This window comes from Metabacillus sp. KJ11-3 (genome assembly GCF_055808295.1).
Genome location: NZ_CM147865.1, coordinates 2,191,512 through 2,249,182, shown reverse-complemented (window position 1 = coordinate 2,249,182; position 57,671 = coordinate 2,191,512). Strand labels below are relative to the sequence as shown.

The window sequence follows — 57,671 nt, the reverse complement described above, 5'->3', positions numbered from 1 at the left end:
TCTTAAGAGCATTAGAACAACTTAAAGTATCACCTAATCAAAGCATATTTTTGGGGGACCATCCCGAAAATGATGTTAAAGCTGCTCAAAATGTTGGAATGAAAGGAATTTGGAAAAAAGATGTTCGATGGGAAAGTGTTAAAGCTGATTTCACAGTAAATGATTTGGCAGAGCTCTTTTTAATCATTAAAAAGTTAAACGAACATTAAGTTGATACTTTAAAGCTAATTGAAACAGAGTCTTAATGAGGTCTGAGCAATAGTAGTAAGATTAAACTTATAGTATGTGAGGAAGGTGATTCTAAAGTGAAAACAGTCATTAAAGCAATTATAAGTTCAATTGTCATACATGTCACCTATATGGTTGCTGTAATGGTAGTCGGTTATATAAAAACAAGGAATTATAAACCGGATATAGAGGGTGCGTGGGAAAAGGTTGAAATACTTCAGAATGAAGTTGCCTTTGGCAAGAGTAGTTCCCCTTTTTTATATCTATTAACATTTATTGTTGTAGCGGTAATTTGTGGATGGATTATTTTCTCATATAAAAAGTTGGTGGCCAAAAAGTACTTTAATAAAATAGTCTAAATCCAAGTGAAATTTGAATCGAGGAATACATATAAAATGAAGAAGCATTTGAAGACTTTTTTATTACCTTGTTTTTTATTGGAGGTTGTAGCAATCATTTACCAACTTACGAGTTACAAGAAAACTATCATTCGACTGTTATTGATGGTAATGAATATTCCCTCCATAAATTAATTCTTAATGATAATACCTACATTTCGGAACCAGAACAGTTTATTCAGCCTACTTATTATGATAAGTTCAAAATTGGTAAACTAATTGGCAATACAGATGAAGGAATGCAAATTTACCAAGTGGAAAACGATAAAAATAGAGTCGTTTTAAAAGGTTTTATGTATCCAGCTGATTTCTTTAAGCTAGACAGTTCTTATTAGTGAGTTATCATTACGTAATTGTCATGCAATCAATTATTGATTTCTTTATTCAAGCATCTGTTCTAAATAAAGAATAGATGCTTTTTATTTGACCGACATTCTGAAATAAATTCTAAAGTGAATTGGATATTTATGTTAAAATAAATTAATGATGTTGATGATCACTGCTTATTTACGGGGGAGTCTATGAAAATACTAAAAAAGTTGCCAAATAGTAAAGAAAATATACATATGGACCTGATTACAAATGGTTGGGTACCGATGAAAGAACCTAAGAATGTAGTTAGCGCTATTTTGTTATCTGTCCCATTAATGCTAGTCAATGCAATACTCACTATTGGAGTAATAAATATCTTTTCCACGATTTCTTTAAGCGATTTTGGACAGACATCTGATTCATTTACATTAACAATTAACCTATCTGTTATTTTATGGTTATTCTTACTTTTGATTCTACATGAATTCCTGCATTTGATTTTTATCCCAAATTTTATTAAATCAGACAAAACATTTGTAGGGATAACCATGTTTGGCGGTTTTGTGATAACAGAAGAAGCATTGTCAAAATCAAGATATATTCTCATTACAATTGCTCCTTTCATCATTATTTCAGTCATTCTGCCACTATTATTAAGTGTGTTTGGATTGTTAACACCAATTTTGAAGTTTTTAATTCTATTAAACTCATTAGCATCATCAGTTGATATGCTCAATCTTCTTCTTATCATTAAACAGATACCAAAAAATGCAATTCTAAAAAGTAACGGACCATATACTTATTGGAAACATGTACAATGAACAAAAAGTGTAAATTAAAAACTAGATAATGGCAAAATATGGGGGAGTTAAATGATTCGTAAGTTAAATAAAGAAGACCATGAAGTAGTAATGGAGCTAATTGGTCATAAGCCGGCAGAAAATTTATTTATTATAGGTGATATCGAAGCATTTGGATATGATTCTGATATTCAGGAGGTTTGGGGACAATTTCAAAGCGACAGATTGATTGCTGTTTTATTACGTTACGACAAAAATTATATCCCTTTTAGTGAACAAAATTATGATATAAAGGGCTTTGCAGAAATTATTAATAATAACCCTGATCAACTAGAAATAAGTGGTTTAAAGCATTTAGTGGAACCTCTTCATCGATTAATAAACAGAAAGGTTAGAAAACATAGTGAAACATATTATGCTAAATGCACAAGTTTAAGTTATGAGATCTCTGAAGTTGAAATGAAACAAGTAGATAAATTACAGCCTTTAAATTATGAAGAAAATGTGGAGATGTTACGGTCAATTCCTGAATTTAGTACAGGTACTTTTAGTGTTGAAGCAAGAGAACGTGCTGAAACATATAAAACAGGGAGAACGTATATTGTCAGAAATGAACAAGGAGTAATGGTGGCCTCAGCATCTTCCACAGCGGAAAACTCTCAATCTGCTATGATCGTTGGTGTTGGAACAAGACCCGGCTATGAACGTAAGGGATATGCAACAAAATGTATGGAAAAGCTTTGCAATGAATTATTATCAGAGGGGAAATCACTTTGTTTATTTTACGATAATCCTGCTGCTGGAAAAATTTACAAGAGATTGGGCTTTAGCGATATTGGATTTTGGACAATGATTCGCTATGAATAATTAAATAGAGATTTTCCAAATGTCCCGTTTGCTCCCACTCATATGAGGGTACGAAGTAATGTAATGTTTTTTACATATAACGAGCATATGGGAGGAGCGTTTCTATGAATAGCAACGGAAAAAAGAATGAGAACAATAAAAACGAACAATTGGAACAGTTCCGGGTTAGGGATGAAGGAGAAAAACTAACAACAAATCAAGGACTTAGGGTGTCTGAAGATGAGTTTTCTTTAAAAGCTGGTGAACGCGGACCAACATTAATGGAGGATTTTCATTTTCGTGAAAAAATGACTCATTTTGATCATGAACGGATTCCTGAGCGAATTGTTCATGCACGTGGATTTGCAGCACATGGAGAATTTGAAGTATACGAATCAATGAAAAAGTATACAAAAGCGAAGTTCTTACAAGATCCGGCTGTAAAAACACCTGTTTTTGTACGGTTTTCTACAGTAGCGGGCTCACGTGGTTCAGCTGAAACAGTAAGAGATGTTCGTGGATTTGCGACAAAGTTTTATACAGAAGAAGGAAATTATGATTTAGTTGGAAATAACATACCCGTCTTTTTCATTCAGGATGCCATTAAATTTCCGGACCTAATCCATGCCGTCAAGCCAGAACCCCATAATGAGATTCCACAAGCAGCAAGTGCTCATGATACGTTTTGGGATTTTGTGGCAAATAATCAAGAGTCAGCTCATATGGTCATGTGGCATTTATCCGATCGTGCCATTCCCCGAAGTTTTAGAATGATGGAAGGGTTCGGTGTCCATACATTTAGGTTTGTGAATGATGAAGGAAAAGCACATTTTGTCAAGTTTCATTGGAAGCCTGTTTTAGGCGTTCATTCACTTGTGTGGGATGAAGCACAAAAAATTGCCGGTAAAGACCCTGATTTTCACCGTAGAGATTTGTGGGATTCAATAGAAGCCGGAAATTATCCGGTGTATGAACTAGGTGTACAGTTAATTGCTGAAGAAGATGAATTTGCATTCGATTTTGATGTACTTGATCCAACAAAAATTTGGCCTGAAGAAGATATACCAGTCAAAATTATTGGAAAGATGACATTAAATCGGAATGTAGATAATGTGTTTGCAGAAACGGAGCAAGTAGCATTTCATCCAGGTCATGTCGTACCAGGTATTGATTTTACAAATGATCCATTGCTGCAAGGACGCTTATTTTCCTATACAGATACCCAATTACTTCGTCTTGGAGGTCCGAATTTTCATGAGCTGCCTATAAACCGTCCAGTTTGTCCATTTCATAATAATCAACGAGATGGCTACGGTCGTCAAACCATTAACGTTGGACAGGTAAGCTATCATAAAAATTCTTTAGCAGCCAATACTCCGGATCCTGCAAGTAAAGACGAAGGAGGTTATGTGCATTATCAGGAAAAAGTAGAGGGACGCAAGGTTCAAAGTAGAAGTGAAAGTTTTAAAGATCATTTCTCACAAGCTACAATGTTCTGGAACAGCATGAGCGAGCCTGAGAAAGAACATATTATTGAGGCGTTTTCCTTTGAGCTAGGAAAAGTAAAAAGCAAATCTGTTCAGCAGCAGGTAGTTGATATGTTCGCGAATGTTAATGTAGAGTTAGCCTCTGTTGTTGCATTATCAATTGGTGCCACACCACCTAAAGAGGGTGGATCAAACATAACAAAATCCTCTCCTGCTTTAAGTCAGTTAAATACAAAAATATTGCCGAATACTCGTAAAGTTGGAGTCATTATCGGCCCTAATTTTAATGGAGAAGATGTAGTAGAGGTTTGTCATGCTTTAAAAGCAGAAGGAATTATAGTTGAAGTGATCAGTGATAAGCTTGGAATTCAGAAAGGGCTTGATGGCACAGAACTAACTGTTGATCATACATTCTTAACTAGCGATTCAGTGCTGTTTGATGCGATTTATGCTGCTGGTGGAAAAGATGTAAGTCAAAAATTCAAAGAACAAGCTGCTTATTTTATTAAGGAAGCATTCTCTCATTTCAAAGCCGTCGGGGCGTCAAGTGAAGGCATAAGCTGGCTGCCAAAGGGTGTGATGGGAGACAGTCCGGGAGTAATACTTGAAGATGATAATATGAATAAATTTGCTCAGGACTTTGTCCAAGCAATTTCTAGTCATCGCCACTGGAACCGTGATGTTGCTAAATAAAAATAATCTTTAGATAGAGGAATCCATTAACCTTGGGTTTCTCTATTTTATGTCATTCTAAATTTTTATACCTTCCACTAAATTTTTAGGAGATCTATCTTCCATAAAACATAGTTGTGCCTCTAAAATAATATTGCAGATGGCAGACGTATCCTGCGACATATATTTTTAATCATATTATTTGACCAATATCTCTACACACTGATTTAATAAATATAGTATGTTATTAATTGTATGACAGTCTTGATTTATTCAAATATACGTGAGTAAAACGACTAATTCTTATTGGAATACAGACATTAAAAACAAAACGATCTATTAGTAAATTGGAAAATGAAAAGTTTCGTGTATTTATTAAAGAAAATATTTGAGTTCGTTTCATTAATTTGAAATAATTAGTATGATGAAATAGTAGATAGTCGAGGAAATTGGTTATTAAAATGGTATATTTTATTTCTAAAAAATAAAATGAAATGTAATTGGAAAGTCCACAACAGATGTGTATGATTTTATTTCAAAATATCACACAAGATATACTCATTAGTTTATACATTCTTATTATATTTAATGGTGTTCATTTTTTTCGTCACCTTCTACCATCTAGAAAAATGCTTGTGTAAGGAATGCACCAATTTCAGACCTAAACGGAGGATTATTGATGAATGAACAAAAGGTATTGATTAAAGATGCAATGGTAGTACTAAAGGAAACAAGTCGAACATTTTACATACCGATTATGTTTTTAAAGAAAGAATTGAAAGACGCAGTAGCAGTAGCTTACTTAGCAATGCGTGCTATTGATGAAATTGAAGATCACGAAGAAATGCCTAATGATGTGAAAGCGTATTTACTTTCAGAGATAAGCCAGTTATTACTTGAGGATAATTTTAGTCATCAAAAATATGGTGCTTTAGTTGGCCCATATGCCGAAGTACTACCAGAAGTGACATTGCGTCTAGCAGATTGGTTATTGTTAACTCCAGACGGGGCGAAAAAGAATATTCAAGAAGCTACGAGCGAAATGGCTGCAGGGATGGCGAAATGGGCAAAAGCAAATTGGAAAATCCAAACACGAGATGATCTAGATGACTATACCTATTATGTTGCTGGTCTTGTTGGGGTTATGTTATCAGATCTTTGGAAATGGCATGACGGAATTGAAACAGATCGGAATTTAGCCATCGGATATGGACGGGGCCTACAGGCAGTTAATATTTTGCGTAACCAGGAGGAAGATTTGGATCAGCGAGGGGTAAGATTTATCCCAAATGGTTGGACTCAGGTTGAGTTAATGGCATATGCCAATGAAAATTTAAACATGGCAAATGAATATATGAAGAGTATCAATAAAAGGCCCATACTATTGTTCTGCCGTTTACCTTTAGCAATCGCTCATAAAACATTGAAAGCAATAAAAGACGGTCGTGAAAAAATCAGTCGAATTGAAGTAGAAGAGACGGTACAAGAGGTACAGGCAGACTTGTAATCGTAACTTGTTTAACACGTTTAAAGAGTAAGTTGAATTCCCAGCATGAAACAGATGAAACGAGATGGATATATCATGACAATAAAATGGATTGAAATGACAGAGAATCATTTATTTTACTTTGAAACGGCGATGAAATTATATGATCAAGCATTTCCAATTGAAGTGAGAGAACCACAAGAGGTTTTTCTAAAAAGTTTGCGATTGGCAAAATTAAATAAGCCCAATCCATTTCATTTCCTGATAGGATTAGAAGGTGATCAGCTTGTATCATTTGCAACAGGGCACTATTTTGCTGATGTGAATACAGGTTTCATTGTATATATTGTTACGAACCCACATGTGCGAAGTAACGGGTTAGGTACGAAAACACTATTAAAAATAGAAGAGTTACTTAAGAAAGATGCCATTACAGCAGGTAACTCGTCACCAAGAGCTATGATCTTGGAAACTGAAACACAAGAAATGGTACATACCCAGAAAGAAAAGGAAGATTGCATTAAAAGAAATAGATTTTTTCTAAGAAATAAGTATGAAAAATACGATGAAATTAACTATTTACAACCAGCACTTCATGATGAGGTGGAAGAAATACCACTTAATCTTTATATTAAGAATTTACACAAAACGAAACTAAGTAAGGAAGAAGTAACAGAAATTATTTGCGCAATTTATAAAGAGAAATACTCACTAGTGAATGAAATTGATAAAAATGTCCTTAATCATTGCCTTAAGAAGATGAAAATTGAAAATGTAGAATACTTTGTTTAGTCAAAAAACGCATGACAATATTTTAAAAGTCATGCGTTTTTATTATTGGAAACTCACCAAAAAAGGTTAAAGTTACCATTTATTTATGATAAAATGTTTGTAATCTTATAGAAGAGGTGAGGTTAGATGAGTGAAGTTGAGCAGAGTACAAAGTTAGATCTTGAGAGAATCATTTTTATTGGGAGAACATATGAAGAATACTTGAATATGTTCCGGCTTTCAGTAGAAGAATTGAAAGGAAAGAAAATACTGGATTGTCCAGCAGGGGCTTGTTCATTTACAGCAGTAGGTAACAGATCAGGTTTAGATGTAACAGCTTGTGACATTGCCTATTTTCACTCTGCTGAAGACCTAAGAAGAAAAGGTATAGAGGATATTGACCATGCTATGGAACATATGCAAAAAGCCCATAAGAATTTTAAATGGGATTATTTTTTAGATATTGAGGGGCTAAGGAATCAACGTTTAAATGCTCTTCAAGAATGTTCCAAGGATATGAAAGACTCCGGCGGAAAATACATTCCCGCTACACTGCCTACTTTACCGTTTGGAAATGAAGAGTTTGATATCATTCTCTCTGCCCATTTTCTATTTATGTATGGAGATCGATTAGATTACCAATTTCATATAGAGTCAATAAATGAATTGGTGAGGGTGACGAAAGAGGAGGTCCGAATTTTTCCATTAGTGGATTTAGAGGGAAAAAGATATGAACATTTAAATAAAGTAACTAGTTATTTGGAGGACAATGGACTTACAGTTAAAGAAGTGAAAGTTCCTTATGAATTTCAGTTAAACGCTAACTCAATGTTAATAATACACAAAGGTTAGTACTAAATGGGGGCAACGTAGAAGCGGTGCCCCTTTTTTAAGCACCAAATGGTCATATCCTGAAGAACAACGGGTTATTAGTTGCATTCTTACAACAGAGGTATGTATGGAGAAAATCTTTCATAGTTTATAATACGCTGACGAATGTATTTTGCAATAGAAAAGTGCAGAAAAATGCAAAGAAAAGTACAGAGGTTTGTCACCCGAATTACTTTTCTTTATTTTCTTTTAGATAATGCATTCGTTAAGCGATAACTCTCTCCTTGATACGAGATGATATGTGCATGATGAATCAACCGGTCTACCAATGCTGCGGTCAACCTAGAGTCTGTGAATATCCTGTTCCATTGACTGAACTCTAAATTTGACGTGATTATTAAACTTTTTTGCTCGTAGAATTCAGAGATAAGTTGGAAGAGAAGCTCAGATCCCTCTTTACTAAACGGCAGGTAGCCCATTTCATCTAGGATGATTAAATCTACCTTTTCCAATTTCTTACGAAATGCTGAGAGCTTATTCAATCTTAAGGATTGCTCCAATTCTTCTACTAAATGAGCTACACGGTAGAATCGAACCTCATATCCATTTTCACAAGCCTTCCTTCCCAACCCTGTTGCTAGATGTGTTTTCCCAGTGCCAGGAGAACCTACTAGTACAACGTTTTCTCCTTTTTCAATAAAACTCAAACTGCATATTTCCTCTTTAGATGTATGAGGTGGAAACCGAATCTGTTCTGTCCATTCATAAGTGTGAAGAGTCTTCTTGTCCAAAAACTTTGCCTTTTTTATTAATCTTATAGATTTTGTTTGTTCTCTTAACTTATGTTCCTCGTCAAATAAGTCATTAAGATATTGCTCCTTATTCTCGAAGGGAATTTGATCATAAATTTCTGCTATATGGGCCAAACGCAGAGTCTTACACTTACTTCGTAATTGATCACTCATTTGCTGGCCTCCTCAATTGGAGTGAGGGCATCATATTGGTTCCAATCCACTTCATAAGGATTGATATCGCCATTTAAACGATCTTTCTCAATTAAGTCATAAAACTCTTCATTAATTCGTTTCATATCATATGTAACTAAGAGTGTAGAGAGGGCCTCTAAACGTTTTCGCCGAATGAGCAAATTGTCCGTTAGTAGAAACTCCTTTACTCTTCCCGGAAGGTAGTCACAATATCGAGAATAGTTTAGAACCCTTGGTTTATAGATCCATGTTTTTATAATAGATAACCACGGGAGTGCTTTTCGCTTGTTCATATAAGGACGGAAGTCCTCCAACAGAATTTCACCGTCTGGTGAAACAACTTTAAATTGATCCCAGCTAAGGAGTAGGTGCAATTGGCTATAGTTAAATGCACGTGGCACATGTATAAGGGAATTGTCAATTTTCACTTCATTGTACTTATTTACCTTTGCCAGGTCTTTTTTGAATACTGGATATTCCTTCTCAGGCAAAGCTAGTAAGTACTTGGTCTCTTGCTCCCATAACTCTTGGATTAGAACTTCTTTCTCATAATGCAGCCTCTTACGATCTTCCTCCAGTTTTTCCTTTAACTGTAAGGTTAGATCTTCAAAGCTTTTCATCACAGGTGCCTTAGTGAAAAAGTTATATCGAATATAGCCCACCTTATTTTCTACATTTCCTTTCTCATGGCCACTTCTAGGATTACAAACTTGAACTTCAAAGCCATAATGGTTCTGAAATTGCATAAATTCATCTGTTAGTTTTGCCTCTTCCATTTTTGATCGGGTTTGTTTTACTGCAGGTGTAAGGTTGTCAATTCTTAATGACTTTGGCACTCCACCAGCTTGAATGAACAGTTCCTGCAATCCATGCAAAAAACATTCTTGATTCTCAGATGGAAGAGGTATTGCAAAGCCTGCGTTGCTATAAGGCATAGACATGATCAATGCTCGAACATCTACTAGATCCCCATCTTGAACAGCTTCCATTACTCCAAAATCCACTTGTGCTTCACCCGGAGGGTGCGCTAATCTTTCATGTCCTTTATCACGTTCTTCTTGATGACTGCTTTTCCACTCTTTTACAAAATTGCATACAGTTCTATATGAGCCAGTAAATCCATATTTAATCAATTCGTTATGTAACTCTTTATTTGTCCTTCTAGATTTTCTTTTTAATCTTTGATCTTCGAACAACCAATCGGCAACCATTTCTCCCCATTTTTCCTCATACATCATTCCTTTTCTAGCTTTGAGGGTTTCTTTAGGAATCTGGTCATCATCAGCGTATTTCTTTGCAGTACGCCAGTTAACTCCCACTATTTTCTGTATTTGGGAGATTGATAGTCCTTTGTTGTTTCTTAAATTTTTGATACAATTAATATCAGACATTGCTAGCATCCTTCCGTAACCTCCATGTATTGATTCGACACCATTACATTAGAGGGACTTGGGGTGACTGGCAAGTCTTTTTTTATGCCCTTATTAAAATAAGTGCAGGACTCTGCATTTTTCTGTTGCAAAGGTCTGCACTTCTATTTTGCAATAAACAGACGAACGCTTCTCTAAAATGGAATGTTTTGAAATTGGTAAATCGAGGAGGAATTTCATTGGGAACTGTATATTCGTCTATACTTCCAAAACATGAAGAATTTATTAAAAAACAAAGAATCTTTTTTGTAGGTTCAGCACCTTTAGATGAAGACGGGCATGTTAACATATCTCCAAAAGGCTATGATGTTCTGAGAATATTTTCACCAAATGAGGTAGCATATTTAGATTTAACGGGTAGTGGAAATGAAACGAGTGCCCATTTAATAGATAACGGTAGAGTGACGTTTATGTTCTTAGCTTTTGAAGGACCACCTATGATTCTACGACTATATGGTAGAGGGAAGGTAATATTGCCTGAATCATCGGAATGGGATAATATGGCTAAACACTTTGAAATCCTTCCCGGTTCACGTCAAATTGTACACGCGAAAATTGATACAGTAAAAACGTCATGTGGATTTAGTGTCCCTTTTTATTCATATAATGGTGAGAGGGATACTCTAAAGCAGTGGGCTGAAAATAAAAGTGAACAAGACTTAGAAAACTACTGGAAAAAGAAAAATTCTATCAGTATGGACGAAATCGTAACACCAATTGGGAAAAAGTTTAGTTAACTTTACTCTATTTTTTGAAGTGAATGATTTGTCATTATATCACAATATTTGAGGTGAAAATAAATTGTTTTTAGATAAAATTGGCGGTGTTTTTATTCCGGTTAGTAACATTGAACAAGCACGTGATTGGTATTGCGATATATTAGACTTGCCAACAGATGGAGAAATACACTTTGGCCATATATATGTTCTACCGTTAAACGGACAAAATATTATCCTCGATAGTAAAATATATGCACCCGAACATATACATAAAGTTCCAGCTTTTCAACTTCTAACAGATGATATTAAACGTTCATATGAATATTTGAAACAAAAAAATGTTCATATAACAACTGAAATTGAAAATGGACATTGGTTTAACTTTAAAGATCTGGATGGAAATATAATCATGGTTTGTAAATAATCCAATGAACATATGATTTTTGACCCTTAACAATTTGGCACTTTAAATAAGAGAAGTAAAATATGTTTTTATTTTATAGAAATGGAGAGCATTTGGAATTTCACCAAGTGCTTTTACTACTATATGGGGATGATGAAATGAATAGCGCTATAAGACCAAAAAATGTTGCGATATTGATATATGAAAATGTTGAAATTTTGGATTTTACTGGTCCTTATGAAGTGTTTCTAGTAGGAAGCAATAGAGGAAATGACTTTTCAGTGTATACAGTAGCAGAGGAGAAACGCCCTGTTCATGCATTAGGAAACCTTAGTATAAACCCTACTTACTCCATTCATAAATGCCCGTCTCCTGATATTCTGATTATTCCTGGTGGTTGGGGCTCAAGAAAAGAAATGCATAATCGGAATCTCACCAACTGGATAAATGAAACATCTAATGAAGCCGAACTCGTATTATCTGTTTGTACGGGTGCATTATTATTAGCAAAAGCAAATTTATTAGAAGGATTAAGACTTACAACGAATCAGAATGCGCTAAATGAGTTAAAAGAAGTTGCTCCTACATCTGCTGTAATCGTTGAGAATGCTCGTTATATCGATAATGGGAAAATTATTTTATCTGCAGGTGTATCTGCTGGTATCGATATGTCTTTGTATGTAGTAGAAAAATTATTAGGAAACGAAAGAGCCTTACAAGCTGCAAATCTTATGGAGTATGATTGGAAGATATAATGATCTATCGCAAAAATATTATTTTAATGAGAGATAAAAGGTTATTAGGCATTCTTTGTGGAAAACAATTATATAGTAATCATTACAGTAAGGAGTGTATAACCTATGTGCAGAAACATCCGAACACTATTTAATTTCAGCCCATCAGCTACTGATGAGGAGATTCATGCGGCTTCTCTTCAATATGTCAGAAAGATCAGTGGATATAACAAGCCTTCAATGGCAAATGAAGAAGCGTTTAACCAGGCGGTTAATGAGATTGCTATGATATCTAAGAATCTACTAAATACACTTGTAACCAATGCAGGGCCACGCAATCGTGAGGTTGAGGCAGAACGTGCTCGCATCAAAGCAGCTAAAAGGTATGGAACTAAATAGGGGACTATAGATAAATTGGGAGTGTAGATGATGAAAAACATCTATCTAGTTAGGCATTGTGAAGCAGAAGGGCAACATCCTGAATCACCGCTTACAGAAATAGGTCATAAACAAGCTTTGGAACTATCCCGTTACTTTTCCCATATAAATATACACCATATTATTTCTAGTCCTTATAAACGGGCAATTGAATCAATTCACCCTTTGGCATATAGGCTTAATTTAAAGGTTGAAGTTAATAAAAATTTGACTGAGCGTGTACTGAGCAACAACAATCTTACTGATTGGTTAGATAAATTAAAATTAACTTTTGATGATATGGAAATAAAATATGAAGGCGGAGAATCAAGTCAAGAAGCAATGAACAGAATAGTTGAGATTGTGGAAGAAGTTTTCGAAAATGAAGAAAACAATACCATAATCGTTACTCATGGAAATTTAATGTCATTACTTCTAAAGCATTATAACAATACCTTTGGTTTTGATGATTGGAGAAATCTAACCAATCCGGACGTATATTTATTAAGTGGCGTAAACAAAAAAATGACTTATAAAAGGTTATGGAAGTAATCTTATAATTTAAAGACTAGTATGAAAATGTTATAAATTAAGAGTTTTTATGAACTTTTCCTTATTAAGATATAGTGAAGTGAGGTGTAATATTGCATTATCAAGAATATGGAGATAAAAATGCTACACTAATGGTTTTCTTGCACGGCGGAGGAGTCAGCAGTTGGATGTGGGATAGGCAGATTCAATATTTCAAGCATTATCATTGTGTTACATTCGACTTGCCTGAACAAGGAAAAAGTAATAATATGAAGGGTTTTTCAATAAAGAATAGCGCAGAGAGAATGATTGAACTAATAGGTGAAATAGGTAGCGGAAAAGAAGTCATTGTGATTGGATTCTCACTAGGAGCACAAGTAGCAGTTCAAATGCTGAGTATGAATTCGAATTTGATCACATACGCAATGATAAATAGTGCATTGGTCAGACCTGTTTCAATTGTTAAAAAATTGATTAATCCTGCTGTTAAGTTAACATTTCCTCTAACGAAAATTAAATCATTTTCAAAATATCAGGCAAAATCGTTATTTGTTGGTGAGGAATATTTTGACACCTATTACAAGGAAAGTTCAAATATGAAATGTGATACACTTATTAGAATACTAGAAGAAAATATGTCATTTACTTTACCAGAAGAGTTTTATAAAGTTAAAAGCAAAATACTTGTTACTGTTGGTGAAAAAGAAAGATCAATTATGATTAAATCAGCAAAAGATATCGTTTCAGCTAATACAAATTGTACAGGGATTATAATGCCTAACATTGGTCACGGAATATCTTTTATTAATCCGAATTTATTTAATCAGATAATTGAAACATGGATACAAAATGATCATCTCCCTAAAGATATGATTAGAATAAATTGAAATAAAAGAGGTGTTTTAATGATTTGGTTATTACTACTAATACCTGTTTTAATAATAGGGGCTATAGCTATATATTTTGAAAAAAAATCTGGGATGACACCGCCAAATGAAAATATACAGGATGAAAAGCTCGGGGAAGTAATCAATCAAAATGGCATCAATTCTAATGGTACACACGGTACAGATTGATATCAAATAATAAAGTTTTCTTTCATTACTCCATTCGAAAAGTAGTACTTAATGCAATTAGACTAGGATGAGCCAGAAGGAAAAAACCAGCTGCTTTTTATATAAGCACCTGGTTAATTATTAAATATTCTCCTGTATTAACCCATCAATTATATTTTCCCTTTTAATCTTTTGGATGGAGTAAAGCATAGCAGAGCCAACGATAATAAAAATCACAGCAATTACGAATAAGATATTTAACCATGGAAGCTGAAAATTATATTCAAATGTTCGTTGTAATGACCAATATATAAGGAACATCACAATTCCACTTATAGGTAGGCCGTATAATAATGCCTTTACACCGTAAAAAATACTTTCGTAATAAATCATTTTATTAAATCCTCTTGGAGTTAACCCAACGGATTTTAACATGGCAAATTCTCTTTTTCTTAATGAAATACTTGTAGAGATCGTATTGAAAATATTTGCGATTGAAATTAAAGAGATTAAAGCGATAAAGCCGTACGTAAATACAGAAAGAAAGAGGATAAGCTGTTGTTCATTTTGTTTTTGCTTGTAAACATTGTATATATATACATTTGAAGAGGTGGCATCTTCGATTTCTTTTTGTGTTGTTAGTGGATCGGAACTATTTAAAAATAGATAAGTTTCAACCAGTTGTTTTACTTCTTCATTACCACTTGTTAATTTGTCGAACGTTTTTTGCGGAACGATAATATCTAAACCGCCAAGGCGAGATGAAATGACTCCAAATGGTACTTGATCAGTTAATGCTCCAATCTTTAGTTCAGGTAATAATACATGCTCCTCTGTCTCATAGTTTTTTAAGACTACATCAATCTTTTCGCCAGGTTTTGCTTCAATCGAGTTTGTTTCAATAAATTTACCTGTATTAAAATCCTGATAGGAAATTTTGTCGATAACAATAGCTTTTGGCTTGTCTGTATCCGTGAAACTTGCTGCATCTGTTCCAGTTGATTCCGCATATTCTCGGAAATTTGTTTCATCTAAACCATACAAATTTACGTAATACTCATACTTTCCATTATCGAGTGGAAGGTTTTCTTTTTCTATCATCTCCTTTAATAAATCGGGAAGAAATTCTTCATGGATGTCTGCGTTTAGTTGAATTCTAGTTTGTACACTAGCATCGGTGACATCATCTAAATGGGAGAAAGGCTTTAGGTCATCGATTGTCATGTTACTTCCAGATACTTGAATATCATAATTAATTCCATCTTGTGAAAGCTCGGCAGATTTACTTATGCTATCTGTGAAAAAAGAGACAGATAAGTAGAGAACAATACTTATGATAAGTGAGAAAACAGTTACCCGATACCTTTTTTTATTACGTTTTACGTTTTTTAAGCCAATTTCTGCTTCAATCCCGAACATTTTTCGGACGAGTTTAGATGTTTTAATGGTTTTACCTGTTAATTTGATATCCTGTGTTTGACGAATGGCGTCAATGGCAGAGATTTTTGATGCTTTTCGTGCAGGTAAATAAGTTGAGATGAAAATCGTAATGATCGAAACAAAGCAAGCAATAAGGAAAGAATAGGGTGTCATAACAACTTCCAGATTCTCAGCACCATCTCCTATAGCACCTTTAAGGTATGTGTTAATATACCAAAAGGTAGCGGCAATCCCACCTAGTCCGGCAATCATTCCAATTGGGATGCTAATTGAACCAATAAGACTTCCTTCAAAAAATACAGAGTTACGCTTTTGTTTTTTCGTAGCACCTACACTTGAAAGCATACCTAAATGTCTTGCGCGTTCGGAAACACTTATGGCAAAAGCATTATATATCAAGGCTACTGAGCCTATAATTATGACGACCATAATAATTGTGGCTAGAGAAAATAAGGTTGTTCTCAAATTATCATTATCTGTAACACCATAATAGCGCAGTAATGCATCATTATATTCGACTTTGTCGATTTTATTTTTCATTTTGATCTTTTCTACCTTGTTATACAGTGATCCATCTACCTTATCCATAACAACAAAGACATCTAGTAAATCATGTTGAGTTAATAATGTAGAATTTGTATAGTTTATCACTGTGTATCCAGGAGACCATGTCGGTTCCAATATAGGTCGTTTCATCATTCCTACAATGGTGAAGGTTTCCGTTTTTTCGATTTGTAGAGTTTCTTTTCCGATCGCATCATCTTGTTGGAGCGGTTCATTTTGTTTTAACGGAGATTCAACTCCCGGTACGAGCCTTTGTCCAATTTCCAGCGTGATTTTGTCACCAATTTTGTAGTCGACTCCAGCATCTTGAATAATCTCATCGGAAATAATGACCTCATTTGCAGCTTTCGGAAGTCGCCCTTCGCTGACCTCAATCGGAAATTGGTTATAGCCTTGTTCATTGTATTCTTGAATAAATAAGTAGGGTTTGTTCCTATTTTGTGAGTTTTCTAAAGGAGAATAACCAAGTTCATTCGCAATGACAAGTTTGCTTGATGTTTCATCAGCTGCAATCGATTCCAGCTGTTTCTTGGTTATATCCTTATATTGCACATGCCATTCACCGGAGGAGGCAATGGTTTGTCTTTTCATAAAATCAAGAAACGAAACTCCTAAGGTTGCAACAGCCGTAATCATGGCAACTGATATAATCACACCAATAATTGTAATAAGTGTCCTTCTTTTATTCTTTTTTAAATGTCTAACGGTTAACTTATTCATAATATTCATGAACGAATCACCTCATCCTTGGCAATTCTTCCGTCTTCAATGGAAATAATGCGATCGGCTTGAAGGGCTATCCGTTCATCATGTGTGATGACAATAAGTGTTTGATTAAATGTTTTGTTAAACATTTTTAAAAGTTCCATGATTTCTTCACTGTTTTTACTGTCTAAATTACCGGTAGGTTCGTCCGCCAGCATAATCGCAGGATTACTTATTAATGCTCGACCGATTGATACACGTTGCTGCTGACCACCTGATAGCTGATTAGGTAAGTGACCGAGACGATGGTTCAAACCCAGTTTTTCAAGAATTTCATCAAATTGCTTTTGGTCTACTTTATGTTCATCTAGTAGCAACGGTAATGTGATATTTTCTTCAACAGTTAAAATAGGGATAAGGTTATAAAATTGATAGATTAATCCAATTTGTCTTCTTCTAAAAATAGCTAGCTGTGTTTCATTTAAATTGTATAAATCGGTACCATCGATATACACTTTACCGCTGGTAGGTTGATCTACTCCACCAAGTAAATGAAGCAAAGTTGATTTTCCAGATCCGGATGGACCGATAATGACGACGAATTCACCCTTGTTTACTGAGAATGACACATTATCCAATGCTGTTACAGCGGTTTCTCCTTTACCGTACACTTTAGACAGATTTTCTATTTGTAGAATAGTCATTATATTACCTCCAATTCATTTGTGATTATAGTATATCTGCCTAAAATGACGATTAAGTGACTCTTAAGTGACATTTTAGTCACTTAGAGAGATTTGCATCCAAGTGTTATATGATCTGTTTATAAAACTTGATTAAGAAGGTTGTTCCTTCTCCAATCTCACTTTTCACTTCAATATCCCCTTGTTGACTCTTTATAATGCTATATGACAAGGCCAAGCCGATTCCGACACTTTCTTCTCCAGCATTTTTGCCTTTATAAAATCGTTTGAAAATATAAGGAAGGTCTTCTTTTAGAATTCCTTTTCCTGAATCTTGAATTTTCAATTCTGTGTATAAAGTATTTTCAGCAAAAGATATTGATATAAATCCGCCTTCATCGGTATGTTCAATACAATTTTTCAGAATATTAATAAGGGCTTCTGAGGTCCAATTCAAGTCAACTAGGAAGGAAACATCATCATCACCACATATCTTTAAAGAGACCTGTTTGATATCCATTGGGATAAGGACAGATTGTACAGCTTTTTGTACTAATACGTTAGCGGGAACGGAGTCTTTCTTAAATCGAACAATATCTGCATCAATTTTGGCTAATTTTAATAGAGATGTGACGAGCCATTCAATTCTTTCCAATTGTGCTTGGATGTTGTGAGTAAATTCTTTCCGTTTAGCAACGTCAAGATTTGGATGACCTAATAAATCAGCCATCACCAGCATCGATGTTAATGGAGTTTTTAGCTGGTGGGAGATATCTGAGATCGCATTCGTTAACCGAACTTTGTCTTGTTGCAAGTATGAGCTTTGTTCAGAAAGCATTAATGTAACTTTATAAATGTCATTTTTTAAAATGCTTAATTCACCTTCAACATTGTCACGGATATCCAGGTTATAATCTCCATTTGTTATTTTACGCAAATAGTTTGAAAGTTTCTCAATCTCTCGATAACGCCATTTGGTAAAATAGAAAAAACAATCACGAAGATCGTTGTTGTTAAAAATATGTATAACGCCACAGGCAAAGAAAAAAGAAAATTGCCAGGACTGTTGAAGTCATACAAATACTTGTGAGAATAATCAATAAGACTTGTATTTCACGATTACGCAGCATTCTTAATCACCAACCTTGTAACCCATACCACGGACTGTTTTAATTATCATAGGATTACGAGGATTATCCTCAAGCTTTTCTCGCAGTCTTTTAATGTAGACTGTGAGTGTATTATCATTAACAAATTCACCAGCAACGTCCCATATCCGTTCTAAAAGCTGGTTTCTTGTTAATACTTGTCCAATATGATTGGCAAAAATCAAAAAAAGCCGATATTCCAGTGCGGTAAGCAATATTTCTTCACCGTTTTTATAAACTTTTCCTTCCAACGTATTAATTTGGACATTTTCAAGTTCTATTATTGCTTTTGGTTTCGTTTGTATCTGTTTGTCATATCTTCTGAAAACAGACTTAATCCGCGAGATAAGCTCGCGAATACGAAAGGGCTTCGTAATATAATCATCTGCTCCCATATCTAATCCCATCACAACATTTACTTCATCATCTAATGCTGTTAGAAATATAACGGGTTTATCACTGCGGTTTTTTACCATTTCACACAACTCATAACCGCTGCCATCTGGTAAGGATAAATCTAACAAACATAAATCTATTTCTGCTAATCTTTCCCTGACAACTGCTTTTGCTGATTCAGCATTATAACATGTGACTGTTTCATACCCATCCGCTTGTAAGGAATATTCCAGACCTGAAGCAATCGTTTTATCATCTTCAACTAATAAAATTTTCATATTGAGAACACCCTGCCATTTAGTTAGTTTTCTAGATTAATCCTAGTTTATCATCATGTTAGTGTCAAAACACTTTAAATGATCATTTAATGAGAAGAATTAATGAGGGAAAAATTAAACATATAAAATTAAAAAGAGTTGGATTTTTAAGTAAACTATGATGTATAATATGCAATAACATTTTAATAACTGATAATTCTAAGAAGAGGAGAGTAGTAATCACTATTCGATATAGAGAGCCGGGAATGGTGGGAGCCTGGTACGAAATTGATTATGAAGCGCACCTCGGAGAAGGCTTATTGAAATCTCATCATGTAGATAAGTCCGGTCATGACCGTTACAATTTCAAGCTGGCTATTTTAGCAAATAGAGTGGTACCGCGAGTTTAACCCTCGTCTCTAATATATTTAGAGACGGGGGTTTTTTAATTTTTTTATAAAGTACAGACATTAAACAAGGAGAATTGAAAATGAAGTATAAACAGATCATAATTTCTACAATTTATGAAACTTTAACAAAAATAGGAATTAGCTCTTTATCAAAAGATGAAGTCGGCAAAAAGTTAGAAGTTCCTCCAAAACAAGAAATGGGTGATTATGCATTTCCCTGTTTTGTATTAGCAAAAGAGTTGAAGAAAGCTCCAGCACAAATTGCACAAGAACTTAGTTTTCTTATTAACCATGAGTATATCGAAAGAGTAGAGGTTGTTGGCCCCTACGTGAACTTCTTTTTAGAAAAGCAAAAGGCTGGAAATGAAGTTGTCATGAAAGTACTTAACGAAAAAGACAGTTTCGGAGAATTATCGATTGGCCATCATAAAAAAGTTACGATTGATTTATCATCTCCTAATATTGCAAAGCCTTTTTCAATGGGACATTTACGTTCAACTGTAATCGGAAACTCATTAGCAAATATTATGGAGAAATGTGGCTATACCGCAATAAGAATTAATCATTTAGGTGACTGGGGTACACAATTCGGAAAGTTAATTACAGCTTATAAAATATGGGGAGATGAAGATAGGGTTAAGCAGGAACCGATTAAGGAGTTACTTTCTTTATATATTCGGTTTCATGAAGAAGTTGAACATACTCCAGGGCTTGAAGATAACGGTCGCTCTTGGTTTAAAAGATTGGAAGACGGGGATAAAGAAGCATTATCGTTGTGGAAATGGTTTCGTGAAGAGTCATTAAACGAATTTGAACGAATTTATAACCTTATGGATATTGAATTTGACTCGTTTAATGGAGAGGCTTTTTATAATGACAAGATGGATGCTGTTGTAAAAGAGCTTGAAACAAAAAGCCTATTGTCAGAATCAGAAGGAGCAATGGTTGTTTCATTAGATGAGTATGATCTACCACCTTGCTTAATAAAGAAATCAGATGGAGCTACTTTGTACGCAACAAGAGATTTAGCAGCAGCTCTATACAGAAAAAGAGAGTATCATTTTTCTAAAGCGTTATATGTTGTAGGTAATGAGCAATCTCTTCATTTTAAACAAGTATTTCACGTTTTAAACAAGCTTGGGTATGATTGGTCAAAAGATATGCACCATATACCATTCGGCATGATGTTGAAGGATGGAAAAAAGATGTCAACACGAAAAGGAAAGGTTGTCCTTTTAGAGGAAGTGCTTCAAGAAGCTATTAAACTTGCAGCCCAAAATATCGAATTACGTAACCCGAATTTTGATGGAAAAGAGATAGTTGCAAAGATGGTTGGGGTTGGGGCAGTTATTTTCCATGATTTAAAAAATTACCGCTTAAACGATGTTGAATTCTCTCTAAAAGAAATGTTAACTTTTGAAGGTGAAACAGGACCCTACGTACAATATACACATGCACGTGCATGCTCTATTTTACGAAAGGCAAAAGGGAAGGATCAATCATCTTCTTCCATAAATGCTTACAATGATGAGAAGGCCTGGACAGTCATATCTTTATTAATGAAATTCGAAGAAGTGATTATGCAGGCATATGCCCAGTTTGATCCTTCTCAAATTGCGAAGTATACGATTGATCTTGCACAAGCTTTTAATAAATACTATAGTTCTGTTCGAATCCTAGAGGAAGACGAACATCAATATGCAAGAATACAATTAGTTGAGGCAGTAACGATTGTTCTAAAAGAAGGCCTGCGTATATTGGGAGTTAAAGCTCCTGAACAAATGTAAGAAGATCGTGGTAGAATTAAGAAGAAAGTTTAACTGAAGGGGATGTTGCAAATCAATGGATTTTGAATTAGTTATGCAGGAACTTGAAGCACTAGGAAAAGAACGAACAAAAAATACTTATAGAAGAAATGGTGCACATGAACCGGTTTTTGGTGTAGCTACCGGAGCGATGAAGCCGATCGCAAAGAAAATCGGGAAAAACCAGCCTTTAGCGGAGCAGCTATACGCGACAGGTAACTATGATGCTATGTATTTTGCCGGTATTATTGCAGATCCCACAATCATGACTGAGGCAGACTTTGACCGCTGGATTGATGCTGCGTATTTCTATATGTTGTCTGATTATGTTGTTGCTGTTACTTTGTCTGAAACCGATATTGCGCAGACTGTAGCAGATAAATGGATTGAAAGCGGTGAAGAACTTAGAATGTCAGCAGGCTGGAGCTGTTACTGTTGGCTTTTAGGGAATCGGTCAGACGCTGAATTTAACGCAGACAAGATTGCCGGTATGCTTGACCAGGTAGAAAAAACAATTCATGATTCTCCTGAACGAACAAAATCAGCTATGAATAATTTTATATATACAGTAGCGGTTTCCTATTTGCCTCTACATGAAAAGGCTGTCCAAACCGCGAAGACAGTTGGACCAGTTGAGATTAAACGGGACAAGAAGAAAAGTAATATTCTCCTTGCTTCAGAAAATATCAAAAAGGAAATAGATAGAGGAAAGCTTGGTTTCAAACGTAAATATGTAAGATGTTAGTAATTTAATTACACCTACAGAAACGTAATTTATATAGTAGATTCATCATTAGTAACTAAACCTTAAGACGTCTTAGATCCTTAATTTTAAGGATTTGAGGCGTTTTTTATTCTAGATTGCATAGTTTGTATATTCAAAAGAATAGTTAAAATATTTGACACATATATAGGAAAATACAATCTTTGATAAATTTTCTTTAGATGACAAATAATACTATATAATTAGAAGCTTTGAAGGTGGTTGGTGTATCGAAGTGTTTAAAAAATTCCGTTTCCATCAAAAAAAACAAACCTACATATACGAATTTTCAAAATATGCATGTTTTAGAAAACAACGATAAGTTTGGGGTAGATATTGATCGTAATATTAATAAGGTAAAGGAACTACTTGAAACAAATGATGACATTGTTTTTAGAGAGATTGTTGTTTTTATTGAGAAACCTCTAAAAGTGTTTATTTGTTATTTTTCAACTTTATCTAGTAATGAATACATTAACGAGTTTGTTATAAAACCACTACAAGAACTAAATTTGAACAATAACCGAACAACTTATTCAGAAAAAGGTAACTTAGATATTGTGAAAAATAATGTATTGGATGTTGGCAGTCTTTCAGAACACTCAGCAATTGATTCGGTAGTAAACCAAATATTGTCCGGCAAGGCTGCGCTATTCATAGATGGTTCAGATTCTGCCCTGATAATTGAAGCACAGGGGTTTGCTATGAGAAATGTTTCAGAACCTGATACAGAGTCAGTTGTAAGAGGCCCAAGAGAAGGTTTTACTGAAAATATTGAAGTTAATACAGGATTAATTAGAAGGAAAATCGTTAATCCAAAGCTTTATTTTGAAAAGTTTACAATTGGTAAACAAACTCATACAAAAATACGTATTGCTTATATTGAGGGGATTGTCAATAAGAAGGTTGTCCAAGAAGTAAAAGCAAGATTAGAAAAAATTAATATTGATTCTATTTTAGAGTCCGGTTACGTTGAACAACTTATTGAAGACCATCCAACATCTATTTTTCCTACTGTCGGGAATAGTGAAAAACCAGATATTATTGCTGCGAGGTTATTGGAAGGGAAAGTAGCTATATTATGTGACGGTACTCCATTTGTTTTATCTGTTCCTTACATGTTTGTGGAAAACTTTCAAATTAGTGAAGACTATTACTCACGTCCTTATTTTGCCTCTGCGATCCGATTATTAAGGCTGCTTTCATTGTTCCTTACCGTCACAATTCCTGCATTTTATGTGGCACTTACTAGCTATCATCATGCCATGATTCCAACAGTTTTGTTAACGTCTATGGCTGCGGCTGAAGAAACCGTTCCATTTCCAGTTTTGATTGAAACATTATTAATTGGCACTGCATTTGAAATTTTAAGAGAAGCCGGGGTTCGTTTACCAAGACCGGTGGGTTCAGCCATCTCAATTGTTGGTGCGTTAATTATCGGTGAAGGAGCCGTACAGGCTGGTCTTGTGAGTGCCCCTATGGTTATAGCAATGGCCCTAACAGGTATTTCAAGTTTTATTGTCCCTGCTATCAATGATGCTGTTGTATTATCAAGGTTATTTTTTGTATTACTTGCCGGTATTCTCGGTTTATATGGTGTGTTAATAGGATTTTTGATCATATTAGCTCATATGTGTTCATTACGTTCCTTCGGTACACCCTATTTAGCACCACATGCTCCGATTATTTTACGGGAGTGGAAAGATACGTTAATAAGAGCCCCGCTATGGAAGATGAATCAAAGACCACAATCCATTACATGGGAACATGAGACAAATCGTCAAGGTACAAACCAAAAGCCCAAAGCTTCACCATGGAAAAATGGATGTGAAGAAAATTGAAGCGGATTGTCTTCATTTTAAGCTGTTTGTTTTTATTAGTTGGTTGTTGGGATCGGAGAGAATTGAAAGAGATAGGAATTGTCAGTGCAATTGGAATTGATAGAAATCCTGAAACAGGTGAAATACTCTTTACATCTCAAGTTGCAAACCCTTCTGCACTAAAGCCGGAAGGCGGGGGGACTACACCTCCTATTAAAGTCATTTCCTCCACTGGGGATACTGTTTATAAAGCAATAAGAAATGTAAATCAGAAATTTGATCGTAATAATTTTTATGCACACAACAAAGTCATCGTTATAGGTGAGCAGTTAGCAAAAGAGGAAATATTACCAGTTCTTGATGCAATAACGAGAGGAAAAGAATCACGGGGATATGTATGGATTTGTATAGCCAAAGATATGCAGGCCCGACAAATTCTTAGTGTAAATAATCTTGGCATGGAACAAGTACCAGCAAACTCTTTGGAGAGTCTGCATGAAAATCAAAAACTAAATTTTGATGTAACAGTCATCCAATTGAATGATTTCTATAAAAAATCATTATCTATAGCTACTAATCCAGTTATTGGAGTATTGGAAATGTCAGAAAATTCCCCGTCAAATGGAACATTGTCAGAGGACACACAACAATTAAAGCTTTCAGGCGGAGCAGTTATTAAAGAGGACAAGGTGGTTGGGTATCTTAATGAAAAAGAAGCACGTGGATATAATTGGATTATTGGAGAGGTGAATAGTGGCATTCTTACAATTCCCTCTAAAATGGAGGAAAATAAGCTGGTATCGGTTGAAATCAGAGAAACAAAAACGAAGATAAAACCAGATATTAAAGGAGGTAGAATTTCTTTTACAATAGATATTAAAACATCGGGCATACTGGTTGAACAGCAAGGTGCAGGAACATTATCAACAAGAAAAGAGCAGTACGATTACTTAAATCAATTAGAAAAAGAATTGAAAAACCTAATTGAAGAAGAAGTTGTTCATGTTGTTGAAAAAGCACAAAAGGACTATAATTCAGATATTTTTGGATTTGGGACAACATTGAATAAGAAAGAACCCCAGAAGTGGAAGGGTGTAAAAGGTAAGTGGTTGGAAGGAGAATTTCAAAATGCCGCTGTAAATGTTCATGTACAAGCAGATATTGGTGCACGTGAACTTTTAAAAGAGCCATTAAAGTCTGAAGATTAAGAATTTGGTTTGTGAAAAAGACGTTTAATAAGAAAATAGATAACATAATAAATGTTTAATAATATGAGGATTGCGATGTAAAGCGATCCTCCAATAATCAGGATGATCGGTACGATACCAGCTTCATAAAGAGATTGTAAATTCAATATAAATTCCACCTTATTATTATAAATTCTTTGTTTTATGTTTAAGCCAACTCAATAGTACAATGAATATCGGCATAAAGCTAAAAATACCATGCATATAAGTTGAATTAAATTCGAACCCCACCCATCTATGAAAGGAAATATTTTCAAAATAAGTAATGGAATAGACAATTAAAGCTAACCCCATTATTATTGTTATCCATTTTGTATTTGTGAATTTAAAAAGGGTTGTAACTGTTAATACGGCTGCATAAAAGTTAAGGACAGTTTTGAAGAAGCCGCCAATAAAGATGACGATAACCCCGATAATGTCCAAATTCGTAATAATGTCTGCGATATTGATATCAAAAAGAACTCTTAATAAGGGAATCTCAGCTTTCGCCGCTAGTTCTGGTCCCAACATCGTAATGATCATTAAATTCGTTAGAATTAGGATTACACCTGTTATACAGACAACGAGTAAAGCAATTTTACGTACAGACTCTTTCTTATTTATAAAATGCCAATACATAAGGAAAACAACACTTTCTCCGAATGGAAAGTTAATGACAGGCAAGACTTCTTTTAAAACAGGTTTAATTCCATTTTCTAAAATAGGCAATATCTCTTGTAGATCAAGTGCACCTGAAATACTAGCCAGAAAATAAGTTGTCATTAAAAAGATGATAAGAACAGGCATTAAAATTTCACCCGTTCTCGCAATAACCTCAAATCCTAATGTGATCATATAAATAGTAGTAAACATAAAAACACCTAAAATCACTAGTTGGGGTGTATTTACAAGAAATGTAGTCCGAATAATTTCGCCAAATTCATAAAAATTAAAACTTGCGCTTGAAAAGAAATACAACGCATAAAGGAGAATAATTGGCACTGAGAGCCACTTTCCTAATAGACTCTGTAAAATCTCTACTAAATTTTGATTTGGAAAATGTCTTTGAAGCTCAGTGAAAATCCATACCAAACCTAAACTAATAACAGTGGCAATGATGATCACGATCCAAGCATCTTGTTTGGCTCCAATACCTAAGGCAAACAATGTTGTACTACCAACTTCATATAATAACATCAAAGAAAATAGCTGACTTTTTGTGATTTGTTCCATTCCATTCAACCTTTTTATCTATCAGAATTTAGGACGTTAAAAATAGTATAGCCAAAGAATGGTTATTTAAATATGCAGCTACATTCTTTCTTTAATTACGTAGGATACCCACCCCTTACAATATGATGAATTCCCTAAAAATGTTTAGGACAACCTGTTAGTTGTTTTTGATCTTTTGTTTTTAGATCAATGAGGTAAAGTGATGTATACACATTGTTGGAAGAGGTCCTTCATCCCAATCTTTGTTCTCTTTGCGCGAGCCACAATTATTTTATCTGAAGAAAACCATTCTAAGTCAAGATCTACATATCCATCTGGGGTTATGAATAACAGCAATAGAATCCTATATCCCACGAAAGGATCCTACCTAACTTGGATACGAAAAAACAGATGAAGAATCTAAAGCAAATGTTTTTGTAAAGAACTGGCTTGTTGGCAAGGAATATATTTGGTTGAAGAATGTTGATTCAACGCCAGTGTTTTTTCATCACTAACATCATATACAAGACTTAAAGAAAATAAGTAAATTGCTTTTTCATGGGGGTGAGGAACACAACGAAAAACCGATCGTAACAATGATACTGAAAGAATCGGATAATGGAAGTACGATTATCGAGGTTAACGAATCTGGTTTGAAAGAAGAAGACCCTGAAGTAATTAACAAAATGATGGGACAAAAAGAAGGCTGGGTATATATGCTTTCTTGTTTAAAATGCTATGTTGTGAATATGATATTAATAATATGAGAGCGTCTTTAATTCATTAATTAGATACTTTTCTAAAAATAGATTGATACAGAAGTTACAAAAAAAGAATCGTAATGAAGAATAATAATTAAAGGAATCTAATTATGGTAGTCGAATAATGTATATAGAAATGCGCTTAGGGAGCGGAGATTTTAAAGGTAGTTTATCTAAAAACGTTTCTATATCCTTAATCCTTTTCAGTTTCCTATTATGAATCTATCAAACTATTTTTGATAGATCACTTTGCACGTCTTAATCTTACCTTGAGGTGATAAAAATGGCATTTCAGTCCAAGAATATCTTTATCAATCTACCAGTGAAAGATGTAAAAAAGTCAATTAGCTTCTTCCGTTCGTTAGGTTTTGAATTCAACGCCCAATTCACCACTGACGACACAGCAAGTATGATTATCAGCGACAATATCTTTGCCTTGATCATGACTGAGGATCGTTTCAAAGAGTTTAGTAAGAAGGAAATCGTGGACACTTCCACTTCTGCTGAAGCAATTTTATGTTTATCAGCTGATAATAGAGACCAAGTTGATAAGTTGGTAAATAAGGCAGTTGCTTCAGGAGGTAAAATCTCTAATGACCCACAAGATCATGGATTTATGTATGGTTGGGGTTTTCAAGACTTAGACGGTCACATTTGGGAAGTCGTTTATATGGATGAAAGTGCTATGAATCAAGGGTAAACATTAAGGATAGATTACTAGTTAAGATCATTTCTTAAAAAAGATGATGTCTTGATAGATATCATTTTTTTTAAGAAATATTAATCAAAGAGCAGGTTGCGTAAAAACTAATAGAATAGGTGTGTAAAATGGGTGGAATTGATAAAAGAAATCAATTAGATCAAACTCCTTTTAGTTACCGAGTCAATAAAGATAAGACCATTTTTTTAGAGTACTATGGGAGACAAGTGAAAATTTTAAAAGGAAAAGAAGCAGATAAGTTTTTAAGGAAAGTTAATGAAGCTGAAAATGAAAAAGATGTACAATTAGTGATGGCCAAGATTACAGGTAATTTTAAAAGGGGGAATGAGAGGGAAGGAAAAGATCATCACACCAAATAAAAAAAGCCTCAAATAAAATAACAGGCTCGATTTTCAAGTAGAAGAATTAAAATAATAAAATCAATTTGAAGTCCAATCTCAACGTAGAAAAATAACATATAGAAGAGGTGGTCAATTGATTAAGGTTTTAATAGGAATAACGTCTCTACTATTTATCATTATTGGTATGTTACACGTTTTTTGGGCATTTGGTGGATCTTGGGGAGTAAATTCGGTTCTTCCAACTAAAGATGATAATAAATTACCAGTTTTACGACCAAGAATGTTAGGAACACTTTTTATTGGTTTACTTTGCTTTTTTGCATCTGTACTCCTATTCTGTCAAATAGATTTGTTTGAAGTTATCAAATCCCCTCTTTCAAAATGGCTTTGTATAGCCGGAGGAATTATTTTCTTGTTGCGTGCAATTGGAGAAGGAAAATATATAGGGTTTTTTAAGAAAATCAAACATACTAGATTTGCAAAACAAGATACCGTCTTCTATTCACCACTTTGTGTATGGATTAGTCTTACTTTTTTCTAGCATCATTTATATAGATTTCGATAATCAACATATTGGATGGCAAACTATGGTGAATTTTCAACAATAAAAGCAACGGAAGATGAATTCCATTGCTTTTTCTATTGCTGTTTTATGTTAAAAACTACACGCTAAGCTGGTTTTTGAATAAAGGTTTTTATTTTGTTATTTTCAAGTTTTAAAACCTTTCATTCATTTACGCGTCTCGCTATAGAAACTTTAGATTGTTTTTTGTGTTCAACTTTTCGATAAAAAAATGTAAGAGCAAGTGCTGGAATGGTGCTTAACACCATACCAATAAAAGCAAATTTCGGCTCAATTTCGTATAAATAGCTTCCGAAAATCGTAAAAACTGCAGTGCTCCAACTAAGTGCCAATGCGGAGTATAATCCTTGTGCTTTAGGTATCTGTCTATTTGGGATATTTTTTATTAAGTATTTCATAAAGGCATAATGAGCCATCGCGAATGAACATGCATGTAATAGTTGGGAAATACTAAACATCATCACGTTTGGAAAGATAAATACGATGATCCAACGGATGGTTGATCCCAATGCCGCTAATGTTAGTAAAGTACTAACTGAATATTTATGAAAGAACTTATCTGCGATTGAGAAGAAAATGATTTCTGCGAGTACGGCAATGTTAATAATGGAACCAATGAGATATTTTGGTACATAAATTTCTTGTAAATAAATATAACCATAGTTGTAATAAGAAGCATGTGCAGCTTGTATTAATATAACAATGGCAAGTACTACTCCGAAGTGACTGTTCCGAAACAAATCTATTATGCTATCTTTTATGGAAGGGTCCTTTTGAGGCTTTTCTAATAAAACGTTTGGCGTTTCCATAAACCCAAGTATTAGAAATGCTGCTATTCCAACTAACAATGCCCATAATATCACCTCATCACCTAAAGAACCGGTAAAGAATGTTAAGGTGATACCGGCAACCACAAATCCAATAGAGCCCCATAATCTACTCTTCCCATAGTTTTTTAATTGCTTTTTTTGCAAAAGTACGCCAGCGGTACTATCTAAGGCAGGCATCAATGTTGGGTAAAAAACATGCAATACGAGGGTTGCAATAAGTAAACTTGAAAACGAATCCGCAGGTATACAGCAGATAAGAGCAACGAGAGTGCCGATTGCTGTACCATTTAAAATTGTTTTATTACTTAGCTTTTCTGATAAATATGGGAAAATAAATAATGTTGAAATGCCTCTCACAACAAGTCCTAAACTCATAATCAAACCAGCCTGTGAAATCGTCATTCCTTTTGCAGAGATCATCCATCCTGTCCAATAAGGTAGAAAGATCCCCCATGTTACAAAAAAACTAAAATATTGCCTGCTCATCCAGTGTTGTGTATTCATTCTATATCTCTCTCCTTTGATTGGATGATATACTATCTTTGTGCATTATAATAGGAGATATCTCATATTTTGGGGTGAATAATGGAAATTTATAAAAATGAAAAAAAACAAAGATTTATAAAAGATCATTCGATTAACCAGTTATTTTCGTTCCCAATTGAAGAATTTATAGAAGTACATGAATATGAACGGGATGAATGGATTATTCAAGAAGGAAAAAGACCATTTTATTTATTTTATGTTATCGAAGGAAAAGCAAAGATATATGTCACACACCAAAACGGAAAAGTCTCTTTACTTAATTTTATCAATGCGAATGATTACATTGGAGAAATGGAATTATTAAATGATGTTTATTATACAAAAGGGATTCAAGCTTCTACAAAGACAATATGTTTTGCTATTCCTTTTCATAGCTGTCGTGAAACATTATTAGAAGATGTGGTATTTCTAAGGGAATTAACTAAATTTTTAAGTATGAAAGCAACAAATATGGCCGCTAAGTACTCACAAAGTTTATCGTTTCCACTTGAAAATCGTCTGGCTGAATTTATCCTACAAACTTCTGATAACGGTATTTATAAAGAGAAGCATGTAACAGTTTGTGAGTTTTTGGGTGTATCTTATCGGCACTTAATGCATGTTGTTTCACAATTTTCCAAAAGGGGTTATATACAAAAAGAGGGTCGTTACTATAGAATAAAACAACCTAACTCACTGTATGAATTAGCAGAGATGTTATGGAATCTATAATACTTGAGATTTAAATATGACATCAGTCTGCAACTCAGACCACATTATCTATGAAAAGGTTTCAAAATTATGGTAACCTAAAAATACGAAGGGAGAGGAATAAAATGGACAAATTAATTCCAGAAATTACGTTACATGATGGATTAGCGATACCTGTTGTTGGTTTAGGTACATATAATTTAAAAGGGAATCAAGGAGTTCAATCGATCCAATATGCCGTTGATCAATTAGGATATCGTTTGCTAGATTCTGCTTATAATTATGAAAACGAAGGTACAGTAGGTGAAGCGGTTAGACGAAGTTCTGTTTCAAGAGAAGAATTAATTATTACGTCTAAGCTGCCTGGAAGATATCACGAGTATGAAAGAGCCATGATCGCGATTCAAGAATCACTATATCGTGCGAATTTAGATTATTACGATATCTACCTTATTCATTGGCCGAACCCGAAGCAAAGTCACTATGTGGAAGCATGGCAAGCGCTAATTGACGCAAAAAAACAAGGTCTTATCCGCTCAATCGGTGTATGTAATTTTCTACCTGAACATATCGAACGTCTTGATCAGGAAACGGGTGTGAAACCTAGTTTGAATCAAATTGAATTACATCCATTTTTTAATCAAGCGGAGCAAAGAAAGTGGCATGAAAATCATCATGTAGCAACACAGTCTTGGAGTCCATTAGCCCGTGCAAATGATGTACTGGAGATTAGCACATTGCAGCATATTGCAGATGCTCATAAGAAGACTGTTTCACAAGTCATATTACGTTGGCATTATCAACTAGGAGCTATCTCAATTCCAAAATCGGCTTCCCCTGAAAGGCAACTTGAAAACATTTCAATATTTGATTTTAAACTGAATGAAGAAGAAATGGCGCAGATCTCATCATTGTCTCGAACTAATGGCAGATTGAATAATCAAGATCCCGCAATATATGAAGAATTTTAAACTAGCTTTTTATATACAGAATGTGCACATTTCGTTTGTTGAGATGAGCTTTTAGCCTAAACATTTTCAGTTTTAAAGAAAGCGGTGGATACGATGAAAAAGTTTTTAGTGAATGATCAGTTCATGAATGAAATTGAAGTCAAACTATCAATTTATGATCGCGGATATCAATTTGGAGACGGAGTATATGAAGTAATTCGATTTTACAATAGGAAGTACTTTAAATTGAAAGAGCATTTAATCCGTTATATTGAAAGTGCCAGAAAAATTGATATCGATTCAGCACTGGATGTAGAGCAGCTGGAGTCGATGTTTGAAGAACTATTGGATCGAAACTCGATAGAAAACGGATATGTGTATACACAATTAACGAGAGGTACTGCACCAAGAAGTCATATTTATAATAAAGAAGAATTAAAACCTCAATTAATTGCTTATGTTGAAGAGGCGAAAAGACCACTTGAACTAATGGAGAAAGGTGCATCTGCTATTTTACACGAAGATGAAAGATGGACAAAATGTGATATTAAAAGCTTAAATTTACTTGGAAGTGTATTAGCGAAAACGAAGGCAAATAAAGAAGATGCATTTGAAGCGATATTGCATAGAGGAGATATTATAACAGAAGGTAGTGTCTCAAATGTATTTGTCTATAAACATAATAAATTATATACATCTCCAGCAAATAATCTTATATTAAACGGGATTACTAGACTTACAATTCTTGAAATAGCAAAAGAACTTGGAATTGAGGTTGAAGAAACAACGATTACAGTAGACTTCTTGTTGACTAGTGATGAAGTGTTTACATCCGCAACAGTTTCAGAAATAACTCCGATTATTGAAATTAAAGGTAAAGGCCCTATTGGTCACGGTAAACCTGGTGAGATGACAAAGTTAATTCAAACGAAGTATGAGGAAAAAATTAAACAGTTATAATATTCATCTCATCTATCCTGATTTATTTATTAAATCGGGATTTTTTAATTGAATAATTTAAATAGAGTATATTTCTTCCTTGAATAATCAACTGTTATTTATAAAAACATCATTATGCTAAGCTTCGCTCTTATTTTCTATGAATATAGTTACAATGCTTGTTTAAAAGAATGTAATTATATGGTATTTTAAGAAGGTGCTAAATTTTGGAAGTGTCAGATCGCAAATGACACGATACGTCAGCTAGCAAGTAATCCGCGGAGGGTGTTTTGATGAAGTGTACAGATGAAGATGAATTCTTGTGGTGGTATGAAGAATATAGCGTATCACTTTTAAAATATATATTCTCGATGGTGCAGAACTCACAAACTGCAGAAGATATTCTGCAAGAGACTTTTTTAAAGGCGTATCAATACCAGATACATATAAATGATAAAAATAAAGTCAGAAATTTTTTGTTTCGGATTGCCCACAATTGTACAATGGATTTCTTTAGAAAAGAATCTAAGATTAGAAGATTACTACATGGACTTTCAAAAGAAACTAGGGTTTATCCTTCTGCTGAAAAGATCGTTGAAGTGAAAGAAGAAAGTAAACGTTTGTTAGATGCCTTAAATGGATTAAAAGTGGCTCAAAAACAAGTGATCCTTTTAAGAAAGGTTCAGGGATTTTCTATAAGAGAAACAGCAGAGATATTAAATTGGACGGAATCAAAGGTTAAGACAACCTTACACAGAGCAAACAAGAATCTTGAGAAGTTGTTGTTAAAGGAGGAAGACTATGAAGAAATCACGTCTTTCACTAGATGAAAAATTACACAAGTTAAACAGTGAAATTATCTGGAACAACGACAGAAAAACTTTACTTAAAGACCAAATTCAGAGCAAAATTTCTCATCAATCAAATCATTATCGAAAAAAATATAGATATAGAGCATGTAGAATGACACTAGCTTGTGTATGTCTATGTTTAATTTGCTTTCTAGTGCTTAAGCCATTTCTGGAAAATGGTTTTCAAATGAAAAATAATAAAGTGCTCAGTGAAATCGAAAGCGAGAAAACGGTTACTGAAATAGAAGCCTCATACAGAGAACATATATCCGCTTTTAATATAGGTGACTATGAGACATATCTTGGAACTTTAGGAAAGGAAAGCTCTATAAGATTGACTGATGATTCTTTGAATGAAACAACTGCTCAAAAAGGACCAATTGTTATAGAGAAACTTAAGCCTTTATTTGCTGATCAACAAACTGTTATCTTATATTCAGTGGAAGATGTAGCGGTTGAAGCAGAAAAGAATTATAAAAGGTATTTATATGTTATTTTTCACAAAAAAGAATCAGACTGGATCATTACTGAAAAGAACATATTTAAGCAATATAAAAACGATAAGGGGAACATAACATTACAATATGATGTATCGAATGACGTAAAACAGTCACTAAGTGATAAATATAGTATTGATTTTAAAGTGGAGTAGTTGATTATAGGGATAAGACCTTTTTCCTAGGGGTGATAGTAATGAAGGATAAAAACAAAGAAAACCGTGAAAAAAGCAAAATTGAGACGGATGATAGTTGGAATAGAACCTTCTATGGAAGCCCAACAACTGGAGGGTTTGTTGTAGTGGCCGTCATTGTCTTGTACTTATTGTTTAGCTGATTATTTTTCACACTAGGTCATTAAAATGCTATTGGTAAAAGAAAAATATATGATATTGGAGGAGATTTTATGATCCTAGGCATACATCATGCTCAAATAACCATACCAAAAGGTGCTGAAAAAGAGGGAAGACATTTCTACTGTGGAATTCTCGGTTTACCTGAGAAGGAAAAACCCGAATCACTAAAGGGTCGTGGGGGATTTTGGTTAATAGTCGGAGATAGGGATGTACATATAGGTACAGAAGATGGTTTTGACCGTTTAAAAACAAAAGCCCATTTAGCTTATCAAGTGGAGGATATATCATACTGGAGAAATGTATTAGAACAAAATGAAATTCAGATAATCGAAGGAGTACCAATCCCAGGTTTTGATCGTTTTGAGTTCAGAGACCCTTTCGGAAACAGAGTGGAAATGATTCAAGAAGTTTAGCTATTTATCATTCGGTTTTGAGATAAAGATAAATGACAAAGAGCTTAGGAAAATTTCTAAGCTCTTTTGTATGTGATTTTATATCATTTTGCACGACAAAAGTATCAGACTTTTATCGATTAATTGAAAAATAATTCTTTTATGTGTTAACTTTCTTAGATTATATACGTTATATAAGCGGAAGGAGGGGAGTTATTGATTGAGGAAGCAGATCTGCACAAATTATTACGCAGTAAATCAGACATTATATTCAAGTATTTAATCAAGATTGGAGGAAACCCTCGAGATGCTGAAGATATTGTTCAGGATGCATTGTACAAATTATTGTTATACATGGACTCGGTGGATACAAGTAAAGTGTTCAGTTGGCTATTTCGCGTAGCAATTAATCGTTACTACGATCTTTGTCGGAAGCAGAAAAAACAAATACAAATATCGTTCGATAATTATGAATTAGTTGATGAAGCACCATTACCGGAAGAATATATTCATAACAAAGAACTAAGAAATGATATTCAAATCATACTTGATCAATTAAAGCCCCTGTATAAACAACTGTTAGTCATGAAATATGATATAGAGCTAAGCTACGAGGAAATTGCTGAAATGCTGGATCTTAATCCAGGAACATTAAAAACATATTTGTACAGGGCGAGAGAAGCGTTTAAAGATTTATATAGAAGGGAGTTAGAAAAAGATGAATGATCACAAGATTACTAACAAAGAGCAGGAGCTTAATGATCTGTTTAATGAAAATAATTCAAACCAAACATACGATAAAATAATAAAAAAAGCAAAACTAATCAGTACTCTTCGAACCATTTGTATCACGATTATAGTTGTTTTAATACTATTTGTGGTTTTAGGATTTAGTTGGCTTTCGCTTATGAGGTGGAATCAAGAAAAGGCAATGAAAGATGTTGAACTTTTTAATCAAATTACCCGTCCAAACGTAGAGGAGTTAGGTCCGGAATTTATAGGAAGAGATTTGTTCAATGGTACATTATCCTACAATAGATACAAAGAAATAGAAGGAACACCAGTTAATTGGAGTAATCAAGTGTTTAATTATAGTATATTTGGAGGAGTAAGAAGTGTAGAGGGAGATCGACAGTTTCAAATGGCTGATAGGAGAGATGGGCAAAATCGGTCTTATGATGAAGAAACAAAACAAAGAATGATGCAATTTTATCACCCAAGTGTAGATTATGATTATGTAAGAAATGATCTTAATCATCTTAAGGACTATCCAAGTGAAACATTAATGGAGATGGGACTATCCTTTGACCGAAGCTATACCCCTAATGAAGTTCGAGAATTCTTACCAAATAACATAACGTTAAAGTGGTATTGGGCTGATACATACTCAGATGTAGAGCGTTTAAAAGGGGGAGGTAACGATTGAAAATAGTGATGAAACAGAAGTAATACCTAGTTTCCCGGAGATATCCACATATATATATGGTTACGATCATATTTTTACTAATGAAGATGAGTCGGAAAAAAATGAAGAGAGATTTATCGAATCTATTAAAGCAGGTTTAAATAATGAAGGTGGAAAATATTATGAAGAATATGACCGTATATATAGGTATTTAAAAGGAGAACATGCGAATATTTCTCCTCAAGATATCAAGGTTTTAGGTATTGTTGTGACTGGTAGTGCGGGCGAATTAACAGAGCTTATGAATGCAAAAGAAATCCGCGCTGCAGAATTAGGTGTAACAATTGATCCGAATAAATAAGTTTGTTGAAAATTTTTATGAATGTTAAAAATTTATTCTGTCTCAATCACTTGAGTAATCTTAGGTTTTGAGACAGAATTTATCATTTTAGATTAACTTCGTATAATATATATTATGTTCGGGGCGTTATAAAAAACACATATTTTTACGGATTTTCAGCTCTTTTCTATTCGATGTTTATAGCTGCTATTTTTAATATTATTAAAGTTAATAAAATTCACACTGTATTCTATAACATCATTTATATATACGTTATTTGCTTTTGAGAATTCTTTAACTTGTTCTAAAAGTTCTTTATCATATGTTGTTTTATATTGAACGCGATCTTTTGGTCTGTTTTTTTATCAAAATGAATGACATTTTGTTGTGATAATACATGTTGTAAGCCATTTTCAATTAAGTAATTTGGATGAGTATCATGATTATTAGCAAGTTCATTTAACTGTTCAATAATTGTTTTACTGATATTTGTTCTAAATTTTATTCGCGTTTGATCCGTAGTCTGAATTAATTTACCATTTACTAATTTCCACATTGCAATCATTCCTTATTTGGTTATTTAAGTAAATAATACTTATCTAGCTGATGTGTAAAAATCTAGATCTACAAATGCTAAGTATTTATTAGAACAAATGTTCTGTATACCGATTTTAAGCATTTTTAAGCAAATATTATCATTTAAAAGGGGCTATTCCTGATCTTTCGGCATATCCATCCGATCCACAGCACTTTTTAAATCATCGTTACGTATATGTGTATATATCATCGTCGTTTGAATGGAAGAATGACCCAGTTGACGTCGCAACTTTGGTACATCGTTGATTTCTGAGTGATATCTTGTAGCAAATGAATGCCTTAATTTGTGTACAGATAACGAAGGTTTTCCGAATGCTGCAGCATATTTTTCAATTAGTTTCTCTATAGATCGGCCTGTTAATCGTCTTGATTTTCCTTTGGGACCCATCGGAGCTGCTACAAATAAGGCTTTGTTATTTTTTTCAACTTTATAGCGACTTTCTCTAATTTTTAAATATTCCTGAAGATCATCCATGGCTATTTTACTGAAGAAAACGAATTGTTCTTTATTTCCTTTACGTATCACGCGTGCTGTATACTTACTGAAATCAATGTCATCTAGATCAAGGTTTACAACCTCTGATAATCGTAGTCCTGAGCCTAATATCAAGGAAACTATGGCCGTATCGCGTTCTTGATTTAGCTGGTAAAAGTTAAATAGCTTTTTGTTTTCCTTATTCAATTCGCCATAATCATGAGCAATAAACCGGCGGAACTTTTCATATTCATCACCAAGGAGAATTTTTCCTTCAATTTTGTTCGCGATCGTTTCCATGCTGTCTTTAAGCTCATTAAACTCGATTTTCGCCATAACATTTCGCTGAATATATGGCTTAAGATCACGAGTTTCAGCGATGTTTTGCAAGTAGTTAAATAGGGACTTTAAAGCTGATAATTTACGATTGACGGTAATTTCTTTGTTATGTAGTTCGTACTGTAATACGTATAAAAAGCTTTCAACTTGCTGAACAGTTAATGTTTCTAACAGTTCTAATGGAATATCTTTTAGATTGCCAGCGTATAGTTGCTCAGACATGATCCAATTGAAGAAAATTTTATAATCATGGCAGTAATTAAGCAAAGATGCTGCGGAAAGCTTTCTGCGTTTATGATCAATGTATTCTTCAACATACCAAGGTAATTCTTTGAGCAACACTTGTAATTTTTTATAATGCTGTTGCTGTGATTCTGAAGCCATAACATACACCCCGAGACGATTTTTCTATACTCTCATTATAAATTATTCAGTTTATTACGTCAAATTTATATTTTACGTAATAATATATTTGATATCATTAGACATCATGGTATCAGGAAATCAACTTCAAATTCTTCTCCTCCTCTTGTATTATTCAGGCGGGTTATTTTATGATTTTCTCATCTACACTAAATATTCGGTTTACTATGTAAGCAGCTCCAATATCTATGCCAACTAAATAATTCATTTGAAGAATTGTATTTTCCAAAAAGTTTACATTGTTTATGAGAATGATTTCATTATATCTTTTATGATTTTGATTTTATTTGGGTCAATGAATTCTGAAAAACTTAATTGATTCCGAACTCCAGATCCAAAGTGAACTTCAGAAATATTGACTTGTTCCATAAATTGCGATAAGTTACCAGTTGTCAATCCAGATCCTGGCATTATTTCAATATGTGAGTTAGCTGATCGTTGTAGTAATGATTGAATTTCTATAACAGCATCAGGGACTTTATTCTTTCCACCTGACGTTAAAATTCGTGATATTTCTTTATAAGACATTAAAATATCTAAAGATCTTATCGGATCTCGAACTTCATCAAATGCACGGTGAAATGTGATATCTAACCCATCTGATGCGTCAATTAGTCGATCTAATGTCTCTCGATTAATAGAACGGTCTTCAGTAAGTGCACCGATGACAATTCCAGTTGCTCCAAGTTTTTTGCATACTTGAATATCTTTTACCATTGTTTTTTCATCATCCCGATTGTAGATGAATGAGCGGCTGTGCGGACGGATCATCACATTTACCGGTATATTTATTTCGCCACAAACCTGTTCGATCATTCCATAGCTTGGTGTTAATCCACCTTCACCTATTCCTGTGACCAGTTCAATTCTATCTACTCCAGCTTTTTGTGCGTCTTTTGCATCTGTTAAAGAAGTGGCAATAACTTCTAAAACCACGTTTATTCAGTCCTTTCTTTTATCTAACTATCGGCATTTCTCTATATTTCTCTGTCTTCGAAATAAACCGGAAATGTTAATATGCAGCTGTTATATTAGGTGATGAACCTTTGTTATTTTAATAGTATGGTGCTTATAGTTTAAATCGAGCTGAATCGCACTGCACCCTAATTGTTCGATTGAGTCTATCAATTGGGGTGCAGTACAATGAATGATTGGTGCTTGCGAAAATGCTAATAATGTATGCCGAAATTCCTAGTACATATAACTGTTATCTTTTTAATTTACTTCGATCGTAGAGCAAACTCTCTCACTTTGCCCTTTTCTATCGTTTAAATAAAACATATTTTCTGTTGCTGAAGAAAATTGTTGGGTTTTACAATATTTCATTCGATAATCTGATGGAGTCATTCCAGTCTTTTCTAAAAATATTCTACTAAAATGAGAGGTGTGTTTGAATCCAGCTTCTAACCCTACTTCTGATATTGACTTTTTGGGTTCAGTTTGCAACAGTCTTTTTGCTCGATTTATTCTGCATCCCATAAGGTATTTTATGATGGTTCCTCCAGTTACCTCTTTGAATATATGGGACATATAATATTTACTGATAATGAGGCTTTTGGCAATACTGTCCAATGTTACATTTTCATGATAATGCTGTTCAATCCACAAGATTATCCTTCTTACATGTTGTGCCTTTTCAGATTCAACTTGAATAAGTCTATTTAAGTGAGTCTGACTTAGTTCGAAAATTTCAAATAACAGTTGAATCATCAATGTTTGCATTTTCGCCTCACTAAAACGGCAGTTTAATGCCATGTCATAAATCATTGATGTTTTTTTGCTCTCTTCATATAAATCTGCAATTTTTCCGATCAACTTCTCAATGCGTGACAGCAAATCACCTGGTATATTACGAAACAAGCAATTGTTAAAGGTATTAAAAGGGCTTAATAATTCAGGAAAGTCAAGAACCTCCAGGTTTGATTGAATCAATTCAGAAGAAAAATGAATAACACTTCGTTCATATGGTTCTGGGGGCAACGGATTCGCGCGGTGAAGAGTTAATCCATTCATCAGAATAATATCCCCTGGTTGCAAATAATAAACCGTATTATTGATTAAGTAGTTGCAATTCCCTCCATGAAACATATAAATTTCAAAATCCGAATGAGAATGGAAATCAAAATTATCTGATTTAGGATTGCCCCTGTTACGGTAGAAAGCTAGATTACATGTTTTCACCAATAGACCTCCTGCCTCACTTTCTAATGATTATTTTAGCCCGGTTGTCGAAATGCCTTCTACGAGGTACTTTTGAAAGAATAAAAAGATGATAAACACCGGTAACAACGAAACAATTGACATCGCAAACAACGGTCCCCATTCTGTCACTGATGATGGGTCGGAAAACAATCGTAAGCCTAGAGATACAGTAAATAAATTCGGGTCATTTAGATAAATTAATGGCCCCATAAAATCGTCCCATGTCCAATAGAAAGAAAAAATAGCAACGGTTGCCAATGTCGGTTTCATCAAAGGTAGGATAATTCTGTAAAAGATTCCGAAAGTGCTGCATCCATCTATAACAGCAGCCTCGTCTAATTCTCTTGGAATACCTTTAATAAACTGGATCATTAAAAAAATGAAAAACGCAGAACCCCCAAAGAAAGCGGGTAATGTTAAAGGATTATATGTATTCACCCATCCAAGATTGTGGAACAAGACATACTGAGGGATTAAAGTGACTTGTGTCGGAAGCATAATTGTTCCTAATAAGCAGATAAACAATACACGCTTAAATTTGAAGTCCAAACGGGCAAATCCAAAAGCAACTAATGAAGACGAGAATAGTGTACCGATTACTACAAGTAATGTTACAAGCCCTGAGTTTAAAAAGAAAGAGCCAAATGTAATACCTCCGAAACCTTTCCAGCCTTGAACATAATTTCCCCATTCCAAAGCATTGGGAATCAGAGAAGCTGCATTTTTGAATACTTCTGATTCTGGTTTTAAAGAACTGGCCAATGTCCACAAAATTGGATAAAGCATGGCAAAACCGATACTTATTGTGAAAAAGTGAAAGACAAAGCTTCTTGTCGATTTTTTCATTTTACTTCCCGCCTTCCGACTCATAATAAACCCATGCAGAAGATGACTTGAAGATCAATCCCGTAAATATCGCTACAATGATTAACATAATCCACGCCATTGCAGATGCATATCCCATTTGAAAAGAAGTAAATCCTTTCTCATATAAATACACCGCATAAAATAACGTTTTGTCGAGTGGACCACCTGCAGTAATTAAAAAGCTTTGCGTGAAGGTCATAAAACCACCAATTACCTGCATGACTAAGTTAAAAAAGATGACCGGCGTCAGCATCGGGAGAGTTATTCTTATAAATTGACTAAATTTGGTTGCACCATCAACTGCAGCAGCCTCATAAAGTTCGGCAGGAATTTGTTTCAGTCCTGCTAAAAATATCAACATTGGAGAGCCGAATTGCCAAACAACGAGAAGAATTAACGTCCACAAAGCAAAGTTCGGATCTGCAATCCAGTTCGGTCCTTCTATTCCAAAATAACCAAGAATGCCATTCACTGCTCCCTCCAATCCGAACAGCTGCTTCCACATAACGGCGACGGCTACACTTCCGCCTACGATTGATGGGACATAATAAACAGCCCGGTAAACACCGATTCCACGCCGAGGTTTTACAAATAACATCGCCACAAACAAAGCAAACGCAAGCTTTAATGGCACAGATATAAACACAAACGTAAACGTTACCTTAAGAGCGGTCCAAAATCGCGGGTCTTCTGTAAACATATTGATGTAATTTTCGAGACCGATCCATTTTGGAGTTGTTAACATATCATAATCCGTAAATGACAAATAGAGTGAAGCAATCATTGGACCAATTGTAAAAACAAGAAATCCAAGTAACCATGGTGAAATAAACGCAAGAGCTGTACATTCCCTTTTTAAACTTTTCTTTAAATTAGCGACTTTTGTACGTTTTTGAGTAACTACTTCAATATTCGGTATCTCTTTTGTGTTTGTATCCGCTTTCAATCTTCACACCTCCAACGGTATAAAAAATATTTATTTGTTTTTAGCTAATATTTCTTCCGCTTCTTCCCTAAATTGAGTGGCCGCTTCTTCCACACTGATGTTTCCATAATTTAATCGCTCTATAATTCGATCAAACAATATACCTACTTCTCCTGATCCAGAGGGTTCAGGTGGATAAATTGGACTTGAATGGGATTCAACTCGTTCAACATAGTCGAACATCTCTTTCCCTGCATCATTCATTTTTGGCCTTAAATGCTCCCGAACTTTTTTTGAAATTGGGACCCCTCTTTCGGCAGCAAGCAAATCATTGGCTTCTATATCATTTGTAAAAAAATCAACAAATTTAGCGGCCGCTTCTTGATGTTTTGAATCTTTTGAGATAGAGAAGAACTGAGACGGCTTTAAGTAGAGTCCCTCTTTTCCACCAGAAGTGCTCGGGAAAACAGTTAATTTAATGTCCTTTCCAGCTGATTGCTGTAAAGCCACAATTTGGTTGCTGTGAAACCAAAGAAAAGGAGACTTTTCATGAACAATTAATTCATCTTCAAGGCCTTGGATTGCCGTTGTTACCTTTGGTGGTGCTGCAATGCCATCCTTTAACAACTCATCCCAATATTGAAGATAATCTATTAGTAATTTGTCATCTTCATATCCTAGTCCCGTTCCTTCGCTATTATATACTTCAAAGCCATGTTGTCTTAAATAAATGTTAAACCATGGCAGAGCATTTGCTATTCCCCCTGCTCCATACACACCTTCTCCGAATTTTTCTTGGAGCTGCATGGAAGTTTTAGCGAAATCCTCCCATGTATAACCTGGCTTAAACTCTTCTATTCCCGCTTTTTTGAACATTTCAGGATTATACGCAATCGCTGGAGAATTCGTGCCTAAATTAACAGCGTAAAGCTTACCATCAACATATCCTCCTTCAATATACGCCTTACCAACATCGCTCAAATCTAGTGTGCCTGTTTCAACATATGGGTTCAGATCGACAATTAGGTCGCGATCGATATATTCCATTAATTTCGCATAATCCATTTGAATAACGTCAGGCAGGTTTTTACCTGCAGCTGCAGTCGCTAATTTTTGCCAATAGCCATCCCAACCTGTAAATTCAGGAATAACATGTATATCCGGATTCTCTTTTTCAAATAATTGTATAGCTCTTAAGGTTTTATCATGGCGATCCTGAGATCCCCACCAGGTAACTCGAAGCTGAATTTTCCCGTCTTTAACCCCTGTATTCGCACCATTTACTGTAAAACTGCAACCCGACATTAAACCTGCCAATAAAACGAAAATGACAAGAATAGCTACATTTTTTTCGTGGAAAGACACCTGAAATACCTCCTTGGCGGTTAACTTTTGTACAATATTGGACATCCTTTAATAAATCATCAAAATAATGTTAACGCTTACAATTTGTTATAACTCAATATAATGCATAATAGTCCTTTCCTCCTTCCGGCTAGAAGTAACTATACAGAACATCCTCCTGATTTAGAGTTGTTTTAATTATAGTAAATATCTGAAAACAATGCTTGATCCTCATTGTGTTTTTTTCTATGAAAAATTAACTCTCGTTGCTGTATAAGTTTACCATTCTATAAAAAGCAGGCAGAGATCATTTAGGAGAATTGTAACTCTTCACAAATACAAACTCTGCTTGCACGATTAATTAACACCAAGTAAAGCTCTTCAAACTAAGTCTAAAACTCAAAGATTTTTACCGATAACAACATGTTCGGTTGACTTAGGTAACTTTTTTAGTGAGCTTTTAAGAAATTCAGGGTAGAGTAATAGATCTCCCAATTCATCAATAGGAGTCCACTTGTAAATTAGTCTTTCACCTTCTTCTCCATAAAAAACCTCGCTACTAAATATAGGTTGACTTTTAAATGAAACTTCATAATATAAGCCTATTTCATGAAAATTTTTCTGATTATATTCAAAAAAATTTTCAGTAAACCATAGCAAATTATTTACTATTATATCTAACCCCAGCTCTTCTTTTATTTCTCTCGTAATACTTGTTCGTGAATCTTCTAGTACTTCTACTCTTCCACCCGTAAAGCCCAATGTTGATCATTTACTTGTTTGTGAATTAGTACATGATTTTTTTCAATCATAATTGCTGCTACCCTATAATTAAATACAGCTTTTTCCAGATTAAATGTAGCATCCATTTTTTCATCCCCTTATCAAATAGTTAAGATAACATCAATACTTTTAACTTTAGATTATTCTACTTATTGTCTTCATCGTCCTCTAGGTTTTTTGGATTGTACCCGCTACCTAAAAGAACATTAACTATTTCTTATCAAGGAATAAACATATGTATCATACGCCTTTTCATTTTGATACATATAATTTCTAAGAATCCCTTCTTTTTGAAATCCTACTTTGGAAAGCAATTGATTAGAAGCTTCATTTTCTGTAAAAACAACAGCTCCTATACGAGTAAGGCCCAATTCATCAAATCCATATTGGATTACTTTTAAGACTGCTTCGGAAGTGAAACCCTTTCTCCACTGGCTTGGATGTATTTCGTATCCTATTTCTGCTCGTTTATGTTTAGGAGACCAAGCATTAAATCCAATTGTACCGATTATTCCCTGTATTCCTTTTCTTTCAATTCCCCAACGAATTCCTTTTTTCTCTTTATAACTGTTTGCAAAAAATTCGACAAACGCTTCAGCTTGCTCTAAATTATTTAACGTCTCATGACCATAATATCTCGTCACATTTTCATTAGAAAAACAAGCAAATATGCCCTCGGCATCATCCCTTGAAGTTTCTCTTAATACTAATCTATCTGTTTCTAATCTTGGGAAAATTTCCATCTCCAGGATCCTCCTTGTAGTATATTTCAACTTTGAATGTGTAAGATTGTTACTGCTTCCCGCTTTTTAAATCATAACAATATTATACATAATTTCCAAAATTTTAAAAAAGTGTAAATCATTTTTAAGCATGCTACATTCGAAATGTGCCTATAAATACTAATCGTGAAGGGAAGAATGTATAAATGAAATGTAAAACTGAAACAATTCCAAAACTATCGTGTAGCTTATGTACGAAGAGTTGGTCCATATGGTCCTGAAAACATAAAGATGATGGAGAAATTAAAAAGGTGGGCTTGAGAAAAAGATCTATTTAAATCAGCAATCCTGTTCGGCATTCCGCAAGACGACCCTGAAACCTGCAGATTTGACGCATGTATTGAGATCTCGGAAAACTATGAGATAGATGAAACAATGAGTGAAAATGAAATTTCAGGAGGAAAATACCTTGTTTACGAAGTTAATCATACAGCAGTAGATATCCAAAAAGCATATAAGAATATTTTTTTAGCCATCCAAAACAATGAGCTTGAAATGGATAACAAACCAATTATAGAAAGATACACGGATGATCTAATTACTAATCCTTATTGTGATATATGCGTCCTTGTGAAATGAAAATAGTCATTATGGCAAAATATTTTCTTCTATCCAAACTAAATAGCTTATTTTGTGAGATAATATTAATATCTCTTACAAAGAAAGTTGGAACGTTGTGAAAAATAAACAAAACAAATATGAAGTCAATGAAAAAGTTCGTCTTAAGGCTACTAATGAAATTGTAACGATAAGCAACAGCAGTTACGTCGCAAATATGAAGCGATATTCTTATACGCTAAAAGAATACCCAAATACTTTTTACTTTGAAGAGGAATTGAATTCCATTTAGGAAATGGCATTCCTGCTAAAAGCTTAATGATCTACTGCACATTTTCAATGTATCATCTTGAGTGTGTGCGTAGATCACCTTTTGCTTCTAGAGATAATTCTCAATCATATTAAATATTCTTCGTTCAGTCTCTGATTAAAAATCTTCTGTTACTCTTTTTTATATTTTCCATACTTAGCTATTCCTAAATCATTCAAAAGATTGCTTTTCGCCCCCATCCCTAAGTACACAAGTGCCCCAGTCACAATACTTACAAAAGAAACTATACATGCATTAAAATATGTATCATCACTCTCAAGAAGCCAATTTTCTGTTAATAGTTTCACAGATATTACAGCTATTGACATAATCGCAGAAAGAAAAATAATAGGCTTCAATGTTTTAAACAAAGTCTTGTAGTCAAAGCCAATGGTTTTCTGAATAAAGTACGCATTATACAAGACAGACACGGTTAAACCACAATAAGTAGCTATAACAGGTCCCATCTCTTTAAAAATAGGGATATACATAATATTTAAAACTATTTTTATTATGATTCCAATCATTATTCCAATCATGACTTTCTTTTGTTTATTTACCCCCTGCATAATCGCTGTTGTAACAGTAAATAAAGCAAAAACGACAGATGCCATGGAATAAGATTGCATAATCTCTCCGCCTAGATCGGGACTATTTCTATTGCCAAAGATCATCAAAAATATAGGTTTGCTAAGAATAGTTAATCCTATTGCTGCAGGTAAAATAAAAAACATGAGAGTTTGCAATGTACGGGTAATCTTATGTTGCACCTCACCGATCTTTCCGTTAGTAAAAGATGATGTTATACCGGGAATTAATGACATGCCGAATGCTGTAGCTAATGATACTGGTACCATAATGAGAATTTGGGTTAAGCCAATAACTGAATTTATCTTCTCTGCTTCTAATAATGTATAGTCGATAAGTCGAAATAACTTGTTTATTGTGAATGTATCTATGTTTTGGAATATAGGAATGGTTAAGCCGGTTACAACAAATGGTATCGCATATCCAATTAATTCTTTAAACATGGGTATTACTGCTACATCCTCGTTCATTGAGCTTTCTTCCATTTGTTTTTTTATTAATTTTTTCCGTGATAAGATTATGACAATCAAGACAGCAAACCCTGCTACTCCACCAATAAAGGCTGCGAAGGTTGCTAATCCTACGGCATTTCTAATGGATTGATTCAGAATATGTATAGCTGTATATGCACCAGCCAAAATAAAAACAATACGGACAACCTGTTCTAGAACTGTACTAATAGCTGATGGACCCATGGATTGACTTCCTTGAAAATAGCCCCTAAGTATGCTCATTGGCGGGATAATCAATAATGCAAAACTGACAAGGCGAATCACATACTCAACATCTTCAACAGTATTTCCTGTTAAGCTGTCCGGATCTGATAACACCCTGGCTAAGCTAGGAGCGAGTGAATAAAGGATGGTAAAAGAGACGATACCACTGACCATCATAAGCAGCATTCCATACCTCAATAGGGTGAGTCCAGCTTTATAATTCCCCTGCTCATTATATTTAGAAACAAATTTAGATACCGCTAAGGGTAATCCTATTGTAGATATACTTAAAAAAATCGTATAAGGTTTATAAGCATACTGGTATAATGCATAACCATGTATCCCAACTAACGCAGTAAAGGGAATGATATAAAGAAATCCTAATACCTTTGAAATAAGTGTTGCAGCAGTTAAGAAAAAAGTTCCTCTTAAAAATTTGTTTTCCACAAAAGCACCTCAAAACTTTGTCTATTATTCTGGAAATGTAACCTTATCTATATTAGCATGTTTTTCCATTGATTTAGCGAATCTATTCAAACAATATTAGTGTCTTTTTATACATAGTTTCATATCATATAACAATGTACTAACAAATGGAGATTAGTTCTAGAAATCCTTTTTTGACAAATAGATAAAAAGGAGAAATGAAAAGTGGCAGTTGTTCATTTTGTGGAAGAAAATACGGTTTTGTTGTGTCAGTTATTAAATCATGTTCCTTCTGAGGACGATGCAGTAAAAATTAAAGGGCGTAAAGGGAAGGTTTTAAGCGTAAAGAATATTGAAAACCTTGTTCAAGTAAATGTGGTTCTTGAGAAAAAAGTTAAGAATCAGCCATTAGGTAATGATAAAAAGAAAAAACGGTAAAAGGTAAAATGCGGTGACAACATATGTCCCGCATTTTTTAGAGAAATTGTTCTGCCAATAACCTATATGTTTGCAACTTTTCTTGAAAGTCATAGGTATTATTGATAATCATAAACTCTTCGGTCTTATAGTAATCACGTAATCGAATGATTTCCTCTCGAACTTTCTTAGGTGTACCTATTATCATTCTTCTCCTATTTTCCACGATTCTTTCTTTATCCTTTTTAGTTAGTTTGACATTATTCGCTTCGTGAACAGGCAGAATATGTGTATCTAACCCTTTTTCTACGGATAATAACCAAATATCCTGACTTATGGCGATCTCCTCTGCCCTTTCCTGTGTAGGTGCACATATAACAAAGATACATACATTGGTCTTTGGAGTTTTCAGAGAAATTGACGGCTGAAAGTTCTCCCGATATGTTTCTATTGCTCTCAATCCATTTTCCGGGTTGATAAAATGTCCGTATGTAAATGCCGTACCTTTTTCTGCTGCTACTCTTGCTCCACGGTGTGTGACACCCAAAATCCAAAGTTCAGGTGATCCATCACTAACAGGATAGGCTTTAACGTTATGATAAGGGTGGGAGTCAGGTATAGAATCATCTAAGTATCCTTGTAGATCTGATATCTGCCTTGGAAATTCATTCATACTTTTTCGTAGACTATCTGTTAATGCTAATCGGGTTGCAGGAGACCCCCCTGGTGAGCGGCCAATTCCTAGATCAATACGGTTAGGGTAAAGAGTTTCTAGCAGCTTAAAATTCTCAGCAACTTTATATGGACTATATTGTGGAAGAAGGACACCGCCAGAACCAATACGGATAGTACTCGTATTTGCAGCAATATGTGAGATTAAAATCTCTGGTGATGTTCCTGCAATTCCTCTTGTATTATGATGTTCCGCTACCCAAAACCGTGTATATCCCAGATCTTCAGATAACTTTGCCAGTTCTAGAGTTTGATTAAAAGATATATTTGCTGTTTCCCCTTTTCTTATAACTGATTGGTCCAGAACACTTAGCTTAATGATACTCACCCCTTTCTTACTCTTTATTCTTTGCTTAGTCTAATATAAGACATTCAGTTTCTCAATTTTCCAGCCTGAGAAATTATACTCTTATATTGTTCCTGAAACGAAAAAAAGGACTATGCAACTAAGCATAGTACCTGAATTTAATTAATGAAAGAACACCTTGTCTACATTGTATTTTGCTTGTAGTGTATTGATGATATACGTTTCATATATTTCACGTTCCATCGGATCTTCCACTATAGAAACATCAATGCGAAAAACTTCATCTCGGTGATTTTTTAATGGAGAAACAGTGTCTTCAAGATGTTTTTTTACACGTTGTCTTAGTTTTCTAGCCTTGCCGACAAATAGCAGCTCATCCTGCCTGTTGTAAAATAAGATTATTCCGCCTTTATCTCTTGGGATTTCATGAAGATCAATAAATCCTTGAATCGATTTAATGACAGGTGTATTCTCTTGTTCTGGTTGCTTTCTTTTAATAATCGATACATCACTTTTTGGTATTTCTATGTTAATCAAGTTTACACTTCCTTTATTAATAGTTCTAAGCTCATTTAACTATAGCGTTCCTTCTTCTTATACACAATCCTTTTTTAATTGAACATCTCTTCTGAATTATGCAATAATAAAAAGGAAAAGTAAAATAGGTGTACATAATAGGAGGAGTAGCAGTGGTTGAACATATTGTGATATTTAAGTTTAATGAGACAACATCCGTTGAGCAACAAACTGAAGCGATTCAAAAGCTGAAAAATTTAAAAAATGAAATCTCTGGAATTGTCGATATTCAAGCGGGTTTAAACTTTTCAGATAGGAGCCAGGGATTCCAAGTAGGTCTTACAGTACGATTTGAAGATAAACAGGCTCTTGAAGCATATGGTCCACATGAAAAACACCAGGAAGCTGTTTCTTACTTAAAAGAGATCGGTCTTTCTGATATTGTTGTTATAGATTTTGAAATATAAGGAAAAAGGATGATCAACATACTTGATCATCCTTTTTATATTACCAAGATGTCATTAAGGAAAAAGCTTGTTTTCCCATCAAAAAAGCTCCAATTGCATAGGCTTCTCCACGATCTTGAAGTTTTTCCATTGTGGATTGCTCTTCATTGATTGTAAAGCTATAAGATTGATAGGTAGGTTGTTTTCCAAAAGCAGTATTTAAATAAGTTGCTGTTTCATCTAAAGCTTGTTTTCCTCTATGCATAACCTCATATAATGAAACAAACCCATGCATAACACCATTATATCGAGTCACCGTAACTGGAATTTTATAGTCAGCTAAACGTTTCCCATACGCTTCTCCCTCATCGCGAAATGGATCAAACTCAGCGGATATGATGAATGCTGGAGGAAGGTTGCTAAGGTTGGCATCAAGTGGTGATGTATAGGGATTTGACCACATTTTTTTATCAGGGGTATAGTTATCTCTAGCTTTTTCCATAACACTTCTTGATATAAAATAATAGCCGCTATCATAGATTTGACGTGAAGGGAATGAAACATCTTGAAACGTAGTTAACGGATATAATAATGCTTGAGCGGTAATCTTTGGTCCGTTTCTATCCCGGGCCATCATCGTGACGACTGTCGCTAAATTTCCACCAGCACTATCTCCCACTACAGCTAGTTTAGATGAATCTCCATCAAATAGATTCGCATGTTTCTTTGCCCAGACTAGTGCTTCATAGCTATCCTCGGTTGCAGTTGGAAAAGGATATGTAGGTGCTAAACGATATCCGACAGAAATGACAACACTATTTGTTTTAGAGGCTAATGCCCGGACGATATTATCATGTGTTTGAATGTTTCCATAGCCTTCTAAAAAAGCTCCGCCGTGATAATACAAAATGATGGGATGTGGACCGTCTGCTTTAGGTTGATAGATTCTAATTGGTATTTCCGCTCCATCATGCATTGGTATGGCCATATTTTTACGGTGAAAACGGGATTCACCAGAACCTGTAAAGATTTTAGGAACCTTCATACCGGATGTTACAATCCGTTGATCGACTGCATGTAATAAAACACCAGTTTTTACAGGTACCTTTCCGGCTTCTGTGTGACTCCAATATTCTACCGTTACAATAACGCCAATGATACTTAAAAGGATGATAATCATACTTGAGAGAACGAATCTCTTTAGTTGTTTTAACATTCGCGTCCCTCCTTCAAAAAACGATGTTCATCTATTATTCTAGTATAATAGAAGGCAGACAGGAATAAATACGCCAATTTTAGGAAGCATAGAGAAAAGCCTTCAATCTTTGATTGAAGGCTTATAGCATTAAAATTTCTCTTATGTCTTCTTCTGTAAGTGTTGAGGAGGTCTCACTGTTGGATTGAATGATTTCTTCGACCAGATTTCTCTTCTTATCTTGGAGCTCATTCATCTTTTCTTCTATCGTACCTTTTGAAATGAGTTTTAACACAGTAACAGAATTTTTCTGACCAATACGATGAGCACGATCGGCTGCTTGCTCTTCTACTGCAGGGTTCCACCATGTATCATACAAGATAACGGTGTCCGCACCCATTAAGTTCAGGCCGGTTCCACCTGCTTTTAAAGAAATGAGAAAGTAATCTTTTTCCCCTGCATTGTATCGTTGGCATATTTCTACCCGCTCCTCGGAGGGTGTTTGTCCATCAAGATAAAAGTATGAAAGTCCTCTTAATGTGAGCTCTTTTCCTATAAGCTCTAACATTTTTGTAAACTGAGAAAAAATGAGCATCCTTTTTCCCGCATGTTTAGCTTCCTCAATGATGTGAAAGAGCTGTTCGAATTTTGCTGAACTGCCCTTATATCCGTCTACAAATAGTTTTGGATGACAGCAAATTTGTCGTAATCGTGTGATCCCTGCTAAAATTCGAATTCTGTTTTTTCTGATTGTATCTTTATCTAAATGTTTAAGTGTGTCATGTCTAAGCTTTGCCAAATACGCAGCATACAGCTTCTTTTGTTCCTGAAGCAGCTCGACAGTAACTGTTTCTTCGTATTTTTGCGGAAATTCATGTAAAACTTCTTCTTTTATTCGTCTTAATAAAAAGGGCCGAATTCTGCGTGAGATCGTTTTATTTGTTAGCTGACTGTATTCCTTTAATCCTAAAAACAGCTGTGGAAACACAACATGAAAAATGGCCCAAAGCTCTTCTGCCGAATTTTCAACCGGAGTTCCAGTAAGAGCAAAACGGTTGTTTGCCTTTACTTTCTTAACAGCCCGTGCTGTTTGGGTTAAAGGGTTCTTAAATGCTTGTGCTTCATCATAAAATACGGAATGGAAATCTTGTTTTTCATACCACTTAATGTCCTTACGTAATAAAGGATACGATGTAATGACAACATCTATGTTTGTTAAATCCTTTTGAAGGGATTCCCGTTCTGCTCTATTGCCATCTAACACAATAGCCTGTACTTCCGGCGCAAAAGTTAGAAGTTCACTTAGCCAATTATAGGTGAGTGAAGATGGACATAGAATAAGAACAGGATTTTTTGTCTCACGAATAGATGGAAGCTCTGACACAATAAACGCGATGCTCTGGACAGTTTTCCCTAATCCCATGTCATCGGCTAATATTCCTCCAAACCTATAATGGGCAAGGGTTTTCATCCATTTGTATCCTGTTTTTTGATAGTCCTTAAGAATTGACTCCAAACTCTCTGGTATTGGAAATTCAAGGCTTCCAGGTTCCCGAACTGTTTGAAGAAATTCTCTGAAAGAGGCTTCTAATTGAAATGATTCACTGCTGTCAACATAATCAAGAAGCTGAATACATTGCTCGAACGGTATATCCAAACCATCTGATAAACGTTGATTCTGAAGAAAAGGAGATTGAAGAAACCGTTGTATTTCCTGAAACTCTCTTGTTTCTAAAGAAAGCAATGAACCGTTGTTTAATCGATAATATTTCCTTTTCTCTTCAAGGGCTTCCAGTATTTCTTTGATTTGTTTATCTACAAATCCTTCTATTTCAAACTTGAATTCTAACCAATTTATCCGTTCCTTTTTCATTTTTATACGTATTTGCGGTCTCACATTTTCCTTAAAGAGACGGGAGCGTACCGCTGTTGTAGCATAGATTTGTGTCAGTTTCTGAAGCTTAGGCACAAGATAGTGTAAAAAATCATATTCTAGTTCTTCATTTTGTAGATAGTAGCCTTCTTCGGTTTGAGAAAACATAGCCTCTTCCATCAACCTTAAAATGTCATTTTCTTTTTCCAGATCTCTTATGAGCAATGTATTCGTTGGTGGCTCACGGGTTTCAAGAGGGTTAAGAATGATATGATCATATTGAAATTCAAGGCTTGCCAATAACCGATTTTTAATTCGATCTAAATACAGTTTTGCGACTAATGGAGTTTTTATCATCAAATTTGTCATTTCGGTTGTAAAAGATACTTTTCCAAGTCTACGGAGACCTGGTACCACCTTTTCTAGAAATGTTGCTATTTGATTTTGAGGAATCATAAGTCGATTAGTCCCGGAGGATTTGAGCATCTGTTGCATTTCAAATAATCGAATTGAATCTTCATTCTCTAGAAAAGTAACCGTATTTTCATACAAAATACATTGATATGGTTGTAGGACTATCATTTTTTCCAAACCGTTAATTAATAGTTCATAGCCGTTATGGTGAGTCTTACCCAAACTAAAATGAATAGGGAGTAAATCATTTGACTGAATAATCCTAAGGTAACGTTTTTTCTTATTTTCTATCTTCACGAGCGGCGCTTGTAAGAGCAAAGGAAATAACTTTCCAAATGAAGTCGGTGGAATTAATATAAGTTGGGATTGTGTTAACCTATGTTCATAATAGATTCTCTCGTCATGAACAACTTGAATCAGTTGTTGTAAAATCACATCATCTTCTTTCAGAAAGCAATGCTTGTTATGATAAAAAGTAAAAGAAGAAAGCTGGATCGTGTCTCCTTGCTCTAATTTTTCTAAGAATTTACGGAGATGTTGAATTTTTTGATTTTGTATACTTATCTCTATTCCAAGTAAGTAATGCCCGTCTTCTCCTTTAATAGGCTTACAAACAAATTCTGTTTCCAACACTTCACGATTTTCAAAGTGATCTTGATGTCTGATTGCTCGGAATTGAGAACCATTGAATAAGCCAAACAATCCTTCTGTCAATTGTTCAGTTGATGAGTCAGAATCTTCTAGCATTGTTCCTTTCCTTTGCTGCTCATAGATTGATAACAAAACAGCCGCAATATGCTGACAATCTTTATCAAAGGAAGCTAGTTTTGGACAAGTGCACGCTGCTTTAAATTCTCCTTTTCCCTCATCTTTTATTGTAACGTAAAAATCTTCTGTGCCAGTGACTGTTGCGTTATATTGCTGGTCTTGATAAGAGTCAAAGACTACTTTATTTGCATGGTAAAAAGCACTTCCCCTTTTAAAGGATGTTATGCCACACACTTCTTTTATGATTTGATGGTTTAGTTTAATATTCAATGTCTGGCCTCCTTTGAAGCGGATTAACTATTTTAAGATAAATGTCAACATACAGTTTACCATGAATTTATTCATGATAGGTAATAGGAATATATCAAGAACATTTCCTGGGCAAGCGCAAAAAATGCTATTTCTCTTCTTGATTCGCTGTAATTCTCCCTCATTTTTCAACAAAAAGAGGGAATGGTGTACGAACTGGAGAATATAAGAAAAGAATTTATAAAAATAAGGATGATGAATTTGTCAGTGAATTTTTGTATGAAATGTGGTTCGCAAATGGGTTTGCGAGAAATCGATGGTATAGAAAGAAAAGCATGCTCCAGTTGTGAGTTCGTTTATTGGGGTGATTATAGTATTGGGGTAGGAGGGTTAGTAATTAGAGAAAACAAAATTCTCCTTGTGAAACGTGCTCATGATCCAGGTAAAGGATATTGGACTAATCCTGGAGGATATATTGAACAATTTGAAAATATTGAAGAAACGATACAAAGAGAGGTCAAAGAAGAAGCTGGAATAACAGCGAGAGTAAATCGAATTGTTGCACTTCGTGACCTCCCACGCCATATTCATAATGTTTATATTGCCTTTACTATGGATTATATAAATGGTGAACCGGTTCCTGATGGAATTGAGTCAGATGAAGCAGGTTTTTACACTCTAGAAGAAATTGAACAAATGAATGTTGCTCCATTTACGAGGTGGCTTGTAAAAATAGCTTTTGAAAGTAATGAGAATGGACTACAAAAAGATGAAATAACTGTACTGAAAGACTCTTTCCTTTTTCAGTATAAAGATGAACCTCAACAAGGGTTAACTTATCCTGTTGAGGTTATTCATGTATCTTCTTCTTCACTTCATCCCGAATGAGTTCTATCAATTCATCTGAAAGATTTGCCGGGAGTGAGGTATTGTTTTCAAATACCCATTTATTTAAAATCTCGAGATCTGATTTTTTAAACGTGATACTGTAATCCTTATTCTTATGGGAGAATTCCGTTGTCACTGCTTCTTCTCCATATAATCCATCATCTATGATCATATGTGTAATATCATAATCCTTCATTATGCCATCTCCTCATCTATACACTCTTCTCTACTATAGAATGAGCGATAAAGGATGGATTATACATGTTACATGAATGCTTCTGCAATTAGCTGATAAGATATGAGACGATCTTCTGGCGAATGTGTGATTGTGACAAGCATGAGTTCATTTACTTGATAAGAAGCTTGAATATCGATTAACTTCTGTTTTACCTCTAACGGATTACCAATAATCATCTTTTGTTTTAACATTTCAATTTTTTGCTTTTCTTCTTCGGAATAAGGATATTCTATTGCCTCTTGAATAGAAGGAACGCCTTTTGTTCCCTCCCCCTTCTCTTTTTGAATAGACCATAATAGAGAACTTAACGCAATTTCTTCCGCTCTCTCAGTTGTTTCTGCACATATCACTGAAACCGTAAGAATTACGTTGGGATGGTTTACTTTTCGTTTTGGTTTGAAATGATCGAGATATTGGTTAATAATTTCTTTACCGTCATTTTCACTCATGAACTGCCCAAATGCATAGCTTAATCCTGTCTTTGCCGCTAATAGGGCACTTTTTTTACTTGTTCCCAGGAGCCAAGGTACTGGAGCTGTGTCAGGAAGTGGAGCTGCTTGAACTTTGGCATATTCGTGATCTGATGGAAAGTCGTTATAAATAAAATGAAGTAACTCCATTATAGATTTTGGTAAATCCCACACTTGTTGAAGAAATTGGTCTGATAAGGCATTTGATGCTTCTGCTGATCCTCCCGGTGCACGTCCGATCCCTATATCAATTCGATCAGAAAATAAGGTAGCTAGCATGTTAAATGTTTCTGCTACCTTATAAGGTCTGTAATATGGTAATAAAACAGCTCCCGAACCAATGCGAATTGTTTTTGTATTTGCTCCAATATAAGCTAACATTACTTCAGGTGCTGAGCATGCCAGTCCTGCTAAATCATGATGTTCAGCAATCCAAAAACGAGTATATCCTAGACGCTCACCTGCTTGGGCTAATTGTAATGATTTCAGTAACGCGTCTCGAGGTGTCTGGTTTGAAGATATGGGTGCCTGATCTAATATACTTAACCTCATTTTATCGCCTCTCTATTTTGACTGTTCAATGATTTGCAAAGAAAATGTTGATAATTGGTTTTCTTTATATAAATTTGTCAAGGATGTGGAATAGTTATTTATAACCCCATGAAAAGTTATATTTCTTTCAGGTATTTTTACATGGAACGCATTTTTATACAATAAAGTCGTGATGTCATGATAATCGTTACTAGTAACAAGGAATTCTACTGATAGTTGAATAAGATTATTAACTGATTTTTCTTCGTATTTGGTTATAGATATAGGTGTATCATTTAAATAGACTTTAGTTACCACTGAGTAAACCTCCTATTGTTCATTATATGTATATACGATCATATAATAATTTTCTTTCTAAGAAAATTAATTTGACTTAAGTTGATGGATCCTATTTGTAAACCATCCCGAAAAAAGACGATAAAAAAAGGATGAACCTGATTATGTTCATCCTTTTCACTATTTTTATTCATAATATAACTGAAGCTTTTTAGAACATGCTAGGATCATTTTTATACGATTCAAGTAACTGAATAA

General features: G+C 34.5%; 65 protein-coding genes, 2 pseudogenes and 1 other annotated feature (2 of these 68 cut by a window edge). Of the genes and pseudogenes, 38 read left to right on the top strand and 29 right to left on the bottom strand.

The window, feature by feature from the left end:
- The 8 genes from AC0L8O_RS11470 to AC0L8O_RS11435 all read left to right on the top strand — a co-directional run.
- Positions 1–209, top strand: partial view of an HAD family hydrolase gene (locus AC0L8O_RS11470; RefSeq protein WP_026561834.1) — the end only. 460 nt of this gene lie to the left of the window's left edge; the window shows 209 of its 669 coding nt (coding positions 461–669); the start codon falls outside the window, past its left edge; the stop codon is at positions 207–209.
- Between the two features lie 96 nt (positions 210–305).
- Positions 306–587 carry a membrane protein gene (locus AC0L8O_RS11465; RefSeq protein WP_026561835.1) on the top strand — a complete coding sequence of 94 codons (282 nt, stop codon included), beginning with the start codon at positions 306–308 and terminating at the stop codon, positions 585–587.
- Between the two features lie 560 nt (positions 588–1,147).
- A complete protein-coding gene (locus AC0L8O_RS11460; protein ID WP_026561837.1) occupies positions 1,148–1,759 on the top strand; it encodes a DUF3267 domain-containing protein in 612 nt (203 codons plus the stop codon).
- A gap of 51 nt (positions 1,760–1,810) precedes the next feature.
- Positions 1,811–2,605: a GNAT family N-acetyltransferase gene (locus AC0L8O_RS11455; RefSeq protein ID WP_026561838.1), complete on the top strand. Its 795-nt coding sequence runs from the start codon at positions 1,811–1,813 to the stop codon at positions 2,603–2,605.
- Positions 2,606–2,709: 104 nt separating this feature from the next.
- Positions 2,710–4,764, top strand: a complete 2,055-nt coding sequence (locus AC0L8O_RS11450; RefSeq protein ID WP_026561839.1) for a catalase — start codon at positions 2,710–2,712, stop codon at positions 4,762–4,764.
- A 658-nt stretch (positions 4,765–5,422) separates the two neighbouring features.
- A complete protein-coding gene (locus AC0L8O_RS11445) occupies positions 5,423–6,250 on the top strand; it encodes a squalene/phytoene synthase family protein (protein WP_026561840.1) in 828 nt (275 codons plus the stop codon).
- Positions 6,251–6,325: 75 nt separating this feature from the next.
- The gene (locus AC0L8O_RS11440) at positions 6,326–7,021 is read left to right on the top strand and encodes a GNAT family N-acetyltransferase (RefSeq protein ID WP_026561841.1); all 696 of its coding nucleotides are present in this window, start codon (positions 6,326–6,328) and stop codon (positions 7,019–7,021) included.
- Between the two features lie 126 nt (positions 7,022–7,147).
- Positions 7,148–7,852 (top strand): class I SAM-dependent methyltransferase, encoded by a 705-nt coding sequence (locus AC0L8O_RS11435; protein ID WP_026561842.1) that lies wholly within the window; start codon positions 7,148–7,150, stop codon positions 7,850–7,852.
- A 218-nt stretch (positions 7,853–8,070) separates the two neighbouring features.
- Here the strand turns inward: AC0L8O_RS11435 and istB are convergent, their stop codons facing one another.
- Together istB and istA are read right to left on the bottom strand one after the other, a co-directional pair.
- Positions 8,071–8,796, bottom strand: coding sequence for an IS21-like element helper ATPase IstB (gene istB / locus AC0L8O_RS11430; RefSeq protein ID WP_026562898.1), 726 nt, complete (start codon positions 8,794–8,796; stop codon positions 8,071–8,073).
- Complete coding sequence (gene istA, locus AC0L8O_RS11425) at positions 8,793–10,208, bottom strand: IS21 family transposase (RefSeq protein ID WP_026562899.1); 1,416 nt, start codon at positions 10,206–10,208, stop codon at positions 8,793–8,795. Before istA ends, istB begins: the two co-directional genes overlap by 4 nt.
- A gap of 218 nt (positions 10,209–10,426) precedes the next feature.
- Between istA and AC0L8O_RS11420 the strand changes: the two genes are divergently transcribed.
- The 7 genes from AC0L8O_RS11420 (at position 10,427) to AC0L8O_RS11390 (ending at position 14,127) form a co-directional block, all read left to right on the top strand.
- Entirely contained in the window at positions 10,427–10,984 is a 558-nt protein-coding gene (locus tag AC0L8O_RS11420) for a pyridoxamine 5'-phosphate oxidase family protein (RefSeq protein WP_026561843.1), read from the top strand.
- A 64-nt stretch (positions 10,985–11,048) separates the two neighbouring features.
- Positions 11,049–11,390: a VOC family protein gene (locus AC0L8O_RS11415; protein ID WP_026561844.1), complete on the top strand. Its 342-nt coding sequence runs from the start codon at positions 11,049–11,051 to the stop codon at positions 11,388–11,390.
- Positions 11,391–11,452: 62 nt separating this feature from the next.
- Positions 11,453–12,124 carry a DJ-1/PfpI family protein gene (locus AC0L8O_RS11410; RefSeq protein ID WP_473448176.1) on the top strand — a complete coding sequence of 224 codons (672 nt, stop codon included), beginning with the start codon at positions 11,453–11,455 and terminating at the stop codon, positions 12,122–12,124.
- A gap of 105 nt (positions 12,125–12,229) precedes the next feature.
- Entirely contained in the window at positions 12,230–12,502 is a 273-nt protein-coding gene (locus AC0L8O_RS11405) for a DUF2277 domain-containing protein (RefSeq protein WP_026561846.1), read from the top strand.
- Between the two features lie 27 nt (positions 12,503–12,529).
- Complete coding sequence (locus tag AC0L8O_RS11400; RefSeq protein ID WP_473448175.1) at positions 12,530–13,072, top strand: histidine phosphatase family protein; 543 nt, start codon at positions 12,530–12,532, stop codon at positions 13,070–13,072.
- 131 nt (positions 13,073–13,203) lie between these two features.
- A complete protein-coding gene (locus AC0L8O_RS11395) occupies positions 13,204–13,938 on the top strand; it encodes an alpha/beta fold hydrolase (RefSeq protein ID WP_051475680.1) in 735 nt (244 codons plus the stop codon).
- An 18-nt stretch (positions 13,939–13,956) separates the two neighbouring features.
- Complete coding sequence (locus AC0L8O_RS11390) at positions 13,957–14,127, top strand: hypothetical protein (RefSeq protein WP_156932017.1); 171 nt, start codon at positions 13,957–13,959, stop codon at positions 14,125–14,127.
- A 120-nt stretch (positions 14,128–14,247) separates the two neighbouring features.
- Here AC0L8O_RS11390 and AC0L8O_RS11385 read toward each other — a convergent pair whose 3' ends face one another.
- The 4 genes and pseudogenes from AC0L8O_RS11385 to AC0L8O_RS11370 all read right to left on the bottom strand — a co-directional run bounded on the left by AC0L8O_RS11385 (position 14,248) and on the right by AC0L8O_RS11370 (position 19,320).
- Entirely contained in the window at positions 14,248–16,839 is a 2,592-nt protein-coding gene (locus AC0L8O_RS11385; protein WP_473448173.1) for an ABC transporter permease, read from the bottom strand.
- Positions 16,836–17,519: an ABC transporter ATP-binding protein gene (locus AC0L8O_RS11380; protein ID WP_445089150.1), complete on the bottom strand. Its 684-nt coding sequence runs from the start codon at positions 17,517–17,519 to the stop codon at positions 16,836–16,838. The genes AC0L8O_RS11385 and AC0L8O_RS11380 overlap by 4 nt, the downstream gene beginning before the upstream one ends.
- Before the next feature lie 106 nt (positions 17,520–17,625).
- Positions 17,626–18,628 (bottom strand): annotated as a pseudogene (locus tag AC0L8O_RS11375) (sensor histidine kinase).
- Positions 18,629–18,630: 2 nt separating this feature from the next.
- On the bottom strand, positions 18,631–19,320 hold the full coding sequence (locus tag AC0L8O_RS11370) for a response regulator transcription factor (RefSeq protein ID WP_251680983.1): 690 nt from the start codon (positions 19,318–19,320) through the stop codon (positions 18,631–18,633).
- Positions 19,321–19,511: 191 nt separating this feature from the next.
- Positions 19,512–19,723, top strand: a binding site (T-box leader).
- A gap of 66 nt (positions 19,724–19,789) precedes the next feature.
- Between AC0L8O_RS11370 and argS the strand changes: the two genes are divergently transcribed.
- From argS to AC0L8O_RS11350, 4 genes are all read left to right on the top strand, one after another.
- Positions 19,790–21,496, top strand: a complete 1,707-nt coding sequence (argS, locus tag AC0L8O_RS11365) for an arginine--tRNA ligase (protein WP_026561853.1) — start codon at positions 19,790–19,792, stop codon at positions 21,494–21,496.
- A gap of 55 nt (positions 21,497–21,551) precedes the next feature.
- Positions 21,552–22,259 (top strand): DNA alkylation repair protein, encoded by a 708-nt coding sequence (locus tag AC0L8O_RS11360; RefSeq protein WP_026561854.1) that lies wholly within the window; start codon positions 21,552–21,554, stop codon positions 22,257–22,259.
- Between the two features lie 314 nt (positions 22,260–22,573).
- Positions 22,574–24,118, top strand: coding sequence for a spore germination protein (locus AC0L8O_RS11355; RefSeq protein ID WP_473448170.1), 1,545 nt, complete (start codon positions 22,574–22,576; stop codon positions 24,116–24,118).
- The gene (locus AC0L8O_RS11350) at positions 24,115–25,305 is read left to right on the top strand and encodes a Ger(x)C family spore germination protein (RefSeq protein WP_473448168.1); all 1,191 of its coding nucleotides are present in this window, start codon (positions 24,115–24,117) and stop codon (positions 25,303–25,305) included. The genes AC0L8O_RS11355 and AC0L8O_RS11350 overlap by 4 nt, the downstream gene beginning before the upstream one ends.
- On the opposite strand, the gene AC0L8O_RS11345 is transcribed toward AC0L8O_RS11350, so the two are convergent.
- From AC0L8O_RS11345 to AC0L8O_RS11335, 3 genes and pseudogenes are all read right to left on the bottom strand, one after another.
- The gene (locus AC0L8O_RS11345) at positions 25,302–25,451 is read right to left on the bottom strand and encodes a hypothetical protein (protein WP_156932018.1); all 150 of its coding nucleotides are present in this window, start codon (positions 25,449–25,451) and stop codon (positions 25,302–25,304) included. The genes AC0L8O_RS11350 and AC0L8O_RS11345 overlap by 4 nt on opposite strands.
- Before the next feature lie 19 nt (positions 25,452–25,470).
- Positions 25,471–26,556, bottom strand: a complete 1,086-nt coding sequence (locus tag AC0L8O_RS11340) for a GerAB/ArcD/ProY family transporter (protein ID WP_473448167.1) — start codon at positions 26,554–26,556, stop codon at positions 25,471–25,473.
- 155 nt (positions 26,557–26,711) lie between these two features.
- Positions 26,712–26,877, bottom strand: a pseudogene (locus tag AC0L8O_RS11335) (translocation protein TolB); the annotation flags it as partial.
- A gap of 206 nt (positions 26,878–27,083) precedes the next feature.
- Between AC0L8O_RS11335 and AC0L8O_RS11330 the strand changes: the two are divergent.
- From AC0L8O_RS11330 to AC0L8O_RS11315, 4 genes are all read left to right on the top strand, one after another.
- Positions 27,084–27,302, top strand: coding sequence for an SRPBCC family protein (locus AC0L8O_RS11330; protein ID WP_394184746.1), 219 nt, complete (start codon positions 27,084–27,086; stop codon positions 27,300–27,302).
- A 277-nt stretch (positions 27,303–27,579) separates the two neighbouring features.
- The gene (locus AC0L8O_RS11325) at positions 27,580–27,996 is read left to right on the top strand and encodes a VOC family protein (RefSeq protein ID WP_394184745.1); all 417 of its coding nucleotides are present in this window, start codon (positions 27,580–27,582) and stop codon (positions 27,994–27,996) included.
- A 128-nt stretch (positions 27,997–28,124) separates the two neighbouring features.
- Positions 28,125–28,376, top strand: a complete 252-nt coding sequence (locus tag AC0L8O_RS11320) for a hypothetical protein (RefSeq protein ID WP_473448164.1) — start codon at positions 28,125–28,127, stop codon at positions 28,374–28,376.
- 115 nt (positions 28,377–28,491) lie between these two features.
- Positions 28,492–28,899 carry a DUF3995 domain-containing protein gene (locus AC0L8O_RS11315; protein WP_473448162.1) on the top strand — a complete coding sequence of 136 codons (408 nt, stop codon included), beginning with the start codon at positions 28,492–28,494 and terminating at the stop codon, positions 28,897–28,899.
- 185 nt (positions 28,900–29,084) lie between these two features.
- Here the strand turns inward: AC0L8O_RS11315 and AC0L8O_RS11310 are convergent, their stop codons facing one another.
- Positions 29,085–30,275 carry an MFS transporter gene (locus AC0L8O_RS11310; protein WP_473448160.1) on the bottom strand — a complete coding sequence of 397 codons (1,191 nt, stop codon included), beginning with the start codon at positions 30,273–30,275 and terminating at the stop codon, positions 29,085–29,087.
- Positions 30,276–30,356: 81 nt separating this feature from the next.
- Between AC0L8O_RS11310 and yeiL the strand changes: the two genes are divergently transcribed.
- From yeiL to AC0L8O_RS11260, 10 genes are all read left to right on the top strand, one after another.
- Complete coding sequence (gene yeiL, locus AC0L8O_RS11305) at positions 30,357–31,028, top strand: transcriptional regulator YeiL (protein ID WP_473448158.1); 672 nt, start codon at positions 30,357–30,359, stop codon at positions 31,026–31,028.
- A gap of 104 nt (positions 31,029–31,132) precedes the next feature.
- A complete protein-coding gene (locus AC0L8O_RS11300) occupies positions 31,133–31,978 on the top strand; it encodes an aldo/keto reductase (protein WP_473448156.1) in 846 nt (281 codons plus the stop codon).
- A 93-nt stretch (positions 31,979–32,071) separates the two neighbouring features.
- The gene (gene dat / locus AC0L8O_RS11295; RefSeq protein WP_473448154.1) at positions 32,072–32,917 is read left to right on the top strand and encodes a D-amino-acid transaminase; all 846 of its coding nucleotides are present in this window, start codon (positions 32,072–32,074) and stop codon (positions 32,915–32,917) included.
- Between the two features lie 272 nt (positions 32,918–33,189).
- The gene (locus AC0L8O_RS11290; RefSeq protein ID WP_473448152.1) at positions 33,190–33,726 is read left to right on the top strand and encodes an RNA polymerase sigma factor; all 537 of its coding nucleotides are present in this window, start codon (positions 33,190–33,192) and stop codon (positions 33,724–33,726) included.
- Positions 33,698–34,399, top strand: a complete 702-nt coding sequence (locus tag AC0L8O_RS11285) for a hypothetical protein (protein ID WP_473448150.1) — start codon at positions 33,698–33,700, stop codon at positions 34,397–34,399. The genes AC0L8O_RS11290 and AC0L8O_RS11285 overlap by 29 nt, the downstream gene beginning before the upstream one ends.
- Before the next feature lie 41 nt (positions 34,400–34,440).
- The gene (locus AC0L8O_RS11280; RefSeq protein ID WP_473448148.1) at positions 34,441–34,581 is read left to right on the top strand and encodes a hypothetical protein; all 141 of its coding nucleotides are present in this window, start codon (positions 34,441–34,443) and stop codon (positions 34,579–34,581) included.
- Between the two features lie 69 nt (positions 34,582–34,650).
- On the top strand, positions 34,651–35,013 hold the full coding sequence (locus AC0L8O_RS11275) for a VOC family protein (protein ID WP_026561868.1): 363 nt from the start codon (positions 34,651–34,653) through the stop codon (positions 35,011–35,013).
- 195 nt (positions 35,014–35,208) lie between these two features.
- Entirely contained in the window at positions 35,209–35,718 is a 510-nt protein-coding gene (locus AC0L8O_RS11270) for an RNA polymerase sigma factor (protein ID WP_473448146.1), read from the top strand.
- Positions 35,711–36,418 (top strand): sigma factor regulator N-terminal domain-containing protein, encoded by a 708-nt coding sequence (locus tag AC0L8O_RS11265; protein WP_473448144.1) that lies wholly within the window; start codon positions 35,711–35,713, stop codon positions 36,416–36,418. The genes AC0L8O_RS11270 and AC0L8O_RS11265 overlap by 8 nt, the downstream gene beginning before the upstream one ends.
- Complete coding sequence (locus AC0L8O_RS11260) at positions 36,414–36,758, top strand: anti sigma factor C-terminal domain-containing protein (RefSeq protein ID WP_473448846.1); 345 nt, start codon at positions 36,414–36,416, stop codon at positions 36,756–36,758. Before AC0L8O_RS11265 ends, AC0L8O_RS11260 begins: the two co-directional genes overlap by 5 nt.
- A gap of 283 nt (positions 36,759–37,041) precedes the next feature.
- Here the strand turns inward: AC0L8O_RS11260 and AC0L8O_RS11255 are convergent, their stop codons facing one another.
- The 10 genes from AC0L8O_RS11255 to AC0L8O_RS11210 form a co-directional block, all read right to left on the bottom strand.
- On the bottom strand, positions 37,042–37,293 hold the full coding sequence (locus AC0L8O_RS11255; RefSeq protein WP_473448142.1) for a hypothetical protein: 252 nt from the start codon (positions 37,291–37,293) through the stop codon (positions 37,042–37,044).
- A 153-nt stretch (positions 37,294–37,446) separates the two neighbouring features.
- On the bottom strand, positions 37,447–38,532 hold the full coding sequence (gene xerS / locus AC0L8O_RS11250) for a tyrosine recombinase XerS (protein ID WP_026562543.1): 1,086 nt from the start codon (positions 38,530–38,532) through the stop codon (positions 37,447–37,449).
- 282 nt (positions 38,533–38,814) lie between these two features.
- Positions 38,815–39,507 carry a copper homeostasis protein CutC gene (locus tag AC0L8O_RS11245; protein ID WP_473448140.1) on the bottom strand — a complete coding sequence of 231 codons (693 nt, stop codon included), beginning with the start codon at positions 39,505–39,507 and terminating at the stop codon, positions 38,815–38,817.
- Between the two features lie 279 nt (positions 39,508–39,786).
- On the bottom strand, positions 39,787–40,752 hold the full coding sequence (locus AC0L8O_RS11240) for an AraC family transcriptional regulator (RefSeq protein WP_368659325.1): 966 nt from the start codon (positions 40,750–40,752) through the stop codon (positions 39,787–39,789).
- A 30-nt stretch (positions 40,753–40,782) separates the two neighbouring features.
- Positions 40,783–41,619: a carbohydrate ABC transporter permease gene (locus tag AC0L8O_RS11235; RefSeq protein ID WP_026562545.1), complete on the bottom strand. Its 837-nt coding sequence runs from the start codon at positions 41,617–41,619 to the stop codon at positions 40,783–40,785.
- 1 nt (position 41,620) lies between these two features.
- Positions 41,621–42,586: a carbohydrate ABC transporter permease gene (locus AC0L8O_RS11230; RefSeq protein ID WP_445089228.1), complete on the bottom strand. Its 966-nt coding sequence runs from the start codon at positions 42,584–42,586 to the stop codon at positions 41,621–41,623.
- Between the two features lie 30 nt (positions 42,587–42,616).
- Positions 42,617–43,930 carry an ABC transporter substrate-binding protein gene (locus AC0L8O_RS11225; RefSeq protein WP_473448138.1) on the bottom strand — a complete coding sequence of 438 codons (1,314 nt, stop codon included), beginning with the start codon at positions 43,928–43,930 and terminating at the stop codon, positions 42,617–42,619.
- A gap of 378 nt (positions 43,931–44,308) precedes the next feature.
- Positions 44,309–44,671, bottom strand: coding sequence for an NUDIX hydrolase (locus tag AC0L8O_RS11220; protein ID WP_473448136.1), 363 nt, complete (start codon positions 44,669–44,671; stop codon positions 44,309–44,311).
- Positions 44,647–44,778 (bottom strand): hypothetical protein, encoded by a 132-nt coding sequence (locus AC0L8O_RS11215; RefSeq protein WP_473448134.1) that lies wholly within the window; start codon positions 44,776–44,778, stop codon positions 44,647–44,649. Before AC0L8O_RS11215 ends, AC0L8O_RS11220 begins: the two co-directional genes overlap by 25 nt.
- Positions 44,779–44,898: 120 nt before the next feature.
- Positions 44,899–45,429 carry a GNAT family N-acetyltransferase gene (locus tag AC0L8O_RS11210; RefSeq protein ID WP_473448845.1) on the bottom strand — a complete coding sequence of 177 codons (531 nt, stop codon included), beginning with the start codon at positions 45,427–45,429 and terminating at the stop codon, positions 44,899–44,901.
- A gap of 330 nt (positions 45,430–45,759) precedes the next feature.
- Between AC0L8O_RS11210 and AC0L8O_RS11205 the strand changes: the two genes are divergently transcribed.
- Both AC0L8O_RS11205 and AC0L8O_RS11200 read left to right on the top strand, forming a co-directional pair.
- Complete coding sequence (locus AC0L8O_RS11205) at positions 45,760–46,053, top strand: GyrI-like domain-containing protein (RefSeq protein WP_473448842.1); 294 nt, start codon at positions 45,760–45,762, stop codon at positions 46,051–46,053.
- Between the two features lie 97 nt (positions 46,054–46,150).
- A complete protein-coding gene (locus AC0L8O_RS11200; RefSeq protein ID WP_198025776.1) occupies positions 46,151–46,324 on the top strand; it encodes a hypothetical protein in 174 nt (57 codons plus the stop codon).
- A 149-nt stretch (positions 46,325–46,473) separates the two neighbouring features.
- Here the strand turns inward: AC0L8O_RS11200 and AC0L8O_RS11195 are convergent, their stop codons facing one another.
- Positions 46,474–48,093 (bottom strand): putative polysaccharide biosynthesis protein, encoded by a 1,620-nt coding sequence (locus AC0L8O_RS11195; RefSeq protein ID WP_473448131.1) that lies wholly within the window; start codon positions 48,091–48,093, stop codon positions 46,474–46,476.
- 204 nt (positions 48,094–48,297) lie between these two features.
- Between AC0L8O_RS11195 and AC0L8O_RS11190 the strand changes: the two genes are divergently transcribed.
- Positions 48,298–48,510, top strand: a complete 213-nt coding sequence (locus AC0L8O_RS11190; RefSeq protein WP_026562551.1) for a hypothetical protein — start codon at positions 48,298–48,300, stop codon at positions 48,508–48,510.
- Positions 48,511–48,547: 37 nt separating this feature from the next.
- Here AC0L8O_RS11190 and AC0L8O_RS11185 read toward each other — a convergent pair whose 3' ends face one another.
- Entirely contained in the window at positions 48,548–49,540 is a 993-nt protein-coding gene (locus AC0L8O_RS11185) for an LLM class flavin-dependent oxidoreductase (protein ID WP_473448840.1), read from the bottom strand.
- Positions 49,541–49,690: 150 nt separating this feature from the next.
- Complete coding sequence (locus tag AC0L8O_RS11180) at positions 49,691–50,065, bottom strand: nucleotide excision repair endonuclease (protein ID WP_026562553.1); 375 nt, start codon at positions 50,063–50,065, stop codon at positions 49,691–49,693.
- Positions 50,066–50,217: 152 nt separating this feature from the next.
- Here AC0L8O_RS11180 and AC0L8O_RS11175 point away from each other — a divergent pair, with 152 nt between their 5' ends.
- Positions 50,218–50,511 carry a Dabb family protein gene (locus AC0L8O_RS11175; RefSeq protein WP_026562554.1) on the top strand — a complete coding sequence of 98 codons (294 nt, stop codon included), beginning with the start codon at positions 50,218–50,220 and terminating at the stop codon, positions 50,509–50,511.
- A 40-nt stretch (positions 50,512–50,551) separates the two neighbouring features.
- Here AC0L8O_RS11175 and AC0L8O_RS11170 read toward each other — a convergent pair whose 3' ends face one another.
- Both AC0L8O_RS11170 and AC0L8O_RS11165 read right to left on the bottom strand, forming a co-directional pair.
- Entirely contained in the window at positions 50,552–51,706 is a 1,155-nt protein-coding gene (locus tag AC0L8O_RS11170) for an alpha/beta hydrolase (RefSeq protein WP_473448129.1), read from the bottom strand.
- 121 nt (positions 51,707–51,827) lie between these two features.
- Positions 51,828–55,010, bottom strand: a complete 3,183-nt coding sequence (locus tag AC0L8O_RS11165; RefSeq protein WP_473448127.1) for a DEAD/DEAH box helicase — start codon at positions 55,008–55,010, stop codon at positions 51,828–51,830.
- A gap of 276 nt (positions 55,011–55,286) precedes the next feature.
- On the opposite strand from AC0L8O_RS11165, the gene AC0L8O_RS11160 reads away from it, so the two are divergent.
- Positions 55,287–55,877 carry an NUDIX domain-containing protein gene (locus AC0L8O_RS11160; RefSeq protein ID WP_473448125.1) on the top strand — a complete coding sequence of 197 codons (591 nt, stop codon included), beginning with the start codon at positions 55,287–55,289 and terminating at the stop codon, positions 55,875–55,877.
- On the opposite strand, the gene AC0L8O_RS11155 is transcribed toward AC0L8O_RS11160, so the two are convergent.
- The 4 genes from AC0L8O_RS11155 to AC0L8O_RS11140 form a co-directional block, all read right to left on the bottom strand.
- A complete protein-coding gene (locus tag AC0L8O_RS11155) occupies positions 55,840–56,073 on the bottom strand; it encodes a hypothetical protein (protein WP_026562557.1) in 234 nt (77 codons plus the stop codon). The two genes, AC0L8O_RS11160 and AC0L8O_RS11155, sit on opposite strands and share 38 nt — an antisense overlap.
- 68 nt (positions 56,074–56,141) lie before the next feature.
- Positions 56,142–57,137 carry an LLM class flavin-dependent oxidoreductase gene (locus tag AC0L8O_RS11150; RefSeq protein ID WP_473448123.1) on the bottom strand — a complete coding sequence of 332 codons (996 nt, stop codon included), beginning with the start codon at positions 57,135–57,137 and terminating at the stop codon, positions 56,142–56,144.
- A gap of 12 nt (positions 57,138–57,149) precedes the next feature.
- Positions 57,150–57,434, bottom strand: coding sequence for a DUF3219 family protein (locus AC0L8O_RS11145; RefSeq protein WP_473448121.1), 285 nt, complete (start codon positions 57,432–57,434; stop codon positions 57,150–57,152).
- 190 nt (positions 57,435–57,624) lie between these two features.
- Positions 57,625–57,671, bottom strand: partial view of a M48 family metallopeptidase gene (locus AC0L8O_RS11140; RefSeq protein ID WP_026562560.1) — the final stretch only. It continues 1,279 nt past the right edge of the window; only the last 47 of its 1,326 coding nucleotides appear in the window; the start codon falls outside the window, past its right edge; it ends in the stop codon at positions 57,625–57,627.

Excerpts from the sequence above, each read along its gene's own strand:
- AC0L8O_RS11370 (WP_251680983.1), bottom strand. The coding sequence starts at position 19,320 with ATGAAAATTTTATTAGTTGAAGATGATAAAACGATTGCTTCAGGTCTG.
- dat (WP_473448154.1), top strand. The coding sequence starts at position 32,072 with ATGAAAAAGTTTTTAGTGAATGATCAGTTCATGAATGAAATTGAAGTC.
- AC0L8O_RS11340 (WP_473448167.1), bottom strand. The coding sequence starts at position 26,556 with ATGGAACAAATCACAAAAAGTCAGCTATTTTCTTTGATGTTATTATAT.
- AC0L8O_RS11400 (WP_473448175.1), top strand. The coding sequence starts at position 12,530 with ATGATGAAAAACATCTATCTAGTTAGGCATTGTGAAGCAGAAGGGCAA.
- AC0L8O_RS11150 (WP_473448123.1), bottom strand. The coding sequence starts at position 57,137 with ATGAGGTTAAGTATATTAGATCAGGCACCCATATCTTCAAACCAGACA.
- AC0L8O_RS11385 (WP_473448173.1), bottom strand. The coding sequence starts at position 16,839 with ATGAATATTATGAATAAGTTAACCGTTAGACATTTAAAAAAGAATAAA.
- istB (WP_026562898.1), bottom strand. The coding sequence starts at position 8,796 with ATGAGTGATCAATTACGAAGTAAGTGTAAGACTCTGCGTTTGGCCCAT.
- AC0L8O_RS11215 (WP_473448134.1), bottom strand. The coding sequence starts at position 44,778 with ATGGATGCTACATTTAATCTGGAAAAAGCTGTATTTAATTATAGGGTA.
- AC0L8O_RS11360 (WP_026561854.1), top strand. The coding sequence starts at position 21,552 with ATGGATTTTGAATTAGTTATGCAGGAACTTGAAGCACTAGGAAAAGAA.
- AC0L8O_RS11300 (WP_473448156.1), top strand. The coding sequence starts at position 31,133 with ATGGACAAATTAATTCCAGAAATTACGTTACATGATGGATTAGCGATA.
- AC0L8O_RS11170 (WP_473448129.1), bottom strand. The coding sequence starts at position 51,706 with ATGTTAAAACAACTAAAGAGATTCGTTCTCTCAAGTATGATTATCATC.
- AC0L8O_RS11290 (WP_473448152.1), top strand. The coding sequence starts at position 33,190 with ATGAAGTGTACAGATGAAGATGAATTCTTGTGGTGGTATGAAGAATAT.
- AC0L8O_RS11445 (WP_026561840.1), top strand. The coding sequence starts at position 5,423 with ATGAATGAACAAAAGGTATTGATTAAAGATGCAATGGTAGTACTAAAG.
- AC0L8O_RS11265 (WP_473448144.1), top strand. The coding sequence starts at position 35,711 with ATGAATGATCACAAGATTACTAACAAAGAGCAGGAGCTTAATGATCTG.
- AC0L8O_RS11440 (WP_026561841.1), top strand. The coding sequence starts at position 6,326 with ATGACAATAAAATGGATTGAAATGACAGAGAATCATTTATTTTACTTT.
- yeiL (WP_473448158.1), top strand. The coding sequence starts at position 30,357 with ATGGAAATTTATAAAAATGAAAAAAAACAAAGATTTATAAAAGATCAT.
- AC0L8O_RS11255 (WP_473448142.1), bottom strand. The coding sequence starts at position 37,293 with ATGTGGAAATTAGTAAATGGTAAATTAATTCAGACTACGGATCAAACG.
- AC0L8O_RS11285 (WP_473448150.1), top strand. The coding sequence starts at position 33,698 with ATGAAGAAATCACGTCTTTCACTAGATGAAAAATTACACAAGTTAAAC.
- AC0L8O_RS11435 (WP_026561842.1), top strand. The coding sequence starts at position 7,148 with ATGAGTGAAGTTGAGCAGAGTACAAAGTTAGATCTTGAGAGAATCATT.
- AC0L8O_RS11320 (WP_473448164.1), top strand. The coding sequence starts at position 28,125 with ATGGGTGGAATTGATAAAAGAAATCAATTAGATCAAACTCCTTTTAGT.
- AC0L8O_RS11355 (WP_473448170.1), top strand. The coding sequence starts at position 22,574 with ATGCATGTTTTAGAAAACAACGATAAGTTTGGGGTAGATATTGATCGT.
- AC0L8O_RS11390 (WP_156932017.1), top strand. The coding sequence starts at position 13,957 with ATGATTTGGTTATTACTACTAATACCTGTTTTAATAATAGGGGCTATA.
- AC0L8O_RS11155 (WP_026562557.1), bottom strand. The coding sequence starts at position 56,073 with ATGAAGGATTATGATATTACACATATGATCATAGATGATGGATTATAT.
- AC0L8O_RS11275 (WP_026561868.1), top strand. The coding sequence starts at position 34,651 with ATGATCCTAGGCATACATCATGCTCAAATAACCATACCAAAAGGTGCT.
- AC0L8O_RS11325 (WP_394184745.1), top strand. The coding sequence starts at position 27,580 with ATGGCATTTCAGTCCAAGAATATCTTTATCAATCTACCAGTGAAAGAT.
- AC0L8O_RS11380 (WP_445089150.1), bottom strand. The coding sequence starts at position 17,519 with ATGACTATTCTACAAATAGAAAATCTGTCTAAAGTGTACGGTAAAGGA.
- AC0L8O_RS11280 (WP_473448148.1), top strand. The coding sequence starts at position 34,441 with ATGAAGGATAAAAACAAAGAAAACCGTGAAAAAAGCAAAATTGAGACG.
- istA (WP_026562899.1), bottom strand. The coding sequence starts at position 10,208 with ATGTCTGATATTAATTGTATCAAAAATTTAAGAAACAACAAAGGACTA.
- AC0L8O_RS11160 (WP_473448125.1), top strand. The coding sequence starts at position 55,287 with ATGGGTTTGCGAGAAATCGATGGTATAGAAAGAAAAGCATGCTCCAGT.
- xerS (WP_026562543.1), bottom strand. The coding sequence starts at position 38,532 with ATGGCTTCAGAATCACAGCAACAGCATTATAAAAAATTACAAGTGTTG.
- AC0L8O_RS11450 (WP_026561839.1), top strand. The coding sequence starts at position 2,710 with ATGAATAGCAACGGAAAAAAGAATGAGAACAATAAAAACGAACAATTG.
- AC0L8O_RS11405 (WP_026561846.1), top strand. The coding sequence starts at position 12,230 with ATGTGCAGAAACATCCGAACACTATTTAATTTCAGCCCATCAGCTACT.
- AC0L8O_RS11460 (WP_026561837.1), top strand. The coding sequence starts at position 1,148 with ATGAAAATACTAAAAAAGTTGCCAAATAGTAAAGAAAATATACATATG.
- AC0L8O_RS11310 (WP_473448160.1), bottom strand. The coding sequence starts at position 30,275 with ATGAATACACAACACTGGATGAGCAGGCAATATTTTAGTTTTTTTGTA.
- AC0L8O_RS11395 (WP_051475680.1), top strand. The coding sequence starts at position 13,204 with ATGGTTTTCTTGCACGGCGGAGGAGTCAGCAGTTGGATGTGGGATAGG.
- AC0L8O_RS11455 (WP_026561838.1), top strand. The coding sequence starts at position 1,811 with ATGATTCGTAAGTTAAATAAAGAAGACCATGAAGTAGTAATGGAGCTA.
- AC0L8O_RS11235 (WP_026562545.1), bottom strand. The coding sequence starts at position 41,619 with ATGAAAAAATCGACAAGAAGCTTTGTCTTTCACTTTTTCACAATAAGT.
- AC0L8O_RS11410 (WP_473448176.1), top strand. The coding sequence starts at position 11,453 with ATGTTTTTATTTTATAGAAATGGAGAGCATTTGGAATTTCACCAAGTG.
- argS (WP_026561853.1), top strand. The coding sequence starts at position 19,790 with ATGAAGTATAAACAGATCATAATTTCTACAATTTATGAAACTTTAACA.